A 55,178-nucleotide genomic window follows, 5' to 3' on the forward strand; every position below is an offset into this window, starting at 1 on the left:
CTGGTCAGAGTCAGAATCGAGTCTGTAGTCCCGCCCACCCCTTCAAGTCTAAACATACAAGCGAGCCTGCTCGCGAATTCGGTTTCACATTCAACAAAACTGTTGGCTGACACACCGCCTTCGCGAGCAGGCTCGCTCCCACAGGGGAAATCAGTGCCAATAAAAAGGGCCTGCAATTGCAGGCCCTTTTTTTGTATGCCGAAACTGCTTAAGGCTTGTGCGCCCGCGACAGGAATTCGTGCGATTGCATCTCCAGCAGACGGCTGAGCGTACGCTGGAATTCGAACGTCAGGCGTCCGCCGGTGTACAGGTCTTTCAACTCGACTTCGGCAGAAATGATCAGCTTGACGTTACGGTCGTAGAACTCGTCGACCATGTTGATGAAACGCCGGGCGATGTCGTCGGTGGTGACGCTCATCTGCTCGACGCCGCTGAGCAGCACCGCGTGGAAGATCTTGCCCAGCTCGATGTAGTCATTCTGGCTGCGCGGACCGTCGCACAGTTCGCGGAAGTCGAACCAGGCCACGTCGTCGCAGGTGCGCAGGGCACGGATTTCGCGGTTCTCGATGATCAGCACATCGTTTTCCACCGCTGCCGTGCATTCCGGCGTCAGGGCCTTGAAGCTCTTGCGCAGGCTTTCATGGGCGGCTTCGTCCAGCGGATAGTGGAACAGCTCCGCTTGTTCGAGGTGGCGCAGACGGTAGTCGACACCGCTGTCGACGTTGACGATCTCGGTGTTCTGCTTGATCAGCGCAATAGCCGGCAGGAAGCGCGCGCGCTGCAGACCGTCCTTGTACAGGCCGTCCGGAACGATGTTCGAGGTCGCGACCAGGGTCACGCCGTTCTTGAACAGCTCTTCCATCAGCGTGCCGAGGATCATCGCGTCGGTGATGTCAGAGACGAAGAATTCATCGAAGCAGATCACTCGCGACTCGGTCGCGAAGCGCTTGGCGATGATGGTCAGCGGGTTTTTCTCGCCGCCGAGGGTTTTCATCTCTTCGTGCACACGCTTCATGAAGCGGTGGAAGTGGGTGCGGGTCTTTTCCTTGAACGGCAGCGCTTCAAAGAAGGTGTCGACCAGATAAGTCTTGCCGCGACCCACACCGCCCCAGAAGTACAGGCCCTTGACCGGCGTCTGATCCTTCTTGCCAAACAGCTTGCCCAGCAAACCCGGCTTGTTCTGCTCGGCCGCGATCAGATCGTCGTACAGGCGCTGCAGATGACGCACGGCAGTTTCCTGCGCGGCGTCATGGAAGAAGTCCGGGCGTTTCAGATCAGCTTGGTATCGTTCTAGGGGCGTCATAATTCGTTAGCAAGGCAACAAAAACGGGCCGTCACTGTAGCGACGGCCCGTAGGAATGGCAATCAGCCCTTGGTCGGGCCGCGCCGCGGATTAGTCCTGAACCGGGGTCAGCGCAACGCGCAGAGCCTCGATGGCCGCGTCTCGCGCAGCAGTATCGGCGAACGCCGGGCTGTCGCCAACGCACTCGCCTTCCAGCCACACGCTGAAGCTCAGGTCTTGATTGCGAATGTCCAGCGCCTGACCGGCTTGCAGTTGTTTGGTCACTTGGCCTGCAGTTTTGCCGTCGGCGAAGTTGCGCGACAGCAATAGTTGCTCGCCATCAGCCGCCAGCAGACGGAAGCGGAAGCTGCCGTCGTCTTCACGGAAGCTCACGAAACGTGCAGCTTTCACGGCTTTCTTTTTGGTGGTCGCCGCGACTTGCACCTGATTGACGAACGAACGCAGGCCAACCGCTTCACGCAGTTCGTTGAGGAACGGCGTCGCCACCGCACGAGCCTTTTTCGCGCCGTGTTGCAGGATGTCTTCCAGATCCGCCGGGCGCTCGATCAACTGGTGATAGCGCTCGCGGGACTCGCCCAGTTCATTGTCGAGCAACTGGAACAGACGATTCTTCGCCTCGCCCCAACCCAGACCGCCGAGCAGTTCGCTGCGGAATTCGTCCGCCTGCGCCGGTGTGGCGAACGCCTGAAACAGAGTGAACAGGTGCGAGTTGTCCGGATCTTTGGCCTCGCCCGGCGCCTTGGAGTCGGTGACGATCCGCGAGATCGCGTCCTTCATCTCTTTGGCGCTAGAGAACAGCGGGATGGTGTTGTCGTAGCTCTTCGACATCTTGCGCCCGTCGAGGCCGGGCAAGGTCGCCACGCTTTCCTCGATCAGCGCTTCAGGCATGGTGAAGAACTCCTTGCCTTGGCCGAACAGGTGGTTGAAGCGCTGACCGATGTCACGGGCCATTTCCACGTGCTGGATCTGGTCGCGACCGACCGGCACCTTGTGCGCGTTGAACATCAGAATGTCCGCCGCCATCAGCACCGGGTAGCTGTAGAGGCCCATGGTGATCCCAGAATCCGGGTCCTCGCCGGTTTCGACGTTCTTGTCCACCGAGGCCTTGTAGGCGTGCGCCCGGTTGAGCAAGCCTTTGGCGGCGACGCAGGTCAGCAGCCAGGTCAGCTCGGGGATTTCCGGGATGTCGGACTGGCGATAGAAGGTCACACGGTCGACATCCAGGCCACCGGCCAGCCAGGTCGCGGCGATTTCCAGACGCGAGCGCTGGATGCGCAGCGGGTCATCGCATTTGATCAGGGCGTGGTAGTCGGCCAGGAAGAAGAACGAATCGGCATTGCTGTCGCGGCTGGCGAGGATCGCCGGGCGGATGGCGCCGGCGTAGTTGCCCAGGTGCGGCGTGCCGGTGGTGGTGATGCCGGTGAGGATACGGGTACGGTTCGTCATGGGTAATCGCTTGTCAGACTGCAATCAATTCGAGAGACGCGGCAGGATCAGATCCTTGAGATCGGTCAGCTTGCCATGAAAAAAGTGTCCGCATTCTGCCACTTTCAGCAGCTCATAGGGGCGCTGGAGTTTTTCCGACCAGTCGTAGACCAACTGCGGATCGATCACTTCGTCGGTTTCCGGCTGGATCACGGTCAGCTCGCCGTGCTGTGGCAGTTGATCCTGATCGCCCAGACGCATCACTGCCGGCGCGACCATGAACAGCTGCTTTGACTGCACGCCTTGGGCTTCGAGACGACCGCCGAGACTTGCTGCAACAAATCCGCCGAAGGAGAAACCGAACAGGGTCAGCGGCAGCTCCGGATGCTTTTCCAGTAGCCATGCTGCGGCAGCCTGAGCGTCGTCGACTTCACCGCTGCCCATGTCGTGGGAGCCTTCGCTGGCACCGACGCCGCGATAGTTGAAGCGCAAGGTGATCAGCCCGGCGTCGCGCGCGGTGCGCTGCAGGGTCGAGACGACCTTGTTGAGCATGGTGCCGCCCTGCACCGGGTTTGGATGGCAGATCAGCGCGATGCCGACTGGCTGCTCGTTATCGAGGTACAGCGCTTCGATTTGGCCGACTGGGCCGGCAATCACTACAGGGGTTTCACGCATCAGCAAGGAAGGAACTCCGTGACCTCGAATCGGGTCGACTCGTCTAGCAAATTGTCTGTGCCAATCTATTGCGAGTGAATCGCGGTATACAGCGCAGGTTCGAGCCGTTAACGTAAAGCAAAGCCGTTTATAGAGGAAGGACTCGTGGAACACTCGCTCTTAGTTTGGTTGTTACCGACTCTTGCCCTGGTTGTGGGTGTCGCCATTGGATTCCTGATCGCTCGCGTCGCACCGAATGCCGCGCCGAGCCGCACGCAGCGTCAACTGGATGATATCCAGGAGCGTTTCGACAGCTATCAAAACGAGGTGGTCACCCACTTCAACAGCACCGCGACGCTGGTCAAGAAGCTGACCCAGAGCTATCAGGAAGTGCAGGATCATCTCGCCGAGGGTGCCAACCGCCTGGCCCTGGACGAGCAGACCCGTCAACGCCTGATCGCCGCTTTGCACGCCGATGCCGCGCAGGCACCGCGCGAACGCCTGACGCCGCCGCGCGATCAGGAGCCGCCACGCGACTACGCACCGAAAGCCCCGAACTCGCCTGGCATGCTCGATGAGCATTATGGTTTGAAGAAGTAATCAGTCTTCGCTGCAAGCAAATAGCCCCCGGACAATTCGGTTGTCCGGGGGCTTTTTTTGTATCTGATGATTTGAGGGTGATTGGTCCGGCCCCTTCGCGAGCAAGCCCGCTCCCACAGGGTCATGTGGTGAACGCAGATTCTGTGAACAACACCCATCCCTGTGGGAGCGGGCTTGCTCGCGAAAGGGCCAGCACGGGCAACCCCAAAAAAATGCCCGGTCACAAGACCGGGCATTTCTTCACTCAAGCATTCACTTACGGATACTGCTGAACCGTCCCCGGCTGTTGCTGCTGACCACCATACTGCTGACCTGGAATCGCTTTCAGGTTGACCTCGACGCGGCGGTTCTGCGCGCGGCCATTGACGTCACCGTTGCTGGCAATCGGGTTATCCGGGCCGGCGCCACGGGCCGAGAGGTTGGCACCGCTGACACCTTGCGAGGTCAGGTAGGTGGCCACGCTCTGCGCACGACGCTGAGACAGGTCCATGTTGTGCTGGCGGCTGCCGGTGCTGTCGGTGTAGCCGACGATTTCGATCTGGTTCTGGTTGAACTCTTTCAACGAGTTCGCCAGGTTGTTCAGCGGCTGATAGAAGCTTGGCGCGATGTTCGCCGAATCGGTGGCGAAGGTGATGTTGCCTGGCATGATCAGCTTGATCTGATCGCCCTGGCGCTGCACTTCAACCCCGGTGTTGGCCATGCTGGCGCGCAGCTTTTTCTCTTGCTGGTCGGCGTAGTAACCGTAACCGGCCGCCGAGGCACCAACGACCGCCGCGCCGATCAAGGCACCCTTGCCACGGTTGTTGTGGTCGATGGCGGCACCTGCCAAGGCGCCGGCCAGCGCACCGAGACCGCCGTACTTGGCGGTTTTGCTCATGCCTTGCGAGCCACCGTCGGCCTGCCCCTGATTGTCATACGGGTTGGGCGAGGCGCAGCCGGCCAACATGGCCACAGCGGTAGCAACAATAATCAAACGAGGCGTGGTGAACATGAAGAGCTCCTGGTTTTTTTCGCATTCTGTGTGGCAGCGGCCCTAGGCAATAGACCTGTGCGGGCGTTGGATCATGACAATGCCGAAAAATTCCGCCGCACACTCATGACAAAATGTTTAGGCGCGCACGAACGGGTTTTCCCGCATTTCATCCCCGAGACGCGTGTCCGGACCATGCCCGGCAACCACGATTGCGTCTTCGTCGAGGGTGTACAGCCGCTGCTTGATCGATCGCACGATGGTCGCCTGATCGCCGCCCCACAAATCCGTGCGCCCTACCCCGCGACGAAACAGCGTGTCGCCGGCAATCAACAGCTTAGCCTCGGAAAACCAAAAGCTCATGGAACCGGGCGTATGTCCCGGCGTATGCAGCGCCACGCCGCAGCCGCAGGCCAGTTCTTCATCGTCGCTCAACCAGCGATCCGGCGACGGTACCGGGGTGTAGGGCACACCGAACATCTGGCATTGCATTTCGAGGTTGTCCCACAGGAACTGGTCTTCCTTGTGCAGATGCAGGGTTGCGCCAGTCTTTTCCTTCATCTGCCCGGAGGCGAGGAAATGATCGAGATGCGCGTGGGTGTGGATGATGCTGACCACTTTCAGACCGTGGGCATCGAGGCGCGCCATGATCAGATCGGGGTTGCCGCCCGGATCGACGACGATGGCTTTTTTAGTGATCGGGTCGCCGATGATCGTGCAGTTGCACTGCAGCGGGCCGACGGGGAAGGTTTCGCGGATGAGCGCAGGCGCTGGAACAGTCATGGGGCAATCCTGATCAATATTCGACGGCGGCGAAAACCGCTGATGCCGAAGATTTTAGCGGGACTAGATCATTAACCCCAGCGCCTTGGCGCGGGCCACCGCCTGCGTACGCCGCTCAACCCCCAACTTGCTGTTGATATGGCTGGCATGGGTTTTCACCGTATGCAGCGAAATGAACAGTTGCTCGCTGATTTCCTGATTGGAACAGCCCTGGGCAATCAAACGCAGCACCGCCAGCTCGCGACTGCTGAGTTGTTCGGCAGATCCACATTCAATGACAGGACGGGCAACCACCAGTGGAAAATGCGTCAGCAACTGCTGTCCTGCCAGTGCTGGCGAGTTTTGCAGCTGGCTGCGCAGCCAGTCCGGATGCGCTTTGATCAAGGCGTCAAATGGCTGTATCACGCCGCCCGCCGCCGCTTCCAGCGCCTGGTTCAATGCTTTGCGTGCCTCGGATTCGCGACCACTGCTCAGCAGCAAATTCACTTTCTGCGCCAGCGCCATCACACACAGCAACTGGCGCCCGGTTTGCTGACCGTTTTCCAGCAACACATTCAACCGCCCTTCGGCGAGCATCGGCTGGCCTTTGATCACATCAAGTAACGCCTGCTGCAATTCGACATGCAGCGGCAACTGAGGATGAAACTCCGGTGGCGCCGCTGCGCGCTCGCCGGTGTAGGTCTGCCCCAGACGTGCCAGCCAGGCTTCGGCCAGATCAGTGCGGCCTTGCGCCAGCCACAGTTCGCATTTGACCAGGGTGATCATCGCCAGATAGTAGATCGGCGGCACATCCCATATATGCATCAGACGCTCGGCTTCAGCGAGTTCGGCGAAGGCCTTGGCGAACTCGCCGACGCTGCCGTCGAGACGGGCGATCACGCAGTGACCGATCAATACGCTGATATCCCGGCAGGCCCGCGCTTCGGCCAGACCGCTCAGCAATCGGGCCCGGGCCTGCTGCGGTTGCAAGCGCATCGACAGCAGAAAACCTTCATACAGCGTCAATCGCGCACGCACCGCGTACAGACGTTGCGCCGACAACCCGCGCAGACGATCAAGACCCTGATGCACCTCATCCAGGGCGCGCAGAATTTCCCCGCGCGATTGCAGGACCCGCGCCCGGTCGTAATGCGCCAAGGCTTCGAACAACGGATTGCCGACCCGCTGCGCCAGCTCGAGGGATTCTCGATTCAAGCCCCGCGCACGCCACAGGTCACCGTCGGCAATCGCCAGATTGGACAAAGTCGACAGGCACATCAGGCGTTGCCCGTAACGTTTCACCGGCAGGCTTTCCAGTGCTTCGCTGCAATAGCGCTGGGTCAGCTCACGATGCCCTCGCCCGCGGGCGATGATGCCGCTGAGCGCCAGCCATTGCGCGAGCATCGACTTCTGCGCCGAAGCCGAAGGCGCAGGCAGGAAACGACTTAAATGACTGGCCAGCTCTTCAGCGGCATCCAGCTGACAGGCCAGCCCGAGCGCCCAGCTATAGAGCACGATCAAGCGTGGCGTGCTGATCAGCAGGCTGTCGGGCAAGTCCATTTTCCAGCGCAGCAGCATGCCCACGTTCTGCTCGGCGAGCAGTTGTTCCTCGGACAGGTTCTGCACCAGATTCGCTGCGACATCCAGATGGCCGGCGCGCAAGGCCTGCTCCACCGCTTCGTCGAGCAGCCCTTGAGCATTGAACCAGCGACAGGCGCGCAGGTGCAGGGTCGCCGCCGGCACCAGCGTCTGGGTCACGGGACGGCTGCGCAGCAGATCGGAAAACAAATGGTGATAGCGATACCAGTGACCGTGTTCGTCCAGCGGCACCAGAAATACCTGATGCGCCAACAGAAACCGCAGGATTTCGGCGCTGTCGTGGGCTTCGCGCACCGCGTCGCACAGCTCGCTGCAAAAGCGCTCTTGAGGGGCGGTGTCGTAGAGAAACGCCTGCACCTCGGCCGGCAGGCAATCGATCACTTCTTCCAGCAGGTAATCGCGGATCAGCCCTTCCCCGCCGTTCAGCGCGGGTGGCAACGGAGCCCCGCTGCCAGCCTCGGAGACCGCAAGCAACCAGAAACGCAGTCCGGCCACCCAGCCTTCGCTGCGCTGGATCAGGTTTTCCAGCGCTTCGCCGCGCAATGAACTGCTGTGTCGATCAAGCAGCGTCAGGGCCTCATCGTGGGTCAGGCGCAAGTCCTGCTCATGCAGTTCGAGCAACTGGCGCGACAGGCGCAGACGCGCCAGATGCCAGTCCGGGCGCTGCCGACTGGTGACCATGACCAGCAAGCCATCGGGAAGATGATTGAGGAAAAACTGCAGGCAACGGTCGAGTACCGGGCCTTGGGCGAGATGGTAGTCGTCGAGCACCAGCAACAGCGGCGCCGTCGGTTGCAGTTGCAGGGCCAGTTCATCGAGCAAACCATCGAGCCATTCTTCGAAGGCGAACGGCTGATGGCGCTGGCGCATCTTCAACAGGCCGAGTGCACGACTGCCCAGATCCGGAAAGTAGTCCTGCAGTCCCTCCAGCAATCGCTCGAGAAACCGCCCCGGATCGTTATCCCGTGGGCTCAATCCCAGCCAGAGACTTTGCCAGTGCCCCGGCAGGCTCTGACAGAACTCCACCGCCAGCGAACTCTTGCCGAACCCGGCCGGAGCGCACACCAGTAACAGACGTCCACCGAGCCCGGTTTGCAGGCGCTCGCAGAGACGTGGCCGCAAGACGTATCCGTCCGGCAGCGGAGGACGGAAAAAACGTCCGTCCAGTGCCGCGACGGCAACGCTTGCGGGACCCGGAAGTGGGGACAGATCAGTCATGGCCGGCTCTTGTTCGAATGGCTGTTGGCGGCGTAGCAGATGTCCGCAGCCTAGCCTTAAACGTAGCGGTTATGAAGGTTGCTGCTACAAATGGCTACAAAAAGACTGTCGAGAGCCGGCAGCTCCTACAAAATCAACGCCAAAAAAAACGCCCCGAACCAGTCGGGGCGTTTTTTCGAGGATGCGGCCTCGGGTCAAAGCTTAGCGGATACCGTCCTGGCCCAGGTTGCCCGGCTGGAATTCGCTCTTGGTGGCAGAGAAACCGAAGTCATACGCTGATTTTTCTTCGTTCTTCATGCCCAGCGCCAGGTAGCGACCCGATTGCAGGTCGTACAGGGCTTCCAGCGCGTACCACGGCACTTGCTTGTCGTAGTAGTCCTCGGCATGCGCTTCGGCGACACGCCACAGCTGACCGCGACCGTCGTAGTGGTCGATGACCGCTGCCTGCCAGGTGTCTTCGTCGATGTAGAAGTCACGTTTGGCATAGATATGGCGCTGACCCGGTTTCAGGGTGGCGACCACGTGCCAGACACGACGCAACTCGTAACGGGTCAGGTCCTGGTTGATATGGCCGGCCTTGATGATGTCGGCGTACTTGAGGGTCGGCGAGTCGATCTTGTAGCTGTTGGAGGCAATGTACATCTCTTTCTTGCCTTCGAGCTTCCAGTCGTAGCGATCCGGCGCACCGTTGTACATGTCGAGGTTGTCGGAGGTACGCAGACCGTCCGCCGCAGTGCCCGGACCGTCATAGGACACTTGCGGTGCCTGACGCACACGACGCTGACCAGTGGCGTAGACCCACGCCTTGCGCGGCTCCTTCACCTGGTCGAGGGTTTCGTGCACCAGCAGTACGGTACCGGCCAGACGTGCCGGCGCAGTCACTTTCTGCTTGAAGTAGAACAGGATGTTCCCCGGGTTGGCCGGGTCGTAGTCCTTCATCTTGTCGCGGAACACGAACTGGTCCTGGAAGTACACCAGGCTGAACGAGCCGTTGGTTTGCGGAGTCGCCTGGGTCACCAGACGGGTCACGCTGCCACCGCGATAGCGGGTGATGTGGTTCCAGATCACTTCCAGACCGCTTTTCGGAATCGGGAACGGCACGGCAGTGTCAAAGTTTTCCAGACCGTTACCGCCTGCGACCAGATTGGTGGTGGTGGCGTTTTTCTTGATCGCGGCGAACACGTCATCCGGCACGGTCGAGCCGCGATGGGACGGATAAACCGGAATCTTGAAGGTGTCCGGGTAGCGCTTGAACATCGCGTACTGGCCCGGAGCAAGCTTGTCCTTGTACTGCTCGACGTTCTGCGCGGTGATGGTGAACAGCGGTTTTTCACTGCCGAACGGATCGGACAGGAAGCCCTTGCTGTCGACCGTGCCGGCATTTTTCGCCAACGGTTTCCAGGCAGGGATCGAACCGTCGGCGTTGCCGGCCATTTCGGCGCCCATCGGGGTCAGGCTCTTGCCCAGCTTGTCGGCTTCGGCGGCGGGAACGGCCGCCATCACGCTGGTCGCCAGCAGCGACAAACCCAGAACACTCGCGTGGAACAGACTCTTTGTTATTTTCATATGTGTGTTCGTCCTGAAAAAACTGTGCTTAGAAGTTCACGCCGACGCTCAAGGCCACGAAGTCACGATCGTCCACGGTCGTGTAGTCGCCGCCAAAGAAGTTGGTGTAGGCCAGGCTCGCCGTGTAGGTGTTCTGGTATTCGGCATCGAGACCGAGGCTGATGGCCTTGCGACCTTCCTCGAAGTTGCCGCCAGGGCCTGGCGAGTAACCTTTCACGTCGTGCGACCAAGCCACGTTCGGCTTGAGGTTCACACCGGCAAACACGTCGCTGTAATCCCAAATGGCACGAGCGCGATAGCCCCACGAAGTGGCCGTGGTGAAACCGTCGTTGTTGCAGTTGCTGGAAACGTTGTCGCGCGAAGCCCCCGGCCCGGCACCGTTGATGGTGGAGGTGTTGAGGATCTGCGAGCAGGTGTTGAGACCTCCCGTGGCAGGCAGTTCGCCCGGGCCGAACACCGGATCGCGGCCGTAACGGGCTTCGGATTTGCTTTCCAGACCACCGACGTGGGTCACGCCGACTTCACCCACCAGGGTCAGCCGGTTGGCGCCCATCACCTGATCGAAGAAGTGCGTCAGGGTGGTTTGCAGCTGGGTGATTTCTTTACGGTTGTAACCGTGCAGATCCTGGCCCGGCACGCCGTTGAGGACCGACGCATTGGTCAAGGCGCCACCCAGCGGACGTACGCCGGCGAACAGAATGTCGGTGGAGTTCAACTGCACCGGCGCATTCGGCCGGTAGCTGACTTCACCGCTCCACGCCGTACCGGTAGGCAGGGTAGTGGAGAAGCTCAGACCGTAGAGGCGAATGTCCTCAGGGTATTCGATGAAGTAGTTCGAGTTGCCTGCGACTACCAGTGGCCCCAGCGCCTGGAACGGCCCCGGCAATGCCGCCACGCCGTTATAGATCGACTGTGGCGCGCCGGTGGCGCTGAAGATCGGCGCACGGCTGTGGTAGTTCATGAAGTAGGCGCCGAACTCGGTGGCCAGCGGGTCGAACATGTACTTGGCGGAAACGCCCCACTGCCCGCTGTCACGCGCGTTGCGGTTGGGCGAACGGCGCACCAGCACGCCCTCTTCGTTGACGTCGACACCAGCGTTGGCCAACGGCCCGAGCGCAATACCCGGAATGGTCGAACGCTTGTTCAGTACCCGCAGGTTGTCGTCGCAACCGGTGGTGACGATGTCCGGCTGCGAGAAAAAGGTGCCGCAGTTGTCGGTCACGGTCTTCTGCCAGTCGATCTGGTAGAAACCTTCGGCCGAGAGGTTTTCGGTAATGCTCTGGGACACGTAGAACATGTTGACCGGGATCAGGCCTTCCTTGATCTCGGCACCCGGACGGCGGAACGCGGACACGTCGATCGGGTTGATCGAGTTGATGCCGCCACCGATGAAGGTACTTTCGCCCCAGTTCACCACCTGCTTGCCCAGACGCACCGAACCTGGCTCATCGGCAATCGAGTAGTTGTGGTAGACGAAGGCGTCGAGGATCTGCCCGCCGGAAGAACGCGCCGCGACGTCGCGGTTGTGGTTGCTGACGTCCTTGTATTCCAGGTCCTGATTCTGCAGCGCGAAGTCGTACCAGTATTTGCCCCGGACGAAGACCCCGGTGTCGCCGTATTTCAGTTCCAGATCATGGATGCCCTTGAAGATCTTCGAGAAGGCTTGCCCGCTCTTGAAGTTCAGGTGGCCGTTGTCGGAGGTCTGGGACAGGCCCTTGCCGCCGTTGTTGACACCAATAAGGTCCTTGTTCGGCTGCTGGGTCGAGATACTCATGCCCAGGGAGAGCGAGGAGTCGAACTGACCTTCGATTTCACCGACGTTGAAACTGACGCCGAATGCGGGCCCGGCGAGCGTAGAGGCAAGACTGACGGCCAGAGGCAGTTTAGCCCGGCGCCAGAACTGGTTTACTGATGTCATCGACGCTACTCCATGTGCATTATTGTTATGGCAGTGAGTACTTTTAAAAACGCCTGGAAGACCGGGAGCCAGTAGCCACCCGACGTCACTCCAAAGTTGCATCGCCCCTGTTCGTGCGTGTGCCCCGTTCTTAAAAATCCTTGAGCGGACTATAGCCAGCAGGGGGTACTGCTTGATCCCTCTAAAGTGTGATTTGCAGCTGCCGGCCACTCTGGAACAGTCCTTTCGCCAGTCCGACACATGTCGGCACGGCAAGGATGGCTGAATTTTTCGATTTAACAAGCCAAGCGCTTGCTTGGTGGGTCTGGCGCGCCGGTTTCGGCGCGCCAGCAGACACTCAAAGTGTCGAAAGGAAGGTGCTGTTGTTGGCCTGCCATTCGGTGATGTCGAGGCGGATGCGCTTCTTGTCGAGCTTGCCGACACTGGTCTTGGGAATTTCCGTAACAAGGGCGATCTGGCTTGGAATCGCCCACTTGCTCAAGTGACCCAGTTCCACGAACGGCTTGAGGTGTTCCTTGAGCTCGCGCGCCCCGATCTCGTGCCCTTCGCGGATCACCAGCAGTGCAAACGGCCGCTCGCCCCATTGCGGATCGGCGATGCCCACCACTGCTACTTCGCGTACCGCCACATGACGGCTGATCAGGTCTTCGAGGTCCAGCGAGGAAATCCATTCGCCGCCAGTCTTGATCACATCCTTGATGCGGTCGCGGATGTCGATCACGCCCATGCTGTCGAGCGTTGCCACATCGCCGGTGTGCAGCCACCCACCGGCCCAGAGCTCGGCGCCCTTCTGCGGTTCGTTGAAATAGCCTTCGGTGAGCCACGGCGCGCGCAGCACCAGTTCGCCCTGGGTTTCGCCGTCGGCGGGGAGGAAGTTGCCCTCGGCGTCGACGATCGCCGCTTCCACCAACGGCCCCGGCACACCGGCCTTGATCCGGTAAGTGGTGCGTTCGTCTTCGGTGCCGGCCATCAACTCGTCGTTCAAATGCGCACAGGAAACCAGTGGCCCGGTCTCCGACATGCCGTACGCCGCCGTCAACTGAATGCCCCGGGCCTTGGCGGTTTCATACAGCGTACGGTTCAGCGCACTGCCACCGATGACGATCTTCCAGCCGCCGAAATCGGTGCCCTGTGCGCCTTTGGCGTTGAGCAGCATCTGCAGGATGGTCGGCACGCAGTGGGAGAACGTGACCTTCTCCTTGCGCCACAGCTCGACGAGGAACTCCGGGTCGTAACGCCCCGGATAAACCTGCTTGAGCCCGAGCATGGTTGCCACGTACGGCAAGCCCCAGGCATGCACATGGAACATCGGGGTAATCGGCATGTACACGTCGTTGGTGCCGAGCAGGCGCACGCTGTCGATCGCGCCCATGATCGTCGACACGCCCATGGTGTGCAGCACCAGTTGCCGATGGGTGAAGTACACACCTTTCGGGTTGCCGGTGGTGCCCGTGGTGTAGAAGGTAGTGGCGACCGAGTTCTCGTCGAAATCCTCAAAGTCGTATTGCGCACTCGCGGCGGCCAGCAGTTGCTCGTACTCGCCGACCAGATTCGGCAGCTCGGCGGTCTTTTCCGGCAGATCGGTCAGCAGCAGGGTTTTCTCGACGGTGGTCAGGTGCGGCGCGATGGCCTGGTACAGCCCGACGAACTCGCTGTTGACCAGCACGAAGCGGTCCTCGGCGTGGTTCATGGTGTAGAGGATCTGCTCCGGCGACAGACGCACGTTGATGGTGTGGATCACCGCGCCGATCATCGGAATGGCAAACATGCATTCGAGGTAGCGATGGCTGTCCCAGTCCATCACCGCCACGGTGTCACCCGCCTTCACCCCGGCCGCCGTCAATACGTTGGCCAGCCGCGCCACCCGCTCGATCAGGGTCGGATAGCTGTAGCGCAACTGGTCTCGGTAGATGATCTCGCGGGTTTTCTCGTAACGGGCGCCGGACATCAGCAGCCGTTTGATCAGCAATGGATACTGGTAGGCCCCATCGGCCGGGGGAATGACGCGAGTCTGCAACATATGAATCCCTTTTCTGGCTGCACGGTGTTGGCGTAGAGAGCGTTACTCTAGAGCCGTTATACCCCAGTCAAATCAGCCGAAGGAATGATTTGCACAGCCGTACAAATGCTAGCTTTGCGCCAGCATTTGTCGGTATTTCAGCGCCGTTCAGGCCGTTTGCCCTACAGCCGCTTCTGAAGGCGTCCGTGGGAAAACCAGCGCAGCAAGGAAGGTCAATGCGCCGAAACCCGCCAGAATCAAGTAAAGCCCGACAAAACCATGGCGCGGTTCGATGTAGGCAATCAGCGGAATCGCTGTCGCACTGGCGCCGAACGACAGGCAGTAACGCAGGGCGAAAACCCGCGATTGCCACTGCGGCGCGACGAAATTGGCGACCATCGAGTCGTTCACCGTCACCTGACCGAACACCACGAACATGAACGCCGCACCGAGCACGATCACTGCCCAACCATCGACATACGCCATGGCGTACAACAGCGGCGCCTGAAACAGCGTCAACACAATAAACGGCCATTTCAAGCTGACTCGGTGCAGCACCTGGCCAATGCTCAACTGCGCCACTGCACCAAAGGCATACGCCAGGCTGACCACCACGCCGAGGGTTTGCGGTGAGGCGAACAAATCATGCAGACGTTCCTGAAACAGCTTCGGGTAGGTCATGGTGGTGGCGTTGAACACCACGCCACCGGTGGCCGTCGCCAGTGCCAGCACACCGAACACCATGAGCATCGAAATCCGCTGCCCGGCAGCGCCCTTCAGTGCGGTGTGTGGACGCTGCGGGATCGGCTCTTCACGCACCTGCACGGCAAAGCCGATTCCCAGCATGATCGCCACCACCCCCGGTAACACAAAGGCCGACCGCCAGCCGAACTGCGCCACCAGCAACCCGGTGATCAGCACCGAGAACGCCACGCCGAGGTTGCCCCACATGCCATTGATGCCGATCTCCCGCCCGCGATTCTGCGCGTAGGCCACCAGCATCGCGGTGCCCACCGGGTGGTAGATCGCGGCGAAAATTCCGATCAGGGTCAACCCGATCACCAGCATCGTCGGGCTGGTGCTCAGCCCGGTGAAGATTGCCGAAGCGCCGATGCCGAAGAAGAACACCAGCACCATCTGCCGCCGGCTCCAGTGATCGCCCAGCCAGCCGGCCGGTAACGAACAGGCGCCAAAGGCAATGAACCCACCCAGCGAAAGGCCGATCAGCGCGGCGTAGTCGAGGCCGAAGGCCTGGGTCATGCCGAGCACGGCGGCGGGAAAAATCAGCATGAACATGTGATCGATCACATGGGCGGCGTTGACGTAGCGAATGACGTTTCGAGATTGATTCATGGCGGCACGCTTGTGTTTGTTATGGGCGGATTGTTGTCAGCGGCTTTATGCTAAGTTGGCGAAAAAGCGCATACCTGCCAACCAGGTCATCAAACCCGACATGTTGATCAGCCATTTCGAACACGGCCCGGTGAGTGCCTATCCCCGGGATTATCTGGACGGCGCGCACCAGCCGCTGCACCTGCACCGCGAGGCGCAGTTGCTGTATGCCGTCCGAGGGGTCATGCGCGTGGTGACCGACCTTGGTGCCTGGGTGATTCCGCCAAGCCGCGCAGTGTGGATTCCGCCGCAAGTCGCGCACGAGATTTTCATGTCCGGCGATGTGCAGATGCGCTCGCTGTTCATTGCCCCCGAGCTGTCACCGGCCAGCCTGCAACAGTGCTGCGTGCTGGCGGTGACGCCGCTGTTGCGCGAGTTGATCCTGCGCGCCGTTCAAGGCCCGCCGCACGCGGATAATCCGCTGATCCAGCAGTTGATGCTGGAAGAGCTCGCCAGCCTGGAAAACCTGCCGCTGCACATTCCAATGCCCACCGACCGACGCCTGCAGAACATCTGTCTGGCGTTGCTGCACACACCGGATCACCCCAACACCCTGGAAGACTGGGCGCAGCAGGTCGGCGCCAGCTCACGCACTCTGGCGCGGCTGTTCCAGCGACAACTGAAGATGAGTTTCAACGCCTGGCGCCAGCAACTGCGCCTGATGGAAGCGCTGCCGCGCCTGCTCGCCGGGGACAGCGTGCAGCGCGTGGCGCGGGATCTGGGTTACGGCAGCGCGCGGGCGTTCAGCGCGATGTTTCGCCGTTTGCTCGGGGACAATCCCCGGGAATACCTGAATAATCTGAGCAAACTCAGCGAGCTTGTGTAAGGCCCTGTGGGAGCGAGCCTGCTCGCGAAAGCGGTCTTTCAGCCACCAGTAATGTCGACTGATCCAACGCATTCGCGAGCAGGCTCGCTCCCACAGGTTTAAGTCGCGGTTCTGAGATCAATGCATCTCGGTAAACGCGATTTTCACGCCGAGAGCGATCAGCACCGCGCCCATGGTGCGGTCGAACCAGTGGCCCATGCGGGCAAAACCGGCACGTACACGTTGCTGACTGAACAGCATCGCCACCAGGCAGAACCAGAAAGCGGTCGCAACGGCCAGGTAAACCCCGTAACCGGCCTGCACCGCCAGTGGCGTGTGCGGGTTGATCACCACGGTGAACAGCGACAGGAAGAACAGCGTGGCTTTCGGATTCAGACCATTGGTCACGAAGCCCGAGGTGAACGCGCCGCGCGCGGTGCGCACGCCGGCCTCTTTGTGCAGATCATCGGTAACGGTTTTCGCTGGCTGCGCGCGCAAGGCCTTGAAGCCGATGTACAGCAGGTACGCGGCGGCGGCCCATTTCAAGGCGTTGAACAGCACGATCGACTGCGACACGATCAGGCCGATGCCGAGCAGCGAATAACCCACATGCAGGAAAATCGCCGTGCCCACGCCCAGTGCGGTCCAGGTGCCGGCGCGACGACCATGGGTCACGCTCTCGCGCACCACCACGGCAAAGTCCGGGCCGGGGCTGGCCACGGCCAACAGGTGGATCAGTGCAACGGTCAAGAACTCGGTCCAGTACATGGGGGCTCCTCTGGGGGTGATCATCAGCTTGAACACATCGCCTGAATGCTTTTCCCCTGTGGGAGCGGGCTTGCTCGCGAATGGCGTTGAGTCAGGCAACCTTTATGGGTCTGACACGCCCTCTTCGCGAGCAAGCCCGCTCCCACAGGTTTTGTGAGCACCTCGGGCACTGCGTAACGTTTTGTTTCATCTGGTAGGCTCGGCAGATTACGCCTTCCGTTCCCAGCACAAAAGGTACAGTTGATGACGAACCCGCGCCGCGCCGTATTCCTCGATCACCCGTCTCTGGATCTCGGCGATCTCGACCTCAGCCCGTTGCGCGCCTGCTTCAGCGACCTGCAACTGTTCGCCCAGACTGCGCCTGATCAAGTCGCCGAACGCCTGCACGGGGCCAGCGTGGCGATCACCAACAAGATCCGCATCGACGCCGCCGCGATGGCCGCCAACCCGGATCTTAAATTGATCCTGATCACCGCCACCGGCACCAACAACGTCGATCTGGACGCGGCTCGCGCCCACGGCATCACCGTGTGCAACTGTCAGGGTTACGGCACGCCGTCGGTGGCGCAGCACACGATCATGCTGCTGCTCAACCTCGCCACCCGCCTCGCGGATTATCAAAAAGCCGTCGGCGAAGGTCGCTGGCAGCAGGCCAGACAGTTCTGCCTGCTCGACTATCCGATCGTCGAACTGGAGGGCAAAACCCTCGGCCTGCTTGGTCATGGCGAACTCGGCGGTGCGGTCGCCCGACTGGCCGAAGCATTTGGCATGCGTGTATTGCTCGGACAGATTCCGGGCCGCCCTGCCCGCCCGGACCGTCTGCCGCTGAACGAATTGCTGCCGCAGATCGACGCCCTGACCCTGCACTGCCCACTCAACGAACACACCCGGCACTTCATCGGTGCCCGCGAGCTGGCGGCGATGAAACCCGGCGCTTTTGTGGTCAACACCGCTCGCGGTGGTTTGATCGACGAGCAAGCCTTGGCCGATGCCCTGCGCAACGGTCACCTGGGCGGTGCGGCGACCGATGTGCTCAGCGTCGAACCGCCGGTCAACGGCAATCCGCTGCTGGCGGCCGATATTCCGCGGCTGATCGTCACTCCGCACAACGCTTGGGGCAGTCGCGAAGCGCGGCAGCGTATCGTCGGCCAATTGACCGAAAACGCCCTGGCATTCTTCAGCGGTACAGCGCTGCGGGTCGTCAGTTGATAAACTACGGCACTTTTTTTCCAGGGAGCAGTTATGGATCCGCGCAGTGAAGTACTGCTTCGTCAGGCCGAGTTATTCCAGGGTTCGCTGTTGTTGGCCGGTTTGCCTGCCGACGATCTGCTCGGGCGCCTGCCCAATGCGTTCGGCTGGTGCTGGCATGCCGGCGATCAGGCCGCTCTCGATGCGCGCTTCGAAGGTCGCAGCCATTTCGGCGTAAACGTGCCGGAGCGCGAGTTCGACAGCGCCGTGGTGTTTTTGCCCAAGTCCAAGGATCTGAGCGATTACATCCTCAATGCCGTGGCCGCACGTCTGCCCGGGCGCGAGGTGTTTCTGGTCGGGGAAAAACGCAGCGGCATCGAGGGTGCGTCCAAGCAACTCAACCCGTTCGGCAAGCCGCGCAAACTCGACAGCGCCCGTCACTGCCAACTGTGGCAGGTCACCGTGGCCAACGCGCCTGAAGCAAAATCGCTGGAAAGCCTGGCGCAGACTTATGAGCTGCCGCTGGCCGAAGGCCCGTTGAAAGTCATCAGCCTGCCGGGCGTGTTCAGCCATGGCCGACTGGATCGCGGCAGCGCCCTGCTTCTTGAGCATCTGGACAAACTGCCGAGCGGTCATCTGCTGGATTTCGGTTGTGGCGCCGGGGTTTTGGGCGCGGCGGTCAAACGGCGTTATCCGCACAACCAGGTGACTTTGCTCGACGTCGATGCCTTCGCCGCCGCCAGCAGTCGCCTGACGTTAGCGGCCAACGGTCTGGACGCCGAAGTGCTGACCGGTGACGGTATCGACGCTGCACCGATGGGTTTGAACGCGATTCTGAGCAACCCGCCGTTCCATGTCGGCGTGCACACCGATTATTTCGCCACCGAGAACTTGCTGCGAAAAGCGGCCAAACATCTGAAAAACGGTGGCGAACTACGCCTGGTCGCGAACAGCTTCCTAAAGTATCAGCCGCTGATCGAAGAGCATCTGGGCGTGTGTGCGATCAAGGCCGAAGGCAATGGTTTCCGGATTTACCGGGCCAAGCGCGGCTGAAAATTTGTTCTTGCTCTATCGGTTTTGCGAAGGCAGAATCCGCTCCGTCCTAGGGGAGTAGTCTCCCACGAGCGCCAAGCTCGTCCGGCATACGTCAACATACTTGATCCTCAGATCATGGCGTATGCGACCCAAGCGTCCGCACCAGACGGATCGCAGGGTTTGACAAGACCTATGACACGCACACCTTACCCGGGGCGGGAAGGCTGTACGTGTCATAGCCGTGTCGACCCGCCCCTTAGGAAATCCTGATGCTGGACTCGTTACTCGTTCCCACCGCAATCGTTGCCTTGGCCGAAATCGGCGACAAGACGCAACTGCTCGCGCTGATTCTCGCCGCTCGCTTTCGCAAACCCTGGCCGATCATTGCCGGTATCGTCGCTGCGACCCTGGCCAACCACGCGGCAGCCGGTGCGGTAGGCGCCTGGTTCGGCAGCTTCTTCTCCGATTCGGTGCTGCACTGGATTCTCGCCGCGAGCTTCACCGCCACTGCGCTGTGGACGCTGGTCCCGGACAAGATGGACGACGATGAAGCCAGCACCGCACGCAAGTTCGGCCCCTTCCTGACCACGCTGATCGCGTTTTTCCTCGCGGAAATCGGCGACAAGACGCAAATCGCCACCGTGATGCTGGCGGCGCAATACCCTGAGCTGTGGCTGGTGATTATCGGCACCACCCTGGGCATGTTGATTGCCAACGTGCCGGTGGTATTGGCGGGTAACTTTGCCGCGGAGAAATTGCCACTGACCTTGATCCGTCGCCTGGCGGCTTCGGCGTTCCTGATTCTGGCGATCGTGGCGGTGTACAAGGCAATGCAGAGCAGTGGCTGGATTTAACCCCTGAGCCGTGATCTGACAATTAACTGTGGCGAGGGGATTTATCCCCGATGGGGCGCGAAGCGCCCCAAACCTGCCTCCTCAGAGTGTCAGACATAACGCATTTGCAGGTTTTGGGGCTGCTTCGCAGCCCATCGGGGATAAATCCCCTCGCCACAACAGCCCTCCCAACCTGAAGAATCGTTGTGTCCTTCGACTCTTAGGATTTAGGGGCTTTCTCGTACAACGGCATCACCTTCGGAATCGCTGCCTGCAGCGAGGCGATCCGGCTGGACGAGGCCGGGTGGGTGCTCATGAACTCCGGCGGTGCGCCTTCCGAAGCCTTGCTCATCTTGTTCCACAAGGTGATCGCCGCATTCGGGTTGTACCCGGCGCGGGCGGCCAGTTCCAGACCGATCAGGTCGGCTTCGTTTTCGTTAGCGCGGCTGTTGGGCAAGGTCATGCCGTAATTGGCCACGGTGTCGGCCAGCGCCAGGCTGTCCTGCCCCAGACCGAGCAACGCACCGGCACCCTGCTTGGCCATTTCAATGCCATAGGCTTTGGACATCGCTTCACGACCGTGCTCGCGCAGGGCGTGGGCGATTTCATGGCCCATGACCGCCGCGATTTCATCGTCGGTCAGCTTCAGGCTGTCGATCAGCCCGGTGTAGAAAATGATCTTGCCGCCAGGCCCGCAGTTGGCGTTGAGCTCGTCGCTCTTGATCAGATTGACTTCCCACTGCCACTGCGCCGCATCCGGGCGGAAGTTCGGTGCCTGGGCGATCAGCCGGTTGGCAATCGCCTGAACCCGCTTGGCCTCCGGGCTGGTCTTGTCCAGCACGCCTTTGCTCGACGCCTCGCCGACGGTCTTCTGATAGGACTGGGCATACATCTGGTCGACCTCTTGCGAGGACAGCATGCTGAACATGTACTGCTTGCGCTCCACACCGACGGCTCCGCCGCTGGTGGTGTTGACCGACTGACAACCGGCCAGCAACAGCGCTGCGCTCAGTGCACTTACAACCAATGTCTTGTTCATTCAAAAGCTCCCTGAAAACCTGCCGCGTATCGTAGGGGGTGAATTGTATCGGCGCCAGATACAACAGACGTGTTGCAGCGTCTTTCGGAAGTTTCCCACCGCTGTTGTCGTAAAAAATTCACAGCAACCGGCAAGTCTGCTGCCGCTGCGTCGCGCACCGATCCATTTGCGACATCCTCCGCCCTTTGTTCCGCTCAACGCTCATGGCGCCATGCCTGCTGCCGATACAACAGCGCAGACGTCCTCTTGCGTGCGGAGCTCCCATGAAGTTCAAGTCGATCCAGTTTTCCGTCGCCGCCCTGGCCGGCGCCATCGTCCTCAGCGTGGTTGCCGCGCTGGTGCTGTACGCGCTGTTCTCCGGTGCCCGCACTCAAGACATGGTGCAGCAGCGCACTCAGGCGCAGTTCGAACAAGTCATCGAACAACGCCTGACCTCGCTGGCGCAGACCCAGGTCAGCCAGATCCAGCGCGAACTTGAAGCGCCGCTGCTGATTGCCGGCGGACTGGTGCGGGTCAACGCGCTGCTCGGCACACCGGGCGCCGACGGCCAGCCGCGCCTGAGCGTCAGCCGCGAGCAACTGATCAGCCTGATCAAGGAGAACGTCGAGCAGAACCCGAAGATTCTCGGCACCTACATCGGCTGGGAAAAAAACGCCCTGGACCACAATGACGCGGCCTACGTCGGCAGCGCCGTGACCGGTATCGATCCCGCCAACGGACGCTTCCTGCCGTGGTGGTTCCGCAATACCGACGGCAGTCTGGGCGTGGACAAACTGGCCGATGTCGACGATCAGAAAACCCTGTCCACCGGGGTACGTGCCAGTGAGTACTACCTCTGCTCCAAGGAAACGAAAAAGCCCTGCGTGATCGATCCGGCGCCGTACAAGGTCGGCGACAAGGTCGTGATGCTCGCCTCGTTCATTGAACCGATCATGCTCAACGGCGCATTCCAGGGCATCGTCGGCGCCGACCTGTCGGTGAACTTCATCCAGGACATGCTCCTCGGCGCCAACCAGAAGTTGTACAGCGGCGCCGGGCAAATGGCCCTGATCGGCGGCAACGGCCGGATCGTCGCCTACACCCAGGATCCGAGCAAATTCGGTGAAAAGGTCAGCGACATTCTCGACGCCGAGCAGATCGCCAACATGGCCAATCTCAAACGCGGCGAAGTCACCTACTCGGTCAACAAGGACAAGGGCCGCATCGAGCTGTACCTGCCGTTCGGCATCGGCCAGACCGACGCGCGCTGGACCCTGATGCTGCAACTGCCGTTGAACGCGGTGATGGCGGATCTGCAAAAACTCCAGGCCGACCTTGATGCGCAACGCAAGTCCGACACCTTCGGCATGGCCATGGTCGGCCTGATCATTGCCGCCATCGGTTTGCTGGTGATCTGGCTGGTGGGTCACGGCATCGCCCGCCCCTTGAAGCAGATGGTCGCCATGCTGGATGACATCGCCAAAGGTGAAGGCGACCTGACCCGTCGCTTGAGCAGTGATCGCAGTGATGAACTGGGCTCGATTGCCAAGGGTTTCAACACCTTCCTCGCCAAGTTGCAGGCGATGATCACGCAGGTGGTGACGTCGGTGCAGAGCGTCAGCGATTCCTCGGAGCACACTGCCGACATCGCGATTCGCACCAACATCGGCATTCAGAAACAGATGGCCGAGATCGATCAGGTCGCCACCGCGGTGCAGGAGATGACCGCCACCGCGCAAGACGTGGCGCGCAACGCCACTCAGGCCGCGCAAGCCGCCAGCCACGCGGATCAGGCTGCCGGCCAAGGCATGCAGATCGTCCGTGATACGTCGAACTCGATTGGCGTACTGGCGGTGGAAATCGGCAAAGCGGTGGAGGTGGTGCAGACGCTGGCCAAGGACAGCGAAAACATCAACGCGATCCTCATCGCGATTCGCGGGATCGCCGAGCAGACCAACCTGCTGGCGCTGAACGCAGCAATCGAAGCGGCGCGGGCCGGCGAACAAGGGCGCGGCTTTGCGGTGGTGGCGGACGAGGTGCGCAATCTGGCGCAGAAGACCCAGAAGGCCACCGAAGAAATCCAGAGCATGATCCAGCAGCTGCAACAGGGCACCCGCGATGTGGTGCGGGTCATGGAGGACAGCCAGAACCGCACCGACGAAAGCGTGCAGCACGCGGCGAAAGCGGCTGAAGCGCTGGAGACAATTACTCAGGCGGTGTCGGTGATCAATGACATGAACACGCAGATTGCCAGTGCGGCGGAAGAACAGAGCGCAGTGGCCGATGACATCAACCGTAACGTGATCAATATCGGTCAGGTGGCGAATGAAGTGGCGGGCGGTGCGGATGAGTCGAGTTCGGCCAGTGCGGGTCTGACTAAATTGGCGGAGCAGCAGCGGCGGTTGATCAATCAGTTCAAGGTCTGATCCAAAGGCCCCTTCGCGAGCAAGCCCGCTCCCACAGTAATTTTGCGGCGTTCACAAAACCTGTGGGAGCAAGCTTGCTCGCGAAGAGGGCGGCACAGCATCAACTCAACCCGGAGTCAGACACTCCGGCCCATTGAGCTTCGGATCATTGATCAGGTTCGCCAACACCCGCTCGCGCAATGCCGCCGGCTCACTGGCGAGCAAGCCCTGCAGCACATGCAACGGCGTCGCGGGATCGAGCCAGGCCGCCTGCCCCGCCTCATCGAGAATCAACGGTCGGCGCTGACTGGCCGCCGGCTGCGTGATGACGGCGGTGCTCAGCCACACCTGCTCTTGCACCGGATACGCCTCCCAGATCGCCGCGAAAAACAGCGACGAGCCCTCCCCCGGCGTCAGCCAGTACGGGCGCTTGCGCAGGTTGCCGCGCCATTCGTAGAAACCGTTGGCCGGCAGCAGACAGCGGCGCAGGCGCAGCGCCTCGCGGAACATCGGTTGCTCGGCCACTGTTTCGGCCCGGGCATGCGCCGGTGTTTTCGACAGATCGGTCAGCCACGGCGGTGTCAGGCCCCAACGGGCGCGGGTCAGCGTGCGTTGGCCGTCGGCCTCGGCACGCAGCATCAACACCGAATCATTGGGGGAAATGTTCCACTGCGCCTGCTGATCGGCGGGAAATCCGGGCAGGGCCGCGAAATCGCGGTTCCAGCGAAACAGGGCATAACGTCCACACATGGGGCAACACGACTCAGAAATAAAACGAACGTCAGCCTAACAGACCAGCGTCCCGGGGAAGCTCTCCGGTTCATCGCCGGGCAGCGGCAGCGCGGCATTGTACGCGGTGATCAGTTCGCGGGCGTATTCGGCTTGATCGTTATCGACCGACAGGCCGAGCAGGCCGAAGATCGGCAGTTCACCGGTGCCGCCGAGCAGATCCCGGCCCACCAGATGCGCCTCGATGCCTTCACTGGCGAGCATGCCCTTGAGCATCTCGCCTTCCATCAGGTTTTCCGGCTCGTAGATTCGCTGCATGGGCGCCCCTCACTCGTTTTCGCTGAAGACTTCCAGAAACCAATCCTCGCCATGCACCTGCAATACGAACTTTATTGGCGCACAGCACACCTGACAGTCTTCGATATAGGTTTGATCACCGCCGGACAAGTCCACTGTCGTCTCGACCGTCTCCCCACAATAAGGACATTCGTATTCAGCGGCTTCCAGCATCGCGGTCTCCCAGGTGACTTGTGCGTATAATCGCCGGTCTATTTGCAGGGCTATTTTTGTCTGGCTACCTTTTCAGACCGTGCCCCGTTGGTTTTCGATCAAAACCTTTACTTACCCTAGCCGTTTCCAACAAGAGAGCATGATGGGCGAATTCGATGCCATCCGACCTTACGACGACAGCGAAGTACCTGCGGTACTGGCAAGACTGCTCGGCGACAAGGCGTTTCTAGATATCCTCACCCACTTCCGCTTCCCGCGTTTTGCCGGTGCCTTCGGCTGGATGCTCAAACCACTTATAGCCCATCGGCTGCGTCGTGAGTTTGCCGACGTGACCTCCGTGGCCACTTTGCAGGACAAAGTCGAGTTCTACGTCGACCACACCATCGAGCGCGCCACTGATGGCGTGACCTACACCGGTGTCGAGCAATTCAAGTCCGGCAGCGCCTACCTGTTCATTGCCAATCATCGCGACATCGTGATGGACCCGGCCTTCGTCAACTACGCGGTGTACCACGCCGGCCTGCCGACCCCGCGCATCGCGATCGGCGACAACCTGCTGCAGAAACCCTTCGTCAGCGACCTGATGCGCCTGAACAAGAGTTTTATCGTGCATCGCTCGATCACCGGGCGCCGCGAGAAGATGGCGGCGTATCAATTGCTGTCGGCGTATATCAACCACTCGATCCGCAACGATTGCGCCTCGATCTGGATCGCGCAGGCTGAAGGCCGGGCAAAGGACGGCGACGACCGTACCGAGTCGGCGATCCTCAAGATGTTCCACATGAGCCGCAAGGACGAGCCGTTCGGCGAGGTCATCCAGTCGCTGAACCTGACCCCGGTGTCGATCAGCTACGAATACGACCCGTGCGACCAGGCCAAGGCACGTGAGCTGTACATCCGCGCCACCACCGGCACCTACGCCAAGGCGCCGGGCGAGGATGACGTGAGCATTGCCAAGGGCATCACCGGTTATAAGGGCCGGGTGCACGTGAACTTTGCCGCGCCGATCACCGAACTGTTCGAAGACACCAAGCAATTGGCGGCCGAGATGGACAAGCAGATTCTCGGCGGTTATCGCCTGTTCCCGGTGCATTACCTGGCGTACGCGCAGTGGGCCGATGCCGATCCGCAACTGAACGTGCCGAAGGCTGCCGAAGTGTTCCCGGCGGATGAATTGGCCAAGGCGCAGGAAGAATGGCAGCGCCGACTGGACGCCTGCCCTGAAGAGCACCGTCCGTATCTGGTGCTGCAATATGCGACGCCGGTGCGCAATCAGTACCGAGTGAAGGCTGGGTTGCCGTTGTAAACAGGCATAGCGGAGCCCCTGTGGCGAGGGGATTTATCCCCGATGGGTCGCGAAGCGGCCCCAGGATTCTGCCTGAATAATCATGGGCCTGCTGCGCAGGCCATCGGGGATAAATCCCCTCGCCACAAGGTTTTGCATTCGCTTCAGAAGCGGGTGCTGATCCAGGAAACGATCAGGGCCAGACCGAGGCAGGCAAAACCGAAGCGGTAGAAAAAGCGGTTCATGCGCAACGTCGCCCAATCCAGAATCGGTTCGGCGTTGGGTTGGGCCTGGCGTTGCGCGGCGATGCTGGCCATGGCGCGCTGTTCACGGCGGCGGGTCGCGTGCAGCAGCCAACTGCCCGGGAAGGCCAGGGCCAACGCCAGCAGGTTGATCAATTTGGCGGGATGGGCGGTAAACAGCGTCATCAAGTGCAGCGACATCACAGACCTCGGAACTGAATCGGTGTGGCAGGCGCCAGATCGACGACCGCGGCGCGGATTCTACCGAAACCCTCCGCCACTACCCTACCCTTTGCGACAAATAACCTGACAATCGACCGATGGCTGTCCTGTGTCACGGCATCGTCATTTACATCGGCCACCATGCGCGCCTCGAAACACACATGGAACGCGACATGCTGCACGCCGAAAACCAGGATCGCCTGTACCTCATCACCCCGACCGACGAACAACAAAGCCTCGTCGGCAGCCTCGCCTTCAATGTTCAGGATCGCCACTGGCTGGTGTATTGCGCCCTCGGCGGGCATCAGCATGCGGATTTGCCGGAGACGGATTTGCTGACCGGTGTGAGTGTCCTCGACTTCTACTCCCAGGCTGCCTGACACACGCCTGTCCCTGTGGGAGGGGGCTTGCTCCCGAAGACTGAGTGTCAGTCGACTTCTGAGTTGACTGATCCACCGCTTTCGGGAGCAAGCCCCCTCCCACAGTTGTATGAGTATTCAGATAAATTTTGTGGCCACAAAAAAGCCCGGAGCCATCACTGGCGCCGGGCTTTTTCACATCAACCGCACAGCTTACTCGGCGAGGATCTGACCCACGGTCGGGTCCTTGAACAGACGGGTCAAGGCATCGCTCAACACGTCGCTGACCAGCTTGGTGTTGGTTTCCTGGTTCGGCGCCATGCCGAAACGCTGGTCCAGCGAAGCGCCGTAGCGGCCGCTGTAACGACGGTTGCCGCTCTGCACGTCGGAGCGGAAGGTCGCGCCGATGGTGGCTTCGGTCACGTACATGCCTTCTTTCGGCGACTGGTACTTCAGCTCGGTCAGGGTCACGGTCAGTTGCGGCGCGTTCATCCCGTTGCTGGTCGGGGTGAAGCCGAGCAGACGTACGGCGGCTTCAGCCTGCGCCTGCAACTTGGGCAGGATCTGCTCGCGCTGCACGGTGATCGCGCTGGTTTCCGGGTACAGGCCACCGCGGGTGCCGAGGGTTGGCGACGGACGACCGTCAACCACACGCACCACCACTTGCTGGCCATGGCCGACCGGGGCCAACTGCGTGGTCAGCTTCGGTTCCGGGCTCAGTTGTTGCGGGCTGTGGGCGCAGCCAACCAGGGTCAAACTGGTCACAGTGATCAAACCGAACAACAGGCGTTGCAACATGCTCTTTTCTCCAGAATCAGGCACAAACAGGCCGGCAGTATAGCGGTGGGCCACTGCGGGTCACCAGCACCCGACAGTGAATACTCAAATGTCTGACAAACCCGTGAGAATGCGGTTCCTGTCACAGATTGTTCACCGCCCATACACCTCGGCGTCACGGCCGCCAGGCAAGCTTCAAACCAGTCCTCCAACAAGGTACTCGGCCATGCGTTATCTGATCTCGTTGTTCGCCCCACGCCCACTGCACCGCAGTTTTGCCCTGCTCGATCGCAACGGTCATTGCCAGGCATTCAAGCAGTGCAGCCTGCAGCCGATGGGCGATGGCTGGGTGGAAATCGAAGAAATCCGTCTCAACTGGTTGCACCAGCCACTGCCCGCCAGCGCCCGCGTCATACCGTCGCAGCCCCGCGCACGCGTGCAAGCGATGTTGAGCATCTGACCGGATGCCTAATAAAAGTCATTAAACACGAGCAACTGCCCGCATTTCTTCGATACAATCTCCCCCCGATTATAAGGACGTCTCCTGATCGGGCCCCGCAACACCGTCAATGCGCATGCATCGACACCCAAATCGCCCACAGAGAGCCGCCCACACAGATCGAGTGAAGTTGGCGCGCTTGCCTGTTCTTCCGGCAAAAACCCCGCTTTTCGCGAATCTGCAGAGCTGTCATGACGCTCGGCCACCGCGTTGTTTTGCCCTTGCGGGCAGGGTGCCAGGCCTGGACAGCCCTTTTTTGAGGTTCACGTCTTCAAAAGAGCGTGAAAAAAACGGGTTTTCACAACTTCACAAGAGTGTGGCGAGCAAATGAAAAGTTTTGCGTCTGAACATGCACCATTAGCGTCTGAAACAGCCCAACGACACAGGACCGGGTATACCTCGAACATCGGAGCCTGAAGCCTGTCCGCTACGGATTTGGTTGCACAAAAACGGATGTCTCGACCATAAGTCGAATTGCCAGCCGCGTGCTGAAATGAGTTCATGGAGCTCTTGAAGCCAGGCCGCATGCATCCGTCGAAGTTGCGAAAAATTGCGAAGATTCGGACATGACGAACCTGACCATGGGTATCCGGGGCGCAACTGACCTGCCCCGTCACTCCCTGGCAGCCATGCCGACAATTTGGTGCTGCAGATTTTGGAGACGCGTTAAATGGCGCATAACGAAGCAGTCGACGTAGTTCTGGTTGGGGCCGGCATCATGAGTGCCACCCTGGCAGTACTGCTCAAAGAGCTCGACCCGGCGATCAAGCTGGAAGTCGTCGAGTTGATGGATTCCGGTGCTGCGGAGAGTTCCAACCCGTGGAACAACGCCGGTACCGGCCACGCCGGCCTGTGCGAGCTGAACTACACGCCGCAGGCAGCCGACGGCAGCGTCGATATCAAGAAAGCCGTGCACATCAACACCCAGTTCGAAGTGTCCAAACAGTTCTGGTCGTACCTGACCAAGAAAGGCACCTTCGGCTCGTGCAAATCCTTCATCAGCCCGGTACCGCACCTGAGCTTCGTTCAGGGTGACAAAGGCGTGTCGTTCCTCAAGGAACGCTTCAACGTGCTGCACAAGCACCACGCCTTCTCCGACATGGAATACACCGAAGACAAGGCCAAGATGGCCGAGTGGATGCCGCTGATGATGCCGGGCCGCTCGCCGGATGAAGTCCTGGCCGCCACCCGCGTGATGAATGGCACCGACGTCAACTTCGGCGCTCTGACCAATCAGTTGCTCAAGCACCTGACCAGTGCACCGGACACCCAGGTCAAATACTGCAAGCGCGTCACCGGCCTCAAGCGTAACGGCGCCGGCTGGACCGTCAGCATCAAGGACGTCAACAGCGGCGCCAGCCGTGAAGTCGACGCCAAGTTCGTCTTCCTCGGCGCCGGTGGCGCGGCCCTGCCGCTGCTGCAGGCTTCGGGCATCGAAGAAAGCAAAGGCTTCGGCGGCTTCCCGATCAGCGGGCAGTGGCTGCGTTGCGACAACCCGGAAGTGGTCAAGCACCACCAGGCCAAGGTCTACAGCCAGGCGGCCGTCGGTTCGCCACCGATGTCGGTGCCGCACCTGGACACCCGTGTGGTCGACGGCAAGAAATCCCTGCTGTTCGGGCCATACGCCGGTTTCACCACCAAGTTCCTCAAGCACGGCTCCTTCATGGACCTGCCGCTGTCGGTTCGCGCCGGCAACATCGGACCGATGCTGGCGGTGGCGAAAAACAACATGGACCTGACCAAGTACCTGGTCAGCGAAGTGATGCAATCGATGGAGCAGCGTCTGGAATCCCTGCGCCGCTTCTACCCGGAGGCGAAAGCCGAAGACTGGCGTCTGGAAGTGGCCGGCCAACGGGTACAGATCATCAAGAAAGACCCGAAAAAGGGCGGCATCCTGCAATTTGGTACCGAACTGGTCGCGGCGAAGGACGGCTCCCTCGCCGCCCTGCTCGGCGCTTCGCCAGGCGCTTCGGTGACCGTTTCGATCATGCTCGAGCTGATCGAGAAATGCTTCCCGGCCAAGGCCAAGGGTGAGTGGGCGGCCAAACTGGCGGAAATCTTCCCGGCCCGCGAGAAGGTTCTGGAAACCGATGCTGCGCTGTATCGCAAGATCAACACGCAGAACAACATCGCCCTGGAACTGGTTGAAGAAAGCAGCGAGACCCCAAGCTTCGCTTGATCTTGCGGCATAAAAAACGCCCCGTACTCAGTGAGTGCGGGGCGTTTCTTTTGCTGGGATAAAAACCAATACTGCTGGCTCACCAACACTTGTGGTGAGGGGATTTATCCCCGATCGGCTGCGCAGCAGTCGCAAAACCATTGATGCGATTTACCTGACACCCTTGCACTCAGGCTTCGGGGCCGCTACGCAGCCCATCGGGGATAAATCCCCTCGCCACAGATATCGGGTGATCTCAACCGCGAGCCTTGTCGATCAGCTCGATGTACTCGGCCGCATTACGCTGATCCTTGATCAGATCAACAAACGTTTGGCCCTGCGCGTCCTTGCCATCCACGTCGTAACCGGCCGCCACGAAGAAGGTCAGGAAGCGCTCGAAATCGTCGATGCGCAGGCCACGGTAGGCCTTGATCAGTTTGTGCAGCGACGGCGAAGTGGCGTCGACCGGTTCAAAATCGAGGAACAGCTTGATCTGCTCATCGCCGATCTCGTCACCAATCACCTGTTTCTTATCTTTACGCATTGCCGACTCCAGCTCGCAGACATTACACGGGGCGGGCAGTTTACCCCTGCCCAGCCACAAGGCTCAACGCGCGCGAACAGCCCCGGTGTGCAGATCGGCCCAGATGTGGCCGTTGGCATAACTGAGGAACTGTACATACACGGTGTCGTTGCGCAGCAAATCGATCACCACCCGGTACTGGGCCAGCGGGTAAAACAGGGTCAGGGTTTTGCTCTTGTCGTCATAAGCCGGTTTTTTCAGGCTTTTGCTTTCGCCATCGAAGTTGAGCAGCACCTGAGTGATAGTCGCCCCCTTGTTCAACGACTTGCCCTTGAGGCGAATCATCAGCGGCGACGTGACCGGAATCGGCTGCTGATTGGACTGGCGTTGTGCGCCGACCACCACCGAATAATCGGTGACCTGCAGCAGTTGTTGCTGCTCGGGTTCGGCATCGCGCAGGGTCAGGTCGTCCGGCGGCAGGAATTGACTGTGCATCGGTGCCGGGGCGGCGGCCAGAGGCAGGCTGAGGGTCAGCAACAGGGCGGCAAGGCTGCGGATCAAGAGGCTCATGGCAGGCTCCGGGGGCGGGGCCGAGCACTCTAGCATGGGGAACGCGGATGGATCAGCACACACAAAACAACTGTGGGAGCGAGCCTGCTCGCGATAGCGTCGTATCAGTCAACATCAACATTGCTGACAGACCGCTATCGCGAGCAGGCTCGCTCCCACAAGAGATAGTGCAGGGTCTTACATGCCTTTAACGGCAAAGATCCCGTTGGCGTTGCGCCAGTAACCTTTGTAGTCCATGCCGTAACCGAAGATGTAGCGGTCAATGCACGGCAGGCCGACGAAGTCTGCCTTCAGGTCAGGACGCGCCTTGCGGTCGTGATCCTTGTCGATCAGCACGGCGGTGTGCACTTTGCGCGCGCCGGCGTGTTTGCAGAAGTCGATGATCGCGCCCAGGGTGTGACCTTCGTCGAGGATGTCGTCGATGATCAGTACGTCGCGGTCGATGAACGAGACTTCCGGCTTGGCTTTCCAGAACAGGTCACCGCCGCTGGTTTCGTTGCGATAACGGGTCGCGTGCAGGTAGGACGCTTCCAGCGGGAATTGCAGGTGAGTCAGCAGTTTGCCGGAGAAGATCAGGCCGCCGTTCATCACGCAGAACACCACCGGGTTGCTGTCGGCCAGTTGTTCGTTGATTTGTGCACCGACGCGGGCGATGGCGGCCTCGACTTCAGATTCGGTGTACAGGCAGTCAGCCTCTCGCATGATTTGACGGATATGCTCGAGATCAGCGGACATGGCGCTCTCCAGGGGGATGTTTTCGGAAAAGCGGGCAAAGGTACGCATCCCGTGAGGTCGAATCAAGCCTTAATGGACTAACGTACTCAATGTCCTATAGGACATCACCCTCGGATAGATTAATCTAGGCCGGTTTTTTTGCCCGCCGCCGGAGTTTTTCCATGCCCATCCTCGAGATCCGCCACCCGCTGATCCGCCATAAACTCGGCCTGATGCGCCGCGCCGATATCAGCACCAAGAATTTCCGTGAGCTTGCTCAGGAAGTCGGCGCCCTGTTGACCTATGAAGCTACAAAAGATCTGCCGCTCGAATCCTACGATATCGCCGGTTGGTGCGGCACTGTGTCGGTGGAGAAAATCGCCGGCAAGAAGATCACCGTCGTGCCGATCCTGCGCGCCGGCATCGGCATGCTCGAAGGCGTGCTGAGCCTGATCCCGGGTGCCAAGGTTTCCGCTGTGGGCGTTGCCCGCAATGAAGAAACCCTGCAAGCGCACACTTATCTGGAAAAACTGGTTCCGGAAATCGACGAACGGCTGGCGATGATCATCGACCCGATGCTCGCCACCGGCAGCTCCATGGTCGCGACCATCGATCTGCTGAAGAAAGCCGGTTGCAAGGACATCCGCGCAATGGTGCTGGTGGCCGCGCCGGAAGGCATTGCCGCTGTGGAACAGGCTCACCCGGACGTGACCATCTACACCGCTTCCATCGATGAGCGTCTGAACGAACACGGTTACATCATCCCAGGGCTTGGCGATGCCGGTGACAAGATCTTCGGTACCAAGCAGAAGGACGCGTGAGCATGCAGCAAGAGTTCAACGATCCGCTCTGGCGCACGGTGCTGTCCGGCGCCCAGATGCTGTTCGTGGCTTTCGGCGCCCTGGTGCTGATGCCGCTGATCACCGGGCTTGACCCGAACGTGGCACTGTTTACTGCGGGTCTGGGGACGATTCTGTTCCAGATCGTCACCGGGCGTCAGGTGCCGGTGTTCCTCGCGTCGAGCTTTGCCTTCATCACCCCGATCATTCTCGCCAAGGGCCAGTTCGGCCTCGCCGCGACCATGGGCGGCGTGATGGCAGCCGGTTTCGTCTACACCTTCCTCGGCCTGGCCGTGAAAATCAAAGGCACCGGTTTCATTGACCGGCTGCTGCCGCCAGTGGTGATTGGTCCGGTGATCATCTCCATCGGTCTGGCCATGGCGCCGATTGCCGCGAACATGGCGATGGGCAAGGCGGGTGACGGTTCCGAGCTGATCCACTACCAGACCGCGATGATGATCTCGATGCCGGCCCTGCTGACCACGTTGATCGTGGCGGTGTTCGGTAAAGGCATCTTCCGTCTGGTGCCGATCATTTCCGGGGTGCTGGTCGGTTTTGCCATGTCGTTCTATTTCGGCGTGGTCGATACCGCGAAGATTGCGGCGGCGCCATGGTTCGCCCTGCCGCACTTCACCGCACCCGAGTTCAACTGGCAGGCGATCCTGTTCATCGTTCCCGTGGCGCTGGCTCCGGCCATTGAGCACATCGGTGGCGTGATCGCAGTCGGCAGCGTGACCGGTCGTGACTACCTGAAAAAGCCTGGCCTGCATCGCACCCTGCTCGGTGACGGCATCGCCACCACGGCGGCCGGTCTGTTTGGCGGCCCGCCGAACACCACCTACGCCGAAGTGACCGGCGCGGTGATGCTGACCAAGAACTACAACCCGAAAATCATGACCTGGGCGGCGATCTTCGCCATCACCCTGGCGTTCATCGGCAAGTTCGGCGCGCTGCTGCAAAGCATTCCGGTGCCGGTGATGGGCGGGATTCTGTGCCTGCTGTTCGGCTCGATCGCGGCGGTGGGGATGAACACCCTGATCCGTCACAAGATCGACCTCGGTGAGGCACGCAATCTGGTGATCGTTTCGGTGACCCTGGTGTTCGGTATCGGCGGTGTGCTGGTCGGCACCGGCACTGGCCCGGACGACTTCGGCCTCAAAGGCATCGCGCTGTGCGCGGTGGTGGCGATTGCGCTGAACCTGATTCTGCCGGGCAATGATGGCTGGAAGAACAAGAAGGCGGATGAGCCGCTGATCTAAGGCTTTAGATCTTTATTGTCTGACAGATAGCTTTCGCGAGCAGGCTCGCTCCCACATTGATCTTCGGTGCGCTGAAGATCCCCTGTGGGAACGAGCCTGCTCGCGATGCTTTCAGAGGGCCAACGGCGCTCTCTCGCACAGGGTCGCCAACGCCTTCGCCCATTGCGGGTCGTCATTCAGGCACGGCACCAGCACCAGCTCCTCGCCCCCCGCTTCGCGGAACTGTTCCTTGCCGCGATCACCGATCTCTTCCAGCGTCTCGATGCAATCGGCGACAAACGCCGGGCACATCACCAGAATCTTCTTCACCCCGCTTTGCGCCAGCTCGTCCAGCCGCGCTTCGGTGTAGGGTTCGATCCACTTCGCCCGCCCCAGACGCGACTGAAACGACACCGACCATTTGCCATCGGCAATGCCCGCGCGCTTGGCGAACTCGGCGGCGGTGCGCATGCACTGGGCGCGGTAACAGGTGGCCAGCACGGCCGGCGAAGCGTTCTTGCAGCAATCCGCGTTTTTCAAGCAGTGATTGCCAGTCGGATCGAGCTTGGTCAGATGCCGCTCCGGCAAACCATGGAAGCTCAGCAGCAAATGATCGTAGTCCTGCTGCAAATGCGGGGTGGCGCTGGCGACCAGCGCGTCGATGTACTCAGGCTGATCGTAAAACGGTTGCAACACTGAAAGCTGCACATCGAGTTTGTTCTCGCGAATCACCCGCTTGGCTTCTTCGATCACCGTGGTCGTGGTGCTGTCGGCAAACTGTGGATAAAGCGGTGCCAGCGTGATGCGCTTGTGCCCCGCAGCCACCAGTTGCAGCAATTTGGTTTCAATCGACGGCTCGCCATAACGCATGGCCAGTTCCACCGGGCCGTGGGTCCACTGGGTGGTCATCTGCTGCTGCAGACGACGGCTGAGCACCACCAGCGGCGAGCCCTCCTCCCACCAGATCGAAGCGTAGGCATGGGCCGATTGCTCAGGGCGCTTGATCAGGATCAGCGACACCAGCAGCCGCCGCACCGGCCACGGCAGGTCGATCACATACGGGTCCATCAGAAATTGATTGAGGTAGCTGCGTACATCGGCCACCGAGGTGGAGGCCGGGGAACCCAGGTTGACCAGAAGCAAGGCGTGATCGGTCATGCATCGTCCTATTTCAAAGGCGGCCGGAGAGATCATCCAAAGCCGCGCGCAAATCCGTGAACTGGAAAGTGAAACCCGCTTCCAGCAAGCGTGCCGGCACGGCCCGTTGGCCACCCAGCAACAGCAATGACATTTCGCCAAGCCCGACCTTCAGCGCCAGGGCCGGCATCGGCATGAACGCCGGGCGGTGCAGTACGCTGCCCAGCGTCTTGGCAAACTCGCGATTGCGCACCGGTTTCGGTGCGCAGGCATTATAAGGACCGCTCGCCTGATCGCGGTGCAGAAGAAAATCAATCAGGGCGATTTGATCATCGATGTGAATCCACGGCATCCACTGCCGACCATTGCCCAGCGGCCCACCCAACCCGAGTTTGAACGGCAGCAACAGCCGCGACAAAAAGCCGCCCTCGGCCGACAGCACCAGCCCGGTTCGCACCAGCACCACGCGGATGCCCTGACCTTCGGCACGCTGGGCGGTTTCCTCCCAGGCAATGCACAACTGACTGGCAAAATCGTCGATCACTGGCGGCGACTCTTCGGTCAGCTCGCGTTCGCCGCCGTCGCCGTACCAGCCAACAGCCGAACCGGAGATCAACAACGCCGGTTTCTGCTGCCGTGTTTCCAGCCAGGCCAGCAGGGTTTCGGTGAGCGTGATGCGGCTGCTCCACAGCAACGCCTTGCGCCGATGGGTCCATGGCCGATCCGCGATCGGTGCACCGGCCAGGTTGACCACCGCGTCCAGCGGCTCGTTGCCGAAGTCTTCCAGACGCGCAATCGCGCGCACCTGCGCGCCACAGATTTTCGCGACCTTTTCCGGGCGTCGACTCCACACCGTCAATTGATGGCCCTGCCCCGACCAGTGTCGGCAGAGCTGACGGCCTATCAAACCAGTACCGCCGGTCAGCAATATGCGCATGACTTCTTCCTCGCGTGGCGTTTTACCCGGATCACTAGTCTATTTTTATAAGCAGGGATCTTTTCTATCGGGCAGGCTCTATTGTTTAACCATAGGCCAAGCTGTCAGAACGAGAACGCTAGAAGTTATACCAAAAAACAAAATTGTACAGGTTTCATTGACGGCGTAGTCTGTACAGAAAGGTAAACGAGGCCCCTATGACTGTACCTATCGCAATCATCGGCACCGGCATCGCCGGACTCTCCGCCGCGCAGGCGCTGACAGAGGCCGGACACACCGTCCAGCTCTTCGACAAAAGCCGCGGCAGTGGCGGACGCATGTCGAGCAAACGCAGCGACGCCGGTTCGCTGGACATGGGCGCGCAATACTTCACCGCCCGCGACCGGCGTTTCGTCACCGAGGTGCAACGCTGGCAAAGCCTGGGCTGGGTCGCCGAGTGGACGCCGCAGCTCTACACCTTTCAGGGCGGGCAACTGAACCTGTCGCCGGACGAACAGACGCGCTGGGTCGGCACGCCACGCATGAGCGCGATCACCCGGGGTTTGCTCGACGGTCTGGAAGTGCACTTCGCCTGCCGTATCACCGAGGTGTTTCGCGGTGAAGAACACTGGCACCTGCAGGACGCCGAAGGCTTCACCCACGGTCCCTTCAGTCACGTGGTGATTGCGACGCCAGCGCCGCAAGCCACGGCGTTGCTGGCTGCCGCACCAAAACTCGCTGGCGCCGCCGCCGGGGTGAAAATGGACCCGACCTGGGCCGTCGCCCTCGCCTTCGATACGCCACTGGATACACCGATCGAAGGCTGCTTCGTGCAGGACAGCCCCATCGACTGGCTGGCACGCAACCGCAGTAAACCGGGGCGCGATACCACCTGCGACACCTGGGTGCTGCACGCCAGCAGCGCCTGGAGTCGGCAACACATCGACCTGTCCAAGGAAGCGGTCATCGAGCAACTGCACGGCGCATTCGCCGAACTGCTGCACAGCGCGATGCCCGCTCCGACTTTCAGCCTCGCCCACCGCTGGCTCTACGCACGCCCTGCGACCGGCCACGAATGGGGCACGCTGGCCGACGCCGATCTGGGCTTGTACGCCTGCGGCGACTGGTGCCTGTCGGGGCGTGTCGAAGGGGCCTGGCTCAGTGGCCAGGAAGCTGCACGCCGTTTGCACGAACACCTGCAATGAATCGCATCAATCCGCAAAAATTGCTGCTGTCGAAGTGGACAGCAGCCCACCCGCAAAACCGCGAAAAACATTTTCTGGTCACCGAACTGTTCCGGGATGAGGAAGGCACGGTGCTGGAGATCGAGTTGCAGGCGGTGCTGACCAAGCGCGCCGAACGCCTCGATTGGCAGACGTTGAAGAACAATGATCACTGGTTACTGGGCTGGCAATAAAGATCCTGTAGGAGTGAGCCTGCTCGCGATGGCGTCGCATCATTCAACATCAATGCTGCCTCCCACAGTCGATCGTGGTAAACCTGGAAAAACTTATACAAATGAGTTGACTTGTACACGCATGAATCTATGCTGAGGAAAAGTTGTACAGAGATAAATATCTGTACAGGAATAGATTCGAGGTGTGCATGTCCGATCTTTCTGCTTCCCGGCCAAAAATCGCCATCAGCGCCTGCCTGATGGGCGCCGAAGTGCGCTACAACGGCGGGCACAAGGAATCGCGGTTGTGCAGCCGCACCCTTGCCGAGTATTTCGAATTCCTGCCGGTATGTCCGGAAGTCGCGATTGGCCTGGGCATCCCGCGCGAACCGATCCGCCTGGTTGGCGATCCCGATGCTCCTGAAGCTATCGGTACGGTCAATCCGCAAATCAATGTCACCGAACCACTGGCAGCCTACGGGCAGAAAATGGCCGGCGAGCTCAATGACATCTGCGGCTATATCTTCATGCAGCAGTCGCCTTCGTGCGGTCTGGAACGGGTCAAGGTCTATCACGCCAACGGCGCGCCGGTGAACGGCGGCGGCCGTGGCATCTACGCTCAGGCGTTCTGTGCGCAGCACCCTGACCTGCCGGTGGAAGAAGCCGGACGCCTGAACGATCCGGTGTTGCGGGAAAACTTCATCACCCGCGTGCTCGCCTACAGCGCCTGGCAGCAGGTGCTCGAACAAGGCTTGAGCCGCCGCGCACTGACCGAATTCCACTCACGCTACAAATACCTGCTGATGGCACACAACCCTGAGCAATACAAAGCCTTGGGCAAACTGCTGGGCAACATGGCCAAGACCGATCCGGTTGAACTCGGCCCGCGCTATTTCAGCGAGTTGATGAGCGCGTTGAAGAAATGCGCTACCCGCCGCACCCACAGCAACGTGCTGCAACACATCAGCGGCTACCTGAAACAGGCGATCAGCCCGGAAGACAAACAGGAAATGCAGCATGTCATCGGCCAGTACCGCCACGGCATCGTGCCGCTGGTGGTGCCGTTGACTCTGCTCAAACACCACTTTCGCCAACACCCGGATCCGTACATTGCGCGGCAGGTTTACTTGCAGCCGCATCCGGAAAACCTCAGCCTGCGAAACGCCATTTGATGAACGATAAACTCGACACCAGCGCCCAGGAAGACCTCGGCGCCGACTTCAAGAAAGCCCTCGACGAGGGCTGGCTGCCGATCCGCGAAGTGGCGCGGCAGACCGGGGTCAACGCCATCACCCTGCGCGCCTGGGAGCGCCGTTACGGGTTGATCGTGCCGCAGCGCACGCCCAAGGGCCATCGCCTGTATTCCAGCGAACATGTGCAACGAATCCTGACCATCCTGACCTGGCTTAATCGAGGCGTGGCTGTCAGTCAGGTCAAACCGTTGCTCGATGCTCCGCAAGCCTTTACCGAGACGGTGGAAAACGACTGGCAACGGCAGCGCCAGTCCTTGCTCGGCGCCGTCATCCAGCTCAATGAGCGCAACCTCGACGATAGCATCAACCAGGCCATGGCCCTGTACCCGCCACGCACCCTGTGCGAGCAATTACTCCTGCCGCTGCTGGCCGAACTCGAGCAGCGCTGGCAAGGCCAGTTCGGCGCACAGATGGAACGGGTGTTCTTTTATTCCTGGTTACGCAGCAAATTCGGCGCGCGCATCTACCATAACAATCGGCAATTACACGCTGCGCCGTTGCTGCTGATCAATCACTCGGACCTGGCACTGGAACCTCACCTGTGGCTATGCGCGTGGCTGATCAGCAGCGCCGACTGCCCGGTGCAAGTGTTCGACTGGCCGCTACCGGCCGGAGAACTGGCGCTGGCGGTCGATCATCTGCAAGCGCGGGGAGTGCTGCTGTATTCCAGCAAGGCGATGAATCTGGCGCAGCTGCCAAAACTGCTGAATGGCATCGGCACTGCAAAAATGCTCGTCGGACCAACGGTATGCATCCACCAGACCGAGTTGTCCGTAAGAACCCCTGAGATCGCTGATCTGATCCTGGCCGAAGACCCGCTCTCGGCACATCAGGAACTGGTTCAGCGTGGGCTGATTTGATGGAAACCGCGATGCAATTGATCTGGCTGCGCAGCGACCTGCGCCTACATGACAACACCGCCCTCGCGGCCGCCGCAGCGCGCGGCCCGACGGTTGCCGTGTATCTGTTGAGCCCGCAGCAATGGCTGGAACATGACGACGCCGCGTGCAAGGTCGACTTCTGGCTGCGCAACCTGCGTGAGCTGAGCAGTCGCCTCGGCGAGCTGAACATCCCGTTGCTGCTGCGCACCGCCAATCATTGGGATCAGGCCCCGGCGGTGCTGCTCGAACTTTGTGTGCAATTGAATATTCAAGCTGTGCACGTCAACGAAGAATATGGCATCCACGAAAGCCAGCGCGACGCCGCGGTGGCGGTGGCCCTGAAGACCAAAGGCATCGCTTTCCACAGCTACCTTGACCAACTGCTGTTCAAGCCCGGCACGGTACTGACCAAAACCGAAACCTACTTTCAGGTGTTCAGCCAGTTCCGCAAGGTCTGCTATGAACGCCTGCACCGCTCGATGCCGGCGCTGGTCAAGACGCCCGGCAAACAGGCAAAGCTGAACATTGACAGCGATCCGGTGCCGGCATCCGTCGCCGGTTTTGCAACGCCGAGCGAGTCTTTGCGCACACTGTGGCCGGCCGGCGAACAGGAAGCCCGGCGCCGTCTCGACACCTTCGCCGACGCGCAGATCGACTACTACCAGAGCGAACGCGACTTCCCGGCCAAACCCGGCACCAGTCAACTTTCCGCGTACCTCGCCGCCGGGGTGATTTCGCCGCGCCAATGCCTGCATGCGGCCTTGCAAAGCAATCAGGGCGAGTTCGACAGCGGCAAGGTCGGCGCGGTGACCTGGATCAACGAGCTGCTGTGGCGCGAGTTCTACAAACACATTCTGGTCGGCTACCCACGGGTTTCGCGCCACCGCGCATTTCGCCCGGAAACCGAAGCCCTGGCCTGGCGTGATGCGCCGGACGATCTGGCGGCCTGGCAAGAGGCGCGCACCGGTTTGCCGATCATCGATGCGGCCATGCGCCAACTGCTGGAAACCGGCTGGATGCATAACCGCTTGCGGATGATTGTGGCGATGTTCCTGACCAAGAATCTGCTGATCGACTGGCGTGAAGGCGAGCGCTTTTTCATGCGCCACCTGATCGACGGCGATCTGGCGGCGAACAACGGTGGCTGGCAATGGAGTTCTTCGACCGGCACCGATTCGGCGCCGTACTTCCGCATCTTCAATCCGCTGAGCCAATCGGAAAAATTCGACAGCGAAGGCCTGTTCATCAAGCACTGGCTGCCTGAACTGGCCGGCCTGAACAAGAAGGAAGTACACAACCCGGCCAGCGCCGGCGGACTGTTCGGCGTGGCGGATTATCCGGCGCCGATCGTCAATCTCGGGGCTTCGCGCGAACGCGCGCTGGCGGCGTTCAAGAACCTGCCGTCGCGCTCGTCTATGGAGGAAGTTCATGAGTGAATTCCTGCGCCGCTTCGCCCGCCAGTTCGCCGAGTTGAACAAAGACAACTTGCAACGTCTGGGCGAGCTGTACAGCGATGACATTCACTTCACCGACCCGCTGCATGAAGTGCAGGGGCTGGTGCAACTGCGACATTACTTCAGCGAGCTGTACGCCAACGTCAGCGAACTGCGCTTCGATTTCCACGGCTTCGACCAGATCGCAGACGGTGAAGGTTACCTGCGCTGGGTCATGAGTTACCGCCACCCGCGTCTGGCCGGTGGTCAATTGATTCGCGTCGCCGGGTGTTCGCACCTGCTGTGGCGCGACAAGGTTTATCGCCACCGGGATTATTTCGATGCCGGGGCCATGCTGTATGAACATTTACCCGTATTGGGCCGGGTGATCGCCTGGTTGAAAAGGAGAATGGGATGAGTCGTACACCTCCACGGCGTTATTGGCTGACCGGTGCCAGCAGTGGCATCGGCGCAGCGCTGGCTGAAGAGATTCTGAAAAGCGGCGCGCATCTGGCTGTAAGCTCGCGTCAGGTGGCACCGCTCAAAGTGCTGTCGCAACGCTACCCGGGGCAAGTGCTGGTGGTGGCCGGCGACCTGACCAACAGTCAGACCGTGCGCGAAATCGGCCAGCAGATCGAACGGGCCTGGGGCTCGCTCGACAGCGTGATTCTCAATGCCGGCACCTGCGAGTACGTCGATGCGCGACAGTTCGATGCCTCGATCATCGAACATGTGGTGCGCACCAACCTGCTCGCCAGCAGTTACTGCATCGAAGCGGCCCTGCCGTTGCTGCGCAAAGGCACCGCGCCGCATCTGATCGGCATGGCCAGCTCAGTCACCTACCTGCCGCTGCCTCGGGCCGAAGCCTATGGCGCGTCGAAGGCCGGGCTGCGCTATCTGTTCGAATCGCTGCGGATCGATCTGGCCGTCGAGGGCATCGATGTCACCATCATCAGCCCGGGTTTTGTCGAAACCCCGCTGACCGCCAAGAATGACTTCCCGATGCCGTTGAGCTGGCCTGTGGATAAAGCGGCGCGGCATATTTTCGCCAAACTCAAGGATCGTCCGCTGGAGATCGCCTTTCCGGCACTGTTCATGGCGGCGCTGTGGCCATTGTCGAAGCTGCCGGCGCGCCTGCAACTGGCAATCGGCAAGCGCATGGTGCGCAGCAACCCACCGCTGCGAGACCCGATATGAAGATCGCCATTGTCGGCAGCGGAATCGCCGGCCTGACCTGCGCCCACCTGCTCAATCGCCGACACGACATCACGGTGTTCGAGGCCAGCGACTGGGTCGGCGGTCACACGCACACCGTGCAAGTGACCGTCGATGGCCGCGAATATGCGGTGGACACTGGGTTCATCGTGTTCAACGACTGGACCTATCCGAACTTCATTCGATTGCTCGGCCAGCTCGGCGTGTCGTTCAAACCGACGCAAATGAGCTTCTCGGTCACCGACCCGGACTCCGGCCTGGAATACAACGGCAACAACCTCAACAGCCTCTTCGCCCAGCGCAGCAACCTGCTGTCCCCGGGGTTCTGGGGCATGTTGCGCGACATTCTGCGCTTCAATAAAGAAGCCCAGCGCGACCTCGCCGAACAGCGCATTGCCGCCGATACCACGCTCGACGATTACCTCAAGGCTGGCGGTTATGGCGAACGTTTCATCCTGCATTACATCGTGCCGATGGGCTCGGCGATCTGGTCGATGCCGATGGCCGAGATGCTCAATTTCCCGCTGCAATTCTTTGTGCGCTTCTTCAAGAATCATGGCCTGCTGTCAGTCAGTGATCGCCCGCAATGGCAGGTGATCGAGGGCGGCTCCAGTGCCTATGTCGCGCCACTGACCGCAGCGTTCCAGGACAAGATCCGCCTCAGTTGCCCGGTGACGCGCATCGATCGCGATGAACACGGCGTGGTTATCCACAGCCCGGCCGGCATCGAGCGTTTCGACAAAGTCGTGCTTGCCTGCCACAGCGACCAGGCCCTGCAATTGCTTGGCACGCCAAGCCAGGCGGAACGCTCGATCCTCGGCGCCCTGCCCTATGCCGATAACGAAGTTGTGCTGCATACCGATACCCGTCTGCTGCCGACCCGCAAACTGGCGTGGGCCAGCTGGAACTATCGCTTGAGCGGCGCCGGCCATACCCACGCGGCCGTCACTTACGACATGAACATCCTGCAGGGCATTCAGAGCGACACCACGTTCTGCGTCAGCCTCAATCAGAGCGCCGGGATCAGCCCGTTCAAGGTGCTCGCCAAATACACCTACGCCCACCCGCAATTCAGCCTCGCGGCTGTGGCGGCGCAAAACCGCTGGGCCGAACTCGACGGTCAGCAGCACACCCATTATTGCGGCGCCTACTGGGCCAACGGCTTTCATGAGGACGGCGTGGTCAGCGCGTTGCGCGTGGCCGCCGCGTTCGGGGAAAGCTTATGAACAGCGCCCTGTACAGCGGCTGGATTGGCCATCGGCGCTTTTCGCCCAGACGCCACGAATTCCGTTACCGGATCGGTCTGTTGTACCTCGACCTGGCGGAACAGGACGCCGTGTTCGGCCTGTCACCGTTTGCCAGTCGCAGCCGCTTTGCACCGTTTTCGTTTCGCGAAACCGACTACCTGAAAACCTTCACCGGCAGCGGCATGCGCCTGATCGATGCGGTGCGCCAGCAAGTCGGCGTCGCCATCGGCCATCAACCGCAGGGTTCGATCTGCCTGCTGACCCAACCGCGCAGTTGGGGTCTGGCGTTCAATCCGGTGAGTTTCTTTTATTGCCACGAGGCCGACGGACAACTGGCGGCGATTCTCTGCGAAGTCACCAACACGCCGTGGCGCGAACGTTATCACTACGTGCTGCCGGCCCGGACGCCGACCGACTTACGAGACTTTCACCAACACTTCGCCGTGGCCAAGGCCTTTCATGTCTCGCCGTTTTTGCCGCGTGACCTCGAGTACCGCATGAGCTTCAGCCCGGCTGCGCAAAAGCTCGGTGTGCACATGGCCGACTGGCAGGGTGAGCACAAGCTGTTCGACGCCACGCTCAATCTGCAGCGCGAACCCCTCGACCGCCACAGCCTGCACCGCTACTTGCGACGTTTTCCGTGGATGACCGCGAAAACCTGCCTGGCGATTTATTGGCAAGCCGTGCGCCTGTTGCTCAAGCGTGCCCCGATTTTTGCTCATCAGGCTGCCGACGGCAGCTTTCAGATCGCCACTGTGCCTCCCAAGGAGCACCGCCATGAAATCCTCTAGCCTGTCGGTCAGTCGCTTCAGCACCAACGGTTTGACCGGTTCGCTGCTGCGTCGCGGCGTTTTGCGGCAACTCAGTCAGCTCAAACACGGGCAATTGCTGGTAGTCGAGGATGGCGAACGCCTGATGTTCGGCACGCCGGGCAGCCACCTGCTCGGCGAAATCCATGTGCAGGATGCAGCGGTGTGGGGCATGGTCGCCGGCAACGGATCGATTGGTGCCGGCGAAGCGTTTATCCACGGTTACTGGAGTTCACCGGACCTGACGGCGGTCGTGCGCGTGTTCGTCAGCAACCTCGACGTGCTCGACGCCATGGAGCGCGGTCTGGCCCGCCTCAGCCGGCCGCTGGTGCAAGGCCTGCACTGGCTCAACCGCAACACGCGCAAGGGTTCGCAGAAAAACATCGCGGCGCACTATGACCTCGGCAACGATCTGTTCGAACAGTTTCTCGACCCGACCATGATGTATTCGGCGGCGCAGTTCCTCAGTCCCGACGACAGCCTGGAACAGGCTCAGTTGAACAAGCTGGAACGGATCTGCCAGAAGCTCGCGCTCAAACCCGAGGATCATCTGCTGGAGATCGGCACCGGTTGGGGCAGCATGGCGCTCTACGCCGCGCAGCACTACGGCTGCCGTGTCACCACCACGACGCTGTCGAAAGAGCAGTACGCGTTTACCGCCAGGCGCATTGAAGCACTGGGGTTGCAGGATCGGGTGACGCTGCTGCTCACGGACTACCGCGACCTCACCGGCGAATACGACAAACTGGTGTCGATCGAGATGATCGAAGCGGTCGGTCACCGCTTCCTGCCCACCTATTTCAAGCAATGCGCGCACCTGCTCAAGAGCAACGGCCTGATGCTGTTGCAGGCGATCACCATCCGCGAGCAGCGCTACGAGCAGGCCAAGCGCGGCGTCGACTTCATCCAGCGCTACATCTTCCCCGGCGGCGCCCTGCCCTGCGTGCAGAAGATGCTCGAAGTGGTCAGCCGCGAGACCGATATGAACCTGCTGCACATGGAAGATTTCGGCCTGCACTACGCCCGCACCCTGCGCCTGTGGCACGAAAACTTTCGCCGCGCCCATGGCCGTTTGAGCGAGTTGGGTTACGACGATTACTTCCTGCGACTGTGGGAGTTTTACCTGTGCTACTGCGAGGGAGGGTTTCTGGAGCGCACCATCGGCACCGCGCAACTGCTGCTGGCCAAACCGGCCGCGATGCCGGCGCCGTTGCTCGGACGCTTCGATGCTTGAGCGGCTGACCAATGCCGTGCTGTTCCAGGTCGGCTGGCTGGCCTGTGTCATCGGCGGCGACAGTCTGTGGCTGCTGCTGGCGCTGGCGGTGTTGGTGATTCATCTGGGCTGGATCAGCAGTTGGGCGGCGGAAGGCCGTTTGATCCTCAGCGTGGTGCTTGTCGGTACAGCCGTAGACAGTCTGTTGCGCGCTGCCGGCGTGTTCGAATTCCAGGACCTGTCGCCACTGATTCCGCTGTGGCTGATGCTGCTCTGGGCCTTGCTCGCCACCACGTTGCGGCACTGCCTGCAATGGAGCGCCCGCCCGTGGTGGCTGGCCAGCGGACTCGGTGCAGTGGGCGGCGCCGTGTCCTATTACGGCGGCGGACAGCTGGCCGGCGTGCAATTTCCTTACGGTGAAGTGCCGACCCTGATCGGCATCGGCCTGCTGTGGGCGCTGCTGTTTCCGCTGCTGCATGCCATGGCACGGCGCCTGAGCCACTGAGCGTCTGTCAGGCCTTTCACACAGCAACCGGTGGCTGCCTTACACTGCGCAGCATGAAAACCATTCCCCACCAGCAAATCACCGAGCCAGCGGTCACCTGTTCGACCTGCGCAGCGTGCTGTTGCCAGCTCGAAGTGATGCTAATCACCGACACCGGCGTGCCCGAACGCTTTATCGATACTGATGAGTGGGGTGGTGAAGTGATGCTGCGTCTGGACGACGGCTGGTGCGCGGCGCTGGATCGCGACAGCATGATGTGCACGATCTATGAGAAACGTCCGCTGATCTGTCGCGAATTCGAGATGGGCGCACCGGAGTGCATTGAAGAACGCAAAGGCATTGCCACTGCTTACCGCTGATTCCGAAAAACACCACTGAAACAAATGTAGGAGTGAGCCTGCTCGCGATTGCGGAGTACCAGTCAAACAAATGTTGGCTGACACTCCGCAATCGCGAGCAGGCTCACTCCTACAGAGGTTATTTATAGCGCTTACAGCGGCATCGTGTAATGCAGCGCGTAGCTTTCTACACCGTCGTTGCTGCTGGCCAGGCCGGCGTTGGAATAGTGCGTCGCCCGAATCCCCACTTCATGCCCGCCATTGAAGCGCAGACCAAAACCAATACGGTCTTCGAACTGGAAAGAGCCGCCGATGTTGTTGCTTTCATACTTGGTGTTGGAGAACGCTGCGACACCAATACCCGCCTCAACGTACGGTTTGACCGACTGACCGGCAAACTCGTAAACGAATACCGGGGAGAACGACAGGCTGTTGTTGCTGGAAGTCTTGTCACCTTCCCAGTAAGTGTAAGCGCCGCTCCAGTAACCGGTCAGGCGACCGACATCACTTTGCAGCCAGCTCTTGTCCCAATCGAAATTCATGCCCAGGCGATAAGTCATGGTCGAATCGCTGGTCGCACCCACTGCAAATTCAACACCTGCAGCTTGCGCGGTAATACTTTGCCCCATCAGTGCGGCCGCAATCGCGGCCAAGCAGAATAGTCGCTTCACTTTGAAACTTCCTTTTCCGGAACGATCGTTTGGTTTTCTAGATAACTCATCGCTATAGAAGCTAGCGCTTGATTAGAAGTTCAGCTGTTTTTTTAGTTATTTCACATTTTTTTTACAAGCTGAATTTTTCGACGTCGCCGGCAACCTGACCCAACAGGGGCAGGGTCTTGCGGAAGAACGCGGGGGCGGCACTGGTCCAGAATCTGACCGGGCGGTTCGGCCCCTTGGCGAGCAGATCACGTTCGGCCAGCAACCGTTGCAGTTGCCGCGCTACGGCTGCGCCAGTGTCAATCAGGCTGATGCTGTCGGGAATCATCGTCTTGAGCATCGGCTTGAGAAACGGATAGTGAGTGCAACCGAGAATGATCGTGTCGCAACCGTTGGCCAGCAGCGGGTCGACGTAATGCTGCAGCAACGTGCGCAACTCGGCGCTGTGCAGATCACCGCTTTCAATCAGTTCCACCAGGCCGGGGCACGGCTGGGTGATGACGCGAACGTCAGCAGCGAAGCGGTCGAGCAACGCGGCGAACTTGGCACTCTGCAACGTGCCGGTGGTGGCGAGTACGCCCACCACACCGCTGCGGGTGGCGGCAGCAGCGGGTTTGACCGCTGGCTCCATGCCAACGATCGGCCACTCGGGGAAATCACGGCGCAGATCGGCAACAGCGGCCACCGTCGCCGTGTTGCAGGCGATCACCAGGGCCTTGGCGCCCTGCTCACGGAAAAAACCGCCCATCACATTGCAGCGCTGGCGGATGAACTCCGGGGTTTTCTCGCCGTAGGGAATATGCCCGCAATCGGCGAAATACAGCAGTGATTCATGGGGCAGCAAACGCTGGATTTCAGCCAGTACCGACAAGCCGCCGACACCGGAATCGAACACCGCGATCGGCGCCTCACGCATGCTGCGAACCACAGACGCTGCAACCCGGATCACGCTTGACCCGCAATTCACGGAAGCGCGAACCCAAGGCATCGATCAACAGCAAACGACCCACCAACGGTTCGCCAAAGCCCACCAGCACTTTCAACGCTTCAAGCGCCTGCAGACTGCCGACCAGCCCCACCAGCGGCCCGACCACACCGGCTTCGCTGCAGGTCAGTTCGGCTTCGCTGCCATGCCCGTACAGGCAGTGGTAGCACGGACTTTCCGGGCGGCGCGGGTCGAATACCGACAACTGCCCTTCCAGACGAATCGCCGCGCCGCTGACCAGCGGTTTGCGCGCTGCCACACACGCGGCGTTGACCGCCTCGCGGGTGGAGAAGTTATCGGAGCAGTCGAGCACCAGATCCACCGCCGACACGGCGGCGGCCAGGGAATCCTCGTCCAGCGCCTGACGATGAGGCACCAGCTTAATCTCGGGATTGATCGCGCTCAGGCGCTTGAGCGCCGAGTCGACCTTGCTCATGCCGACGCTGTCGGTGTCATGAATGATCTGGCGCTGCAGGTTGGTCAGGTCGACCGTGTCGAAATCCGCCAGATGCAACTCACCGACACCGGCCGCCGCCAGATACAGCGCGACCGGGGCGCCGAGACCGCCAAGGCCGACAATCAGCACACGGCTGTCTTTCAGCTTCAGTTGCCCATCGATATCGATGTGTTGCAGCAGAATCTGCCGGCTGTAGCGCAGCAATTCCTGATCATTCAGCACGGCAGGCGCCCCAGGCTGATCCGTTGATGGCCGCCCAGATCGGTGCGGCTGTGGACTTGTTCAAAACCGCGAGTGAGCAACAGATCACGCACAGCTTCGGCTTGATCATAGCCGTGTTCGAGCATCAGCCAGCCGCCGGCTTCCAGATGATCCGGGGCCTGGGCGACGATCAGGCGCAGATCGTCGAGCCCGTCGATACCGGCGACCAGGGCACTGGCCGGTTCGAAGCGCACGTCGCCCTCGACCAGATGCGGATCGGCAGCCGCAATGTACGGCGGATTGCTGATGATCAGGTTGAAACGTTGGCCTTCGAGGGCGCTGAACCAGTGGCTGCTCAGCACCGTGGCGTTGCTCAGGTTCAAGCGCTGACGGTTGCGTTCGGCAAGGGCCACGGCTTCCAGCACGCGATCCACCGCCGTGACGTTCCACGCCGGACGCTCGCTGGCCAGGGCCAACGCAATCGCGCCGCTGCCGGTGCCCAGATCGAGGACTTTCGCCGGCGTTGCCGCCAGCAGTTCCAGTGCGGCCTCGACCAGCAACTCGGTGTCCGGGCGCGGGATCAGAGTGTGCGGCGCCACTTCCAGATCGAGCTTCCAGAACCCCTGCTGACCAAGGATGTAGGCCACCGGCTCGCCACTTCGACGCCGTTGCAGGTACTCGGTAAAAATCAGCACCGCTTCGCTGGGTACGATGCGCTCGGGCCAGGTGTGCAGGAAGCTTCGCGATTTGCCCAGTGCCGCTGCCAGGAGCAATTCGGCATCCAGGCGCGCGGTGGGCGAGTCCGGCAATTCGGCAGCGCGCAACAGACTGGCGATGATGGTCATTTATTCACCTATCGCTGCAAGTTGGTCGGCCTGGTATTCGGCCAGCAAAGGCTCGATCACCGCTTCAACGCCACCGGCGAGGATTTCATCAAGGGAGTACAGGGTCAGGTTGACGCGATGGTCAGTGACCCGGCCCTGGGCAAAGTTGTACGTGCGAATGCGCTCGGAACGGTCACCGGAACCGACCAGCAACTTACGCTCACTGGCAATCGCATTCGCCGCCGCTGCGGTTTGCTGATCGTTGAGTTTGGCCGACAGCCAGGCCATCGCCCGGGCACGGTTCTTGTGCTGGGAACGTTCTTCCTGACACTCGACGACGGTACCGGTCGGTATGTGCGTGATGCGGATCGCCGAGTCGGTGGTGTTGACGTGCTGACCACCGGCCCCGGAAGAACGATAAGTGTCGACACGCAGATCCGCCGGGTTGATCTCGATGGCTTCGCGCTCGTCCGGTTCGGGCAATACCGCCACGGTGCAGGCCGAGGTGTGGATACGGCCTTGGGATTCGGTGGCAGGTACACGCTGTACGCGGTGCGCGCCGGACTCGAATTTCAGCTTGCCGTAAACGTTGTCGCCTTCAATGCGAGCGATGACTTCTTTATAGCCACCGTGCTCGCCTTCGTTTTCCGAAAGAATCTCCACGCGCCAGCCACGTCGTTCGGCGTAACGCGAGTACATGCGAAACAGATCGCCGGAGAAGATCGCCGCCTCGTCGCCACCGGTACCGGCGCGAATTTCGAGAAAGACGTTACGCCCGTCATTGGGATCCTTGGGCAGCAACATGCGCTGCAGATCATCTTCCAGCCTGATCAGCAATTCCTTGGCTTCGCGGACTTCTTCCACAGCCATTTCACGCATGTCCGGGTCGCTGTCCTTGAGCAGCGCCTGGGCGCCTTCAAGATCACTTTGTACGCCGAGCAGCTTTTTGTAGCCTTGTACCACCGGCTCGAGTTCGGCGTATTCCTTGGAATAGGCGCGGAATTTGGCCTGATCGGCAATGACTTCGCCGTCGCCGAGCAGCGCGGTCAGTTCCTCGAAACGGTCCTGGAGGGTATCCAGCTTGTTGAGCAGTGACGCTTTCATTGCGGTTTTTTATCCGAAAAACTATCCGGTGAGCCCTCGAGGGCGAAGAGTTCCTGGGCCATGGCCAGCGCATCGAGGCGGCCTTCGGCAGAAAGCTTTTTCAATTGCACGCTGGGCGCATGCAGCAGTTTATTGGTCAGGCCGCGGGCCAGTTGCCCGAGCACATCTTCGGCGTTGCCGCCGTTGGCCAGCAGACGCAGGGCTTTTTGCAGCTCCTCGTCGCGCAGGCGTTCGCTTTGTTGCCGATAAGCCTTGAGCACATCGACCGCCGCCAGCTCACGCAGACGCACCATGAAATCGTCGGCGCCGACCGAGACCATCTCTTCCGCCGCCTGGGCTGCGCCCTGACGACTTTTGAGGTTCTCGGCAACCACTTCGTGCAGATCATCGACGCTGTACAGGTAAACGTCGTCGAGTTCGCCGACTTCCGGCTCGATGTCGCGGGGTACGGCGATGTCGACCATGAAGATCGGTTTGTGCTTGCGCTGCTTCAGCGCGCTTTCCACCGCGCCCTTGCCGAGGATCGGCAACTGGCTGGCGGTCGAACTGATCACGATATCGCTGCGCACCAGTTCCGCCGGAATGTCCGAGAGCAGCACCGCGTGCGCGCCGAACTGCTCGGCCAGCAGGCTGGCACGCTCCAGCGTACGGTTGGCGACCACGATGCGCTTGACCCCCAGCTCGTGCAAATGGCGGGCGACCAGCGTGATGGTCTCGCCGGCGCCGATCAACAGAGCCTGGCTGCGCTGCAAATCACTGAAAATCTGTTTGGCCAGGCTGACGGCGGCAAACGCCACGGACACCGGGTTTTCGCCGATGGCGGTGTCGGTACGCACTTGCTTGGCGGCATTGAACGTCGCTTGAAACAGCCGCCCCAGCAGCGGGCCGATGGTCCCGGCCTCGCGAGCCACGGCGTAGGCCGATTTCATCTGGCCGAGAATCTGCGGTTCGCCCAGCACCAGCGAGTCGAGCCCGGAGGCGACGCGCATCATGTGACGAACTGCCGCATCATCTTCATGCACATAAGCACTCGCGCGCAGCTCATCGAGGCTTAAATGGTGATAATCGGCCAGCCAGCGCAGAACCAGATCAGCCGAAACCTGATCCTGTTCTATATAAAGCTCACTGCGATTGCAGGTGGAGAGGATCGCAGCTTCGCGGCTGTCGGTGAGTCGGCAGAGCTGCTGCAAGGCCTCCACCAGCTGCTCAGGGGTAAAGGCCACGCGCTCGCGGACGTCTACTGAAGCAGTCTTGTGGTTAATACCGAGTGCAAGGAAGGCCATTCAAGGTCGCTGATGGTGACGTGAAGCCGGCAATTGTCCTACTTCGTCAGATTCAGAACAACTACCGCTGACTATTGTCCCAATTGTCGGCCACTATAAAGGCCACATTCGAGACTCGGTTATGTTTGGCCGAAGGCTTGTGTCATGATGATCCGACCGCAGGTTAGTCGTCCTCTTCCTATATGAATAGATCTTCCGCGTTGCTCCTTGCTTTTGTCTTCCTCAGCGGCTGCCAGGCCATGGCACCCGTTTCGCCGGACGGTACCCCGCCGGTCGAAGACACCGCGTCCCCGCCTGAAAAACCCAAGGTTTACAGCTCGTTCAGCGAGGAAACCGTTTTCAGCCTGCTGAGCGCCGAACTCGCCGGCCAGCGCAATCGGTTCGACATTGCCCTGGACAACTACGTAACCCAGGCGATCAATACTCAGGACCCGGGGGTTTCCGAGCGCGCGTTCCGCATCGCCGAATACCTCGGTGCCGACCAGCCTGCGCTGGACACCGCCCTGATCTGGGCAAAAAACGCTCCGGACGACCTCGAAGCGCAACGCGCCGCCGCCGTGCAACTGGCCCGCGCCGGGCGTTATGACGACTCCATGGTTTATATGGAGAAAGTCCTGCAGGGCAAGGGCGACACCCATTTCGACTTCCTCGCGCTGTCGGCCGCCGATACCGATCAGGAAACCCGCAACGGCCTGATGAAAAGTTTCGACCGTCTGCTACAGCGCCACCCGAAGAACAGCCAGCTGATTTTCGGCAAGGCCCTGCTGCTGCAACAGGACGGCGACAATAAAGCCGCCCTGACACTGCTCGAAGACAACCCGCCGGAAGAAGGCGAGATTGCGCCGATCCTGCTGCGCGCGCGTCTGCTGCAAACCATGAATCGTGGCGACGAAGCCCTGCCGCTGTTGCGGAAAAGCATCAAGAAATACCCGGACGACAAACGCCTGCGCCTGACTTATGCGCGCACGCTAGTTGAACAGGACCGGATGGATGACGCCAAGGTCGAGTTCTCCACCCTCGTTCAGCAATACCCGGAAGACGACGAACTGCGTTATTCGCTGGCACTGGTGTGCCTGGAAGCCAAGGCCTGGGACGAGGCCAAGGGTTACCTGGAAGACCTGATCGCCCGGGAAAGCCACGTTGACTCGGCGCACCTGAACCTCGGTCGCATCGCCGAAGAACGCAACGACCCGCAGGGCGCGCTGATCGAATACGCGCAGGTCGGCCCTGGCAATGACTATCTGCCGGCGCAACTGCGTCAGGCCGATATTCTGATGAACAACGGCAAGACCGCCGAAGCCCAGAGCAAACTCGCCGCCGAACGCGATGCCCAGCCGGATTACGCTATCCAGCTGTATCTGATCGAATCCGAAACCCTGTCGGCCAACAAACAGGACGACAAGGCCTGGAAAACGCTGGATAAAGCCTTGCAGCAATACCCGGACGATCTGAATCTGCTCTACACCCGGGCCATGCTCGCGGAAAAACGCAATGATCTGGCACAGATGGAAAAAGACCTGCGCCTGATCATCAAGCGCGACCCGGACAACGCCATGGCGCTCAATGCGCTGGGCTATACCCTGTCCGATCGCACCACCCGGTACGCTGAAGCCAAGGCCCTGATCGAACAGGCGCACCAGATCAATCCGGAAGACCCGGCGGTACTCGACAGCCTCGGCTGGGTGAATTTCCGCATGGGCAATCTGGACGACGCCGAGAAATATCTGCGTCAGGCGCTCGAGCGTTTCCCGGACCACGAAGTCGCCGCGCACCTGGGCGAAGTTCTGTGGGTCAAGGGCAATCAGCGCGAGGCCAAACAAGTCTGGGGCAAGTACCTCAAAGATCAGCCCGACAGCACCATCCTGCGCAGCACCATCAAGCGCCTGACCGGATCCGAGACTCTTTAACTCATGTTTTTGCGCCACGTTATTGTTTTCAGCTTCATCGCCCTGCTCGCCGGTTGCGCGGGTTTCGGCGCTCGCGAATCGGTCGAGGGCCACGGCAGTCCGGCTCAGTGGGCCGCGAACAAACAACAGCTGACCGGCCTTGACGGCTGGCAGATCGACGGCAAGATCGGCATTCGCGCGCCGAAAGACTCCGGCAGCGGCACGCTGTTCTGGCTGCAACGCCAGGACTACTACGACATTCGCCTGTCCGGCCCGCTGGGTCGTGGCGCGGCGCGTCTGACCGGGCGTCCGGGCAAGGTTTCGCTGGAAGTCGCCAATCAGGGCCGCTATGACTCCGAGTCACCGGAAGCGCTGCTCGAAGAGCAACTCGGCTGGAAGCTGCCGGTATCCAATCTGGCCTGGTGGGTCCGTGGCCTGCCGGCCCCCAGCAGCAAAAGCCGTCTGACCCTCGATAACGACAGTCGCCTGGCCAATCTGGAACAGGACGGCTGGAAGGTCGAGTACCTCAGCTACGCCGAGCAGAACGGTTACTGGCTGCCCGAGCGGATCAAACTGCACGGCACCGATCTGGACGTGACGCTGGTGATCAAGACCTGGCAACCGCGTAAATTGGGGCAATAAAGCATGACCGCTCCACGTCTGACGCTGCCGTCGCCGGCCAAGCTCAACCTGATGCTGCACATTCTCGGGCGCCGCGCAGATGGCTACCACGAACTGCAGACGCTGTTTCAGTTTGTCGATTACGGCGACGAAATCACCTTCGCCGTGCGCGATGACGGCGTGATTCATCTGCACACCGAATTCGCTGGCGTGCCCCACGACAGCAACCTGATCGTGCGTGCGGCGAAAATGCTTCAGCAACAGTCCGGCTGCACACTCGGCATCGACATCTGGATCGACAAGGTGCTGCCCATGGGCGGCGGCATCGGTGGCGGCAGCTCGAATGCGGCGACCACCCTGCTCGGCCTCAATCACTTGTGGCAACTGGGCTGGGATGAAGATCGCCTCGCCGCGCTGGGCCTGTCGCTCGGCGCCGACGTGCCGGTTTTCGTCCGTGGTCACGCGGCTTTTGCCGAGGGCGTGGGCGAGAAACTGACCCCGGTCGACCCCGAAGAACCGTGGTATCTGGTGCTTGTGCCGCAAGTCTCTGTAAGTACGGCAGAAATTTTTTCCGATCCTTTGTTGACACGTAACACGCCGCCCATTAAAGTGCGCCCCGTTCCCGAGGGAAACAGTCGAAATGACTGCTTGCCGGTGGTTGCAAGGCGTTATCCAGAAGTACGTAACGCATT

55 protein-coding genes, 1 pseudogene and 1 riboswitch (1 of these 57 running past the window's edge) are annotated in these 55,178 nt (G+C 60.7%); of the genes and pseudogenes, 28 read left to right on the forward strand and 28 right to left on the reverse strand.

What is annotated here, in order from left to right:
• Positions 1-208 precede the first annotated feature (208 nt).
• The 3 genes from zapE to AC3WMV_RS24680 all read right to left on the reverse strand — a co-directional run bounded on the left by zapE (position 209) and on the right by AC3WMV_RS24680 (position 3,403).
• A complete protein-coding gene (gene zapE / locus AC3WMV_RS24670; protein WP_041074841.1) occupies positions 209-1,303 on the reverse strand; it encodes a cell division protein ZapE in 1,095 nt (364 codons plus the stop codon).
• Between the two features lie 90 nt (positions 1,304-1,393).
• Complete coding sequence (locus AC3WMV_RS24675; RefSeq protein WP_103368537.1) at positions 1,394-2,749, reverse strand: tryptophan--tRNA ligase; 1,356 nt, start codon at positions 2,747-2,749, stop codon at positions 1,394-1,396.
• Positions 2,750-2,773: 24 nt separating this feature from the next.
• On the reverse strand, positions 2,774-3,403 hold the full coding sequence (locus AC3WMV_RS24680) for an alpha/beta hydrolase (protein ID WP_103368573.1): 630 nt from the start codon (positions 3,401-3,403) through the stop codon (positions 2,774-2,776).
• Between the two features lie 144 nt (positions 3,404-3,547).
• Between AC3WMV_RS24680 and AC3WMV_RS24685 the strand changes: the two genes are divergently transcribed.
• Positions 3,548-3,982 carry a Z-ring associated ZapG family protein gene (locus tag AC3WMV_RS24685; RefSeq protein WP_027612195.1) on the forward strand — a complete coding sequence of 145 codons (435 nt, stop codon included), beginning with the start codon at positions 3,548-3,550 and terminating at the stop codon, positions 3,980-3,982.
• Positions 3,983-4,238: 256 nt separating this feature from the next.
• Here the strand turns inward: AC3WMV_RS24685 and AC3WMV_RS24690 are convergent, their stop codons facing one another.
• The 7 genes from AC3WMV_RS24690 to AC3WMV_RS24720 all read right to left on the reverse strand — a co-directional run bounded on the left by AC3WMV_RS24690 (position 4,239) and on the right by AC3WMV_RS24720 (position 15,367).
• Complete coding sequence (locus tag AC3WMV_RS24690) at positions 4,239-4,973, reverse strand: YiaD family glycine zipper/OmpA-like lipoprotein (protein ID WP_007961595.1); 735 nt, start codon at positions 4,971-4,973, stop codon at positions 4,239-4,241.
• 117 nt (positions 4,974-5,090) lie between these two features.
• Positions 5,091-5,735 carry an MBL fold metallo-hydrolase gene (locus AC3WMV_RS24695; RefSeq protein ID WP_027612196.1) on the reverse strand — a complete coding sequence of 215 codons (645 nt, stop codon included), beginning with the start codon at positions 5,733-5,735 and terminating at the stop codon, positions 5,091-5,093.
• Between the two features lie 63 nt (positions 5,736-5,798).
• Complete coding sequence (locus tag AC3WMV_RS24700) at positions 5,799-8,531, reverse strand: winged helix-turn-helix domain-containing protein (RefSeq protein WP_103368538.1); 2,733 nt, start codon at positions 8,529-8,531, stop codon at positions 5,799-5,801.
• A gap of 201 nt (positions 8,532-8,732) precedes the next feature.
• A complete protein-coding gene (locus tag AC3WMV_RS24705; protein ID WP_027612198.1) occupies positions 8,733-10,097 on the reverse strand; it encodes a DUF1329 domain-containing protein in 1,365 nt (454 codons plus the stop codon).
• Between the two features lie 28 nt (positions 10,098-10,125).
• Positions 10,126-12,015 carry a DUF1302 domain-containing protein gene (locus AC3WMV_RS24710; RefSeq protein ID WP_096797153.1) on the reverse strand — a complete coding sequence of 630 codons (1,890 nt, stop codon included), beginning with the start codon at positions 12,013-12,015 and terminating at the stop codon, positions 10,126-10,128.
• 337 nt (positions 12,016-12,352) lie between these two features.
• The gene (locus AC3WMV_RS24715; RefSeq protein WP_097086226.1) at positions 12,353-14,035 is read right to left on the reverse strand and encodes a fatty acid--CoA ligase; all 1,683 of its coding nucleotides are present in this window, start codon (positions 14,033-14,035) and stop codon (positions 12,353-12,355) included.
• A 147-nt stretch (positions 14,036-14,182) separates the two neighbouring features.
• A complete protein-coding gene (locus AC3WMV_RS24720) occupies positions 14,183-15,367 on the reverse strand; it encodes an MFS transporter (protein WP_103368539.1) in 1,185 nt (394 codons plus the stop codon).
• A 100-nt stretch (positions 15,368-15,467) separates the two neighbouring features.
• Here AC3WMV_RS24720 and AC3WMV_RS24725 point away from each other — a divergent pair, with 100 nt between their 5' ends.
• A complete protein-coding gene (locus tag AC3WMV_RS24725) occupies positions 15,468-16,232 on the forward strand; it encodes an AraC family transcriptional regulator (RefSeq protein WP_027612202.1) in 765 nt (254 codons plus the stop codon).
• 117 nt (positions 16,233-16,349) lie between these two features.
• Here AC3WMV_RS24725 and AC3WMV_RS24730 read toward each other — a convergent pair whose 3' ends face one another.
• Positions 16,350-16,979, reverse strand: a complete 630-nt coding sequence (locus AC3WMV_RS24730) for a LysE family translocator (RefSeq protein ID WP_027612203.1) — start codon at positions 16,977-16,979, stop codon at positions 16,350-16,352.
• A 243-nt stretch (positions 16,980-17,222) separates the two neighbouring features.
• On the opposite strand from AC3WMV_RS24730, the gene AC3WMV_RS24735 reads away from it, so the two are divergent.
• The 3 genes from AC3WMV_RS24735 to AC3WMV_RS24745 all read left to right on the forward strand — a co-directional run bounded on the left by AC3WMV_RS24735 (position 17,223) and on the right by AC3WMV_RS24745 (position 20,056).
• A complete protein-coding gene (locus tag AC3WMV_RS24735) occupies positions 17,223-18,188 on the forward strand; it encodes a 2-hydroxyacid dehydrogenase (RefSeq protein WP_103368540.1) in 966 nt (321 codons plus the stop codon).
• A 33-nt stretch (positions 18,189-18,221) separates the two neighbouring features.
• Entirely contained in the window at positions 18,222-19,220 is a 999-nt protein-coding gene (locus AC3WMV_RS24740; protein WP_103368541.1) for a methyltransferase, read from the forward strand.
• Between the two features lie 39 nt (positions 19,221-19,259).
• Positions 19,260-19,384, forward strand: a riboswitch (yybP-ykoY riboswitch).
• Between the two features lie 87 nt (positions 19,385-19,471).
• Entirely contained in the window at positions 19,472-20,056 is a 585-nt protein-coding gene (locus AC3WMV_RS24745) for a TMEM165/GDT1 family protein (RefSeq protein WP_027612206.1), read from the forward strand.
• A 199-nt stretch (positions 20,057-20,255) separates the two neighbouring features.
• On the opposite strand, the gene AC3WMV_RS24750 is transcribed toward AC3WMV_RS24745, so the two are convergent.
• Positions 20,256-21,074 (reverse strand): M48 family metallopeptidase, encoded by an 819-nt coding sequence (locus AC3WMV_RS24750; RefSeq protein WP_027612207.1) that lies wholly within the window; start codon positions 21,072-21,074, stop codon positions 20,256-20,258.
• A 1,352-nt stretch (positions 21,075-22,426) separates the two neighbouring features.
• Between AC3WMV_RS24750 and AC3WMV_RS24755 the strand changes: the two are divergent.
• Positions 22,427-22,624, forward strand: a pseudogene (locus AC3WMV_RS24755) (HAMP domain-containing protein); the annotation flags it as partial.
• 111 nt (positions 22,625-22,735) lie between these two features.
• Positions 22,736-23,479, forward strand: coding sequence for a methyl-accepting chemotaxis protein (locus AC3WMV_RS24760; protein ID WP_371917797.1), 744 nt, complete (start codon positions 22,736-22,738; stop codon positions 23,477-23,479).
• 105 nt (positions 23,480-23,584) lie between these two features.
• Here the strand turns inward: AC3WMV_RS24760 and AC3WMV_RS24765 are convergent, their stop codons facing one another.
• The 3 genes from AC3WMV_RS24765 to AC3WMV_RS24775 are packed head-to-tail and all read right to left on the reverse strand — an operon-like array spanning position 23,585 to position 24,697.
• The gene (locus AC3WMV_RS24765) at positions 23,585-24,208 is read right to left on the reverse strand and encodes an SOS response-associated peptidase (RefSeq protein ID WP_103368543.1); all 624 of its coding nucleotides are present in this window, start codon (positions 24,206-24,208) and stop codon (positions 23,585-23,587) included.
• Between the two features lie 36 nt (positions 24,209-24,244).
• Complete coding sequence (locus tag AC3WMV_RS24770) at positions 24,245-24,505, reverse strand: putative signal transducing protein (RefSeq protein WP_025109321.1); 261 nt, start codon at positions 24,503-24,505, stop codon at positions 24,245-24,247.
• A 9-nt stretch (positions 24,506-24,514) separates the two neighbouring features.
• Positions 24,515-24,697, reverse strand: a complete 183-nt coding sequence (locus tag AC3WMV_RS24775) for a CPXCG motif-containing cysteine-rich protein (RefSeq protein ID WP_027612211.1) — start codon at positions 24,695-24,697, stop codon at positions 24,515-24,517.
• Between the two features lie 142 nt (positions 24,698-24,839).
• Between AC3WMV_RS24775 and AC3WMV_RS24780 the strand changes: the two genes are divergently transcribed.
• Entirely contained in the window at positions 24,840-26,003 is a 1,164-nt protein-coding gene (locus AC3WMV_RS24780; RefSeq protein ID WP_178085253.1) for a 1-acyl-sn-glycerol-3-phosphate acyltransferase, read from the forward strand.
• A 143-nt stretch (positions 26,004-26,146) separates the two neighbouring features.
• Here the strand turns inward: AC3WMV_RS24780 and AC3WMV_RS24785 are convergent, their stop codons facing one another.
• Positions 26,147-26,425, reverse strand: a complete 279-nt coding sequence (locus AC3WMV_RS24785; RefSeq protein ID WP_007967709.1) for a hypothetical protein — start codon at positions 26,423-26,425, stop codon at positions 26,147-26,149.
• A gap of 194 nt (positions 26,426-26,619) precedes the next feature.
• Here AC3WMV_RS24785 and AC3WMV_RS24790 point away from each other — a divergent pair, with 194 nt between their 5' ends.
• Positions 26,620-26,826 carry a hypothetical protein gene (locus AC3WMV_RS24790; RefSeq protein WP_027612213.1) on the forward strand — a complete coding sequence of 69 codons (207 nt, stop codon included), beginning with the start codon at positions 26,620-26,622 and terminating at the stop codon, positions 26,824-26,826.
• A 192-nt stretch (positions 26,827-27,018) separates the two neighbouring features.
• Here the strand turns inward: AC3WMV_RS24790 and AC3WMV_RS24795 are convergent, their stop codons facing one another.
• Positions 27,019-27,603 (reverse strand): YajG family lipoprotein, encoded by a 585-nt coding sequence (locus AC3WMV_RS24795; protein WP_003228101.1) that lies wholly within the window; start codon positions 27,601-27,603, stop codon positions 27,019-27,021.
• 205 nt (positions 27,604-27,808) lie between these two features.
• On the opposite strand from AC3WMV_RS24795, the gene AC3WMV_RS24800 reads away from it, so the two are divergent.
• Both AC3WMV_RS24800 and mqo read left to right on the forward strand, forming a co-directional pair.
• Positions 27,809-28,042: a hypothetical protein gene (locus AC3WMV_RS24800; protein ID WP_003228102.1), complete on the forward strand. Its 234-nt coding sequence runs from the start codon at positions 27,809-27,811 to the stop codon at positions 28,040-28,042.
• 709 nt (positions 28,043-28,751) lie between these two features.
• Positions 28,752-30,260 carry a malate dehydrogenase (quinone) gene (gene mqo, locus AC3WMV_RS24805; protein ID WP_027612214.1) on the forward strand — a complete coding sequence of 503 codons (1,509 nt, stop codon included), beginning with the start codon at positions 28,752-28,754 and terminating at the stop codon, positions 30,258-30,260.
• A 235-nt stretch (positions 30,261-30,495) separates the two neighbouring features.
• Here the strand turns inward: mqo and AC3WMV_RS24810 are convergent, their stop codons facing one another.
• The 3 genes from AC3WMV_RS24810 to AC3WMV_RS24820 form a co-directional block, all read right to left on the reverse strand.
• Complete coding sequence (locus AC3WMV_RS24810) at positions 30,496-30,783, reverse strand: PA4642 family protein (RefSeq protein ID WP_098965562.1); 288 nt, start codon at positions 30,781-30,783, stop codon at positions 30,496-30,498.
• 63 nt (positions 30,784-30,846) lie between these two features.
• Positions 30,847-31,332, reverse strand: coding sequence for a hypothetical protein (locus AC3WMV_RS24815; RefSeq protein ID WP_103368545.1), 486 nt, complete (start codon positions 31,330-31,332; stop codon positions 30,847-30,849).
• 177 nt (positions 31,333-31,509) lie between these two features.
• Positions 31,510-32,067 (reverse strand): hypoxanthine-guanine phosphoribosyltransferase, encoded by a 558-nt coding sequence (locus AC3WMV_RS24820; RefSeq protein ID WP_016987197.1) that lies wholly within the window; start codon positions 32,065-32,067, stop codon positions 31,510-31,512.
• A gap of 161 nt (positions 32,068-32,228) precedes the next feature.
• Between AC3WMV_RS24820 and upp the strand changes: the two genes are divergently transcribed.
• Positions 32,229-32,867, forward strand: coding sequence for a uracil phosphoribosyltransferase (gene upp, locus AC3WMV_RS24825; protein ID WP_003228118.1), 639 nt, complete (start codon positions 32,229-32,231; stop codon positions 32,865-32,867).
• A 2-nt stretch (positions 32,868-32,869) separates the two neighbouring features.
• On the forward strand, positions 32,870-34,144 hold the full coding sequence (locus AC3WMV_RS24830) for a uracil-xanthine permease family protein (protein ID WP_003228120.1): 1,275 nt from the start codon (positions 32,870-32,872) through the stop codon (positions 34,142-34,144).
• Positions 34,145-34,255: 111 nt separating this feature from the next.
• Here AC3WMV_RS24830 and hemH read toward each other — a convergent pair whose 3' ends face one another.
• Entirely contained in the window at positions 34,256-35,281 is a 1,026-nt protein-coding gene (gene hemH, locus AC3WMV_RS24835; protein WP_103368547.1) for a ferrochelatase, read from the reverse strand.
• 13 nt (positions 35,282-35,294) lie between these two features.
• A complete protein-coding gene (locus tag AC3WMV_RS24840) occupies positions 35,295-36,197 on the reverse strand; it encodes a TIGR01777 family oxidoreductase (RefSeq protein ID WP_098965566.1) in 903 nt (300 codons plus the stop codon).
• A 197-nt stretch (positions 36,198-36,394) separates the two neighbouring features.
• On the opposite strand from AC3WMV_RS24840, the gene AC3WMV_RS24845 reads away from it, so the two are divergent.
• From AC3WMV_RS24845 to AC3WMV_RS24900, 12 genes are all read left to right on the forward strand, one after another.
• Positions 36,395-37,381, forward strand: coding sequence for an NAD(P)/FAD-dependent oxidoreductase (locus AC3WMV_RS24845; RefSeq protein ID WP_007967686.1), 987 nt, complete (start codon positions 36,395-36,397; stop codon positions 37,379-37,381).
• Positions 37,378-37,593: a TIGR02450 family Trp-rich protein gene (locus AC3WMV_RS24850; RefSeq protein ID WP_027612220.1), complete on the forward strand. Its 216-nt coding sequence runs from the start codon at positions 37,378-37,380 to the stop codon at positions 37,591-37,593. Before AC3WMV_RS24845 ends, AC3WMV_RS24850 begins: the two co-directional genes overlap by 4 nt.
• 188 nt (positions 37,594-37,781) lie before the next feature.
• Positions 37,782-38,744 (forward strand): YbgA family protein, encoded by a 963-nt coding sequence (locus AC3WMV_RS24855; RefSeq protein ID WP_103368548.1) that lies wholly within the window; start codon positions 37,782-37,784, stop codon positions 38,742-38,744.
• A complete protein-coding gene (locus AC3WMV_RS24860; protein WP_096797277.1) occupies positions 38,744-39,685 on the forward strand; it encodes a MerR family transcriptional regulator in 942 nt (313 codons plus the stop codon). The genes AC3WMV_RS24855 and AC3WMV_RS24860 overlap by 1 nt, the downstream gene beginning before the upstream one ends.
• 11 nt (positions 39,686-39,696) lie before the next feature.
• The gene (gene phrB, locus AC3WMV_RS24865; protein ID WP_027612223.1) at positions 39,697-41,142 is read left to right on the forward strand and encodes a deoxyribodipyrimidine photo-lyase; all 1,446 of its coding nucleotides are present in this window, start codon (positions 39,697-39,699) and stop codon (positions 41,140-41,142) included.
• Positions 41,135-41,557 carry a nuclear transport factor 2 family protein gene (locus AC3WMV_RS24870; protein ID WP_027612224.1) on the forward strand — a complete coding sequence of 141 codons (423 nt, stop codon included), beginning with the start codon at positions 41,135-41,137 and terminating at the stop codon, positions 41,555-41,557. Before phrB ends, AC3WMV_RS24870 begins: the two co-directional genes overlap by 8 nt.
• The gene (locus AC3WMV_RS24875) at positions 41,554-42,336 is read left to right on the forward strand and encodes an SDR family NAD(P)-dependent oxidoreductase (RefSeq protein WP_103368549.1); all 783 of its coding nucleotides are present in this window, start codon (positions 41,554-41,556) and stop codon (positions 42,334-42,336) included. Before AC3WMV_RS24870 ends, AC3WMV_RS24875 begins: the two co-directional genes overlap by 4 nt.
• Positions 42,333-43,580 (forward strand): NAD(P)/FAD-dependent oxidoreductase, encoded by a 1,248-nt coding sequence (locus AC3WMV_RS24880; RefSeq protein WP_103368550.1) that lies wholly within the window; start codon positions 42,333-42,335, stop codon positions 43,578-43,580. Before AC3WMV_RS24875 ends, AC3WMV_RS24880 begins: the two co-directional genes overlap by 4 nt.
• Entirely contained in the window at positions 43,577-44,392 is an 816-nt protein-coding gene (locus AC3WMV_RS24885) for a DUF1365 domain-containing protein (protein ID WP_103368551.1), read from the forward strand. The genes AC3WMV_RS24880 and AC3WMV_RS24885 overlap by 4 nt, the downstream gene beginning before the upstream one ends.
• Positions 44,379-45,644 (forward strand): SAM-dependent methyltransferase, encoded by a 1,266-nt coding sequence (locus AC3WMV_RS24890; RefSeq protein ID WP_096797281.1) that lies wholly within the window; start codon positions 44,379-44,381, stop codon positions 45,642-45,644. The genes AC3WMV_RS24885 and AC3WMV_RS24890 overlap by 14 nt, the downstream gene beginning before the upstream one ends.
• Positions 45,637-46,128: a DUF2878 domain-containing protein gene (locus tag AC3WMV_RS24895; RefSeq protein WP_103368552.1), complete on the forward strand. Its 492-nt coding sequence runs from the start codon at positions 45,637-45,639 to the stop codon at positions 46,126-46,128. The genes AC3WMV_RS24890 and AC3WMV_RS24895 overlap by 8 nt, the downstream gene beginning before the upstream one ends.
• A 53-nt stretch (positions 46,129-46,181) precedes the next feature.
• Positions 46,182-46,487, forward strand: a complete 306-nt coding sequence (locus AC3WMV_RS24900) for a YkgJ family cysteine cluster protein (protein WP_007967664.1) — start codon at positions 46,182-46,184, stop codon at positions 46,485-46,487.
• Positions 46,488-46,618: 131 nt separating this feature from the next.
• On the opposite strand, the gene AC3WMV_RS24905 is transcribed toward AC3WMV_RS24900, so the two are convergent.
• The 6 genes from AC3WMV_RS24905 to hemA form a co-directional block, all read right to left on the reverse strand.
• Positions 46,619-47,137 (reverse strand): acyloxyacyl hydrolase, encoded by a 519-nt coding sequence (locus AC3WMV_RS24905; protein WP_027612230.1) that lies wholly within the window; start codon positions 47,135-47,137, stop codon positions 46,619-46,621.
• Between the two features lie 112 nt (positions 47,138-47,249).
• Complete coding sequence (gene murI, locus AC3WMV_RS24910; protein ID WP_103368553.1) at positions 47,250-48,041, reverse strand: glutamate racemase; 792 nt, start codon at positions 48,039-48,041, stop codon at positions 47,250-47,252.
• Entirely contained in the window at positions 48,034-48,789 is a 756-nt protein-coding gene (locus tag AC3WMV_RS24915; RefSeq protein WP_027612232.1) for a molybdopterin-synthase adenylyltransferase MoeB, read from the reverse strand. Before AC3WMV_RS24915 ends, murI begins: the two co-directional genes overlap by 8 nt.
• Positions 48,783-49,613 carry a peptide chain release factor N(5)-glutamine methyltransferase gene (gene prmC, locus AC3WMV_RS24920; protein WP_103368554.1) on the reverse strand — a complete coding sequence of 277 codons (831 nt, stop codon included), beginning with the start codon at positions 49,611-49,613 and terminating at the stop codon, positions 48,783-48,785. The genes AC3WMV_RS24915 and prmC overlap by 7 nt, the downstream gene beginning before the upstream one ends.
• Positions 49,614-50,696, reverse strand: a complete 1,083-nt coding sequence (gene prfA, locus AC3WMV_RS24925; RefSeq protein WP_027612234.1) for a peptide chain release factor 1 — start codon at positions 50,694-50,696, stop codon at positions 49,614-49,616.
• On the reverse strand, positions 50,693-51,979 hold the full coding sequence (gene hemA, locus AC3WMV_RS24930) for a glutamyl-tRNA reductase (protein WP_027612235.1): 1,287 nt from the start codon (positions 51,977-51,979) through the stop codon (positions 50,693-50,695). Before hemA ends, prfA begins: the two co-directional genes overlap by 4 nt.
• 182 nt (positions 51,980-52,161) lie before the next feature.
• Here hemA and AC3WMV_RS24935 point away from each other — a divergent pair, with 182 nt between their 5' ends.
• The 3 genes in view from AC3WMV_RS24935 to ispE are tightly spaced (at most 3 nt apart) and all read left to right on the forward strand, a layout consistent with a single transcriptional unit that may run on beyond the window.
• The gene (locus AC3WMV_RS24935) at positions 52,162-53,886 is read left to right on the forward strand and encodes a tetratricopeptide repeat protein (protein WP_098965585.1); all 1,725 of its coding nucleotides are present in this window, start codon (positions 52,162-52,164) and stop codon (positions 53,884-53,886) included.
• 3 nt (positions 53,887-53,889) lie between these two features.
• Positions 53,890-54,507: a lipoprotein insertase outer membrane protein LolB gene (gene lolB, locus AC3WMV_RS24940; RefSeq protein WP_095136807.1), complete on the forward strand. Its 618-nt coding sequence runs from the start codon at positions 53,890-53,892 to the stop codon at positions 54,505-54,507.
• Between the two features lie 3 nt (positions 54,508-54,510).
• A protein-coding gene (gene ispE / locus AC3WMV_RS24945; RefSeq protein ID WP_027612238.1) for a 4-(cytidine 5'-diphospho)-2-C-methyl-D-erythritol kinase crosses the window boundary here: on the forward strand, positions 54,511-55,178 show its 5' portion. Its footprint extends 184 nt past the window's final position; 668 of the gene's 852 nt are visible here — the first part of the coding sequence; the start codon lies at positions 54,511-54,513; the stop codon falls past the right edge of the window.

Source organism: Pseudomonas sp. FW305-3-2-15-E-TSA4, assembly GCF_058787295.1.

Bases quoted from the DNA above. Each gene is read 5' to 3' on its own strand.
- zapE (WP_041074841.1), bottom strand. From the start codon at position 1,303: ATGACGCCCCTAGAACGATACCAAGCTGATCTGAAACGCCCGGACTTC.
- AC3WMV_RS24675 (WP_103368537.1), bottom strand. From the start codon at position 2,749: ATGACGAACCGTACCCGTATCCTCACCGGCATCACCACCACCGGCACG.
- AC3WMV_RS24680 (WP_103368573.1), bottom strand. From the start codon at position 3,403: ATGCGTGAAACCCCTGTAGTGATTGCCGGCCCAGTCGGCCAAATCGAA.
- AC3WMV_RS24690 (WP_007961595.1), bottom strand. From the start codon at position 4,973: ATGTTCACCACGCCTCGTTTGATTATTGTTGCTACCGCTGTGGCCATG.
- AC3WMV_RS24695 (WP_027612196.1), bottom strand. From the start codon at position 5,735: ATGACTGTTCCAGCGCCTGCGCTCATCCGCGAAACCTTCCCCGTCGGC.
- AC3WMV_RS24700 (WP_103368538.1), bottom strand. From the start codon at position 8,531: ATGACTGATCTGTCCCCACTTCCGGGTCCCGCAAGCGTTGCCGTCGCG.
- AC3WMV_RS24705 (WP_027612198.1), bottom strand. From the start codon at position 10,097: ATGAAAATAACAAAGAGTCTGTTCCACGCGAGTGTTCTGGGTTTGTCG.
- AC3WMV_RS24710 (WP_096797153.1), bottom strand. From the start codon at position 12,015: ATGACATCAGTAAACCAGTTCTGGCGCCGGGCTAAACTGCCTCTGGCC.
- AC3WMV_RS24715 (WP_097086226.1), bottom strand. From the start codon at position 14,035: ATGTTGCAGACTCGCGTCATTCCCCCGGCCGATGGGGCCTACCAGTAT.
- AC3WMV_RS24720 (WP_103368539.1), bottom strand. From the start codon at position 15,367: ATGAATCAATCTCGAAACGTCATTCGCTACGTCAACGCCGCCCATGTG.
- AC3WMV_RS24725 (WP_027612202.1), top strand. From the start codon at position 15,468: ATGTTGATCAGCCATTTCGAACACGGCCCGGTGAGTGCCTATCCCCGG.
- AC3WMV_RS24730 (WP_027612203.1), bottom strand. From the start codon at position 16,979: ATGTACTGGACCGAGTTCTTGACCGTTGCACTGATCCACCTGTTGGCC.
- AC3WMV_RS24735 (WP_103368540.1), top strand. From the start codon at position 17,223: ATGACGAACCCGCGCCGCGCCGTATTCCTCGATCACCCGTCTCTGGAT.
- AC3WMV_RS24740 (WP_103368541.1), top strand. From the start codon at position 18,222: ATGGATCCGCGCAGTGAAGTACTGCTTCGTCAGGCCGAGTTATTCCAG.
- AC3WMV_RS24745 (WP_027612206.1), top strand. From the start codon at position 19,472: ATGCTGGACTCGTTACTCGTTCCCACCGCAATCGTTGCCTTGGCCGAA.
- AC3WMV_RS24750 (WP_027612207.1), bottom strand. From the start codon at position 21,074: ATGAACAAGACATTGGTTGTAAGTGCACTGAGCGCAGCGCTGTTGCTG.
- AC3WMV_RS24760 (WP_371917797.1), top strand. From the start codon at position 22,736: ATGGCCGAGATCGATCAGGTCGCCACCGCGGTGCAGGAGATGACCGCC.
- AC3WMV_RS24765 (WP_103368543.1), bottom strand. From the start codon at position 24,208: ATGTGTGGACGTTATGCCCTGTTTCGCTGGAACCGCGATTTCGCGGCC.
- AC3WMV_RS24770 (WP_025109321.1), bottom strand. From the start codon at position 24,505: ATGCAGCGAATCTACGAGCCGGAAAACCTGATGGAAGGCGAGATGCTC.
- AC3WMV_RS24775 (WP_027612211.1), bottom strand. From the start codon at position 24,697: ATGCTGGAAGCCGCTGAATACGAATGTCCTTATTGTGGGGAGACGGTC.
- AC3WMV_RS24780 (WP_178085253.1), top strand. From the start codon at position 24,840: ATGGGCGAATTCGATGCCATCCGACCTTACGACGACAGCGAAGTACCT.
- AC3WMV_RS24785 (WP_007967709.1), bottom strand. From the start codon at position 26,425: ATGTCGCTGCACTTGATGACGCTGTTTACCGCCCATCCCGCCAAATTG.
- AC3WMV_RS24790 (WP_027612213.1), top strand. From the start codon at position 26,620: ATGCTGCACGCCGAAAACCAGGATCGCCTGTACCTCATCACCCCGACC.
- AC3WMV_RS24795 (WP_003228101.1), bottom strand. From the start codon at position 27,603: ATGTTGCAACGCCTGTTGTTCGGTTTGATCACTGTGACCAGTTTGACC.
- AC3WMV_RS24800 (WP_003228102.1), top strand. From the start codon at position 27,809: ATGCGTTATCTGATCTCGTTGTTCGCCCCACGCCCACTGCACCGCAGT.
- mqo (WP_027612214.1), top strand. From the start codon at position 28,752: ATGGCGCATAACGAAGCAGTCGACGTAGTTCTGGTTGGGGCCGGCATC.
- AC3WMV_RS24810 (WP_098965562.1), bottom strand. From the start codon at position 30,783: ATGCGTAAAGATAAGAAACAGGTGATTGGTGACGAGATCGGCGATGAG.
- AC3WMV_RS24815 (WP_103368545.1), bottom strand. From the start codon at position 31,332: ATGAGCCTCTTGATCCGCAGCCTTGCCGCCCTGTTGCTGACCCTCAGC.
- AC3WMV_RS24820 (WP_016987197.1), bottom strand. From the start codon at position 32,067: ATGTCCGCTGATCTCGAGCATATCCGTCAAATCATGCGAGAGGCTGAC.
- upp (WP_003228118.1), top strand. From the start codon at position 32,229: ATGCCCATCCTCGAGATCCGCCACCCGCTGATCCGCCATAAACTCGGC.
- AC3WMV_RS24830 (WP_003228120.1), top strand. From the start codon at position 32,870: ATGCAGCAAGAGTTCAACGATCCGCTCTGGCGCACGGTGCTGTCCGGC.
- hemH (WP_103368547.1), bottom strand. From the start codon at position 35,281: ATGACCGATCACGCCTTGCTTCTGGTCAACCTGGGTTCCCCGGCCTCC.
- AC3WMV_RS24840 (WP_098965566.1), bottom strand. From the start codon at position 36,197: ATGCGCATATTGCTGACCGGCGGTACTGGTTTGATAGGCCGTCAGCTC.
- AC3WMV_RS24845 (WP_007967686.1), top strand. From the start codon at position 36,395: ATGACTGTACCTATCGCAATCATCGGCACCGGCATCGCCGGACTCTCC.
- AC3WMV_RS24850 (WP_027612220.1), top strand. From the start codon at position 37,378: ATGAATCGCATCAATCCGCAAAAATTGCTGCTGTCGAAGTGGACAGCA.
- AC3WMV_RS24855 (WP_103368548.1), top strand. From the start codon at position 37,782: ATGTCCGATCTTTCTGCTTCCCGGCCAAAAATCGCCATCAGCGCCTGC.
- AC3WMV_RS24860 (WP_096797277.1), top strand. From the start codon at position 38,744: ATGAACGATAAACTCGACACCAGCGCCCAGGAAGACCTCGGCGCCGAC.
- phrB (WP_027612223.1), top strand. From the start codon at position 39,697: ATGCAATTGATCTGGCTGCGCAGCGACCTGCGCCTACATGACAACACC.
- AC3WMV_RS24870 (WP_027612224.1), top strand. From the start codon at position 41,135: ATGAGTGAATTCCTGCGCCGCTTCGCCCGCCAGTTCGCCGAGTTGAAC.
- AC3WMV_RS24875 (WP_103368549.1), top strand. From the start codon at position 41,554: ATGAGTCGTACACCTCCACGGCGTTATTGGCTGACCGGTGCCAGCAGT.
- AC3WMV_RS24880 (WP_103368550.1), top strand. From the start codon at position 42,333: ATGAAGATCGCCATTGTCGGCAGCGGAATCGCCGGCCTGACCTGCGCC.
- AC3WMV_RS24885 (WP_103368551.1), top strand. From the start codon at position 43,577: ATGAACAGCGCCCTGTACAGCGGCTGGATTGGCCATCGGCGCTTTTCG.
- AC3WMV_RS24890 (WP_096797281.1), top strand. From the start codon at position 44,379: ATGAAATCCTCTAGCCTGTCGGTCAGTCGCTTCAGCACCAACGGTTTG.
- AC3WMV_RS24895 (WP_103368552.1), top strand. From the start codon at position 45,637: ATGCTTGAGCGGCTGACCAATGCCGTGCTGTTCCAGGTCGGCTGGCTG.
- AC3WMV_RS24900 (WP_007967664.1), top strand. From the start codon at position 46,182: ATGAAAACCATTCCCCACCAGCAAATCACCGAGCCAGCGGTCACCTGT.
- murI (WP_103368553.1), bottom strand. From the start codon at position 48,041: ATGCGTGAGGCGCCGATCGCGGTGTTCGATTCCGGTGTCGGCGGCTTG.
- prmC (WP_103368554.1), bottom strand. From the start codon at position 49,613: ATGACCATCATCGCCAGTCTGTTGCGCGCTGCCGAATTGCCGGACTCG.
- prfA (WP_027612234.1), bottom strand. From the start codon at position 50,696: ATGAAAGCGTCACTGCTCAACAAGCTGGATACCCTCCAGGACCGTTTC.
- hemA (WP_027612235.1), bottom strand. From the start codon at position 51,979: ATGGCCTTCCTTGCACTCGGTATTAACCACAAGACTGCTTCAGTAGAC.
- AC3WMV_RS24935 (WP_098965585.1), top strand. From the start codon at position 52,162: ATGAATAGATCTTCCGCGTTGCTCCTTGCTTTTGTCTTCCTCAGCGGC.
- lolB (WP_095136807.1), top strand. From the start codon at position 53,890: ATGTTTTTGCGCCACGTTATTGTTTTCAGCTTCATCGCCCTGCTCGCC.